Annotated in this window: 54 protein-coding genes and 3 pseudogenes (1 of these 57 cut by a window edge); 34 read left to right on the top strand and 23 right to left on the bottom strand. The window is 67.0% G+C overall.

Annotated features, from left to right (window positions below):
• From G0Q01_RS06345 to G0Q01_RS06315, 7 genes and pseudogenes are all read left to right on the top strand, one after another.
• Window positions 1-1,233 carry the 3' portion of a TRAP transporter large permease gene (locus G0Q01_RS06345; protein WP_108970028.1) on the top strand. It extends 45 nt beyond the left edge of the window, so 1,233 of the gene's 1,278 nt are visible here — the last part of the coding sequence; its start codon lies off the left edge, out of view; its stop codon occupies window positions 1,231-1,233.
• 38 nt (window positions 1,234-1,271) lie between these two features.
• The gene (locus G0Q01_RS06340) at window positions 1,272-2,276 is read left to right on the top strand and encodes a TRAP transporter substrate-binding protein (RefSeq protein ID WP_108970029.1); all 1,005 of its coding nucleotides are present in this window, start codon (window positions 1,272-1,274) and stop codon (window positions 2,274-2,276) included.
• Window positions 2,277-2,481: 205 nt separating this feature from the next.
• Window positions 2,482-3,519, top strand: coding sequence for an aldo/keto reductase (locus G0Q01_RS06335; RefSeq protein WP_164196825.1), 1,038 nt, complete (start codon window positions 2,482-2,484; stop codon window positions 3,517-3,519).
• A 15-nt stretch (window positions 3,520-3,534) separates the two neighbouring features.
• Window positions 3,535-3,957, top strand: a complete 423-nt coding sequence (locus G0Q01_RS06330) for an RbsD/FucU family protein (RefSeq protein ID WP_164196824.1) — start codon at window positions 3,535-3,537, stop codon at window positions 3,955-3,957.
• Window positions 3,958-4,010: 53 nt separating this feature from the next.
• Window positions 4,011-4,775 (top strand): amidohydrolase, encoded by a 765-nt coding sequence (locus G0Q01_RS06325; RefSeq protein WP_203594920.1) that lies wholly within the window; start codon window positions 4,011-4,013, stop codon window positions 4,773-4,775.
• Between the two features lie 247 nt (window positions 4,776-5,022).
• Window positions 5,023-6,500: pseudogene (locus G0Q01_RS06320) on the top strand (aldehyde dehydrogenase (NADP(+))); the annotation flags it as partial.
• Between the two features lie 496 nt (window positions 6,501-6,996).
• The gene (locus G0Q01_RS06315) at window positions 6,997-8,604 is read left to right on the top strand and encodes an FGGY-family carbohydrate kinase (protein WP_164196823.1); all 1,608 of its coding nucleotides are present in this window, start codon (window positions 6,997-6,999) and stop codon (window positions 8,602-8,604) included.
• A gap of 20 nt (window positions 8,605-8,624) precedes the next feature.
• Here G0Q01_RS06315 and G0Q01_RS06310 read toward each other — a convergent pair whose 3' ends face one another.
• From G0Q01_RS06310 to G0Q01_RS06280, 7 genes are all read right to left on the bottom strand, one after another.
• The gene (locus tag G0Q01_RS06310) at window positions 8,625-9,662 is read right to left on the bottom strand and encodes an aldo/keto reductase (protein ID WP_164196822.1); all 1,038 of its coding nucleotides are present in this window, start codon (window positions 9,660-9,662) and stop codon (window positions 8,625-8,627) included.
• A 38-nt stretch (window positions 9,663-9,700) separates the two neighbouring features.
• Window positions 9,701-10,336 carry a dihydroxyacetone kinase subunit L gene (locus G0Q01_RS06305; RefSeq protein ID WP_164196821.1) on the bottom strand — a complete coding sequence of 212 codons (636 nt, stop codon included), beginning with the start codon at window positions 10,334-10,336 and terminating at the stop codon, window positions 9,701-9,703.
• A 4-nt stretch (window positions 10,337-10,340) separates the two neighbouring features.
• Window positions 10,341-11,342: a dihydroxyacetone kinase subunit DhaK gene (locus tag G0Q01_RS06300; RefSeq protein WP_164213104.1), complete on the bottom strand. Its 1,002-nt coding sequence runs from the start codon at window positions 11,340-11,342 to the stop codon at window positions 10,341-10,343.
• A 4-nt stretch (window positions 11,343-11,346) separates the two neighbouring features.
• On the bottom strand, window positions 11,347-12,411 hold the full coding sequence (locus G0Q01_RS06295; protein ID WP_108970391.1) for an ABC transporter permease: 1,065 nt from the start codon (window positions 12,409-12,411) through the stop codon (window positions 11,347-11,349).
• Window positions 12,412-12,413: 2 nt separating this feature from the next.
• Window positions 12,414-13,961 carry a sugar ABC transporter ATP-binding protein gene (locus tag G0Q01_RS06290; protein ID WP_164196820.1) on the bottom strand — a complete coding sequence of 516 codons (1,548 nt, stop codon included), beginning with the start codon at window positions 13,959-13,961 and terminating at the stop codon, window positions 12,414-12,416.
• A 67-nt stretch (window positions 13,962-14,028) separates the two neighbouring features.
• Complete coding sequence (locus G0Q01_RS06285; RefSeq protein ID WP_108970037.1) at window positions 14,029-15,018, bottom strand: substrate-binding domain-containing protein; 990 nt, start codon at window positions 15,016-15,018, stop codon at window positions 14,029-14,031.
• 30 nt (window positions 15,019-15,048) lie between these two features.
• Window positions 15,049-16,062 carry an ABC transporter permease gene (locus G0Q01_RS06280; protein ID WP_108970038.1) on the bottom strand — a complete coding sequence of 338 codons (1,014 nt, stop codon included), beginning with the start codon at window positions 16,060-16,062 and terminating at the stop codon, window positions 15,049-15,051.
• Window positions 16,063-16,237: 175 nt separating this feature from the next.
• On the opposite strand from G0Q01_RS06280, the gene G0Q01_RS06275 reads away from it, so the two are divergent.
• Window positions 16,238-17,284: a LacI family DNA-binding transcriptional regulator gene (locus G0Q01_RS06275; protein WP_108970039.1), complete on the top strand. Its 1,047-nt coding sequence runs from the start codon at window positions 16,238-16,240 to the stop codon at window positions 17,282-17,284.
• A gap of 3 nt (window positions 17,285-17,287) precedes the next feature.
• On the opposite strand, the gene G0Q01_RS06270 is transcribed toward G0Q01_RS06275, so the two are convergent.
• Entirely contained in the window at window positions 17,288-18,301 is a 1,014-nt protein-coding gene (locus G0Q01_RS06270) for a LacI family DNA-binding transcriptional regulator (RefSeq protein WP_164213103.1), read from the bottom strand.
• A gap of 159 nt (window positions 18,302-18,460) precedes the next feature.
• Between G0Q01_RS06270 and G0Q01_RS06265 the strand changes: the two genes are divergently transcribed.
• The 16 genes and pseudogenes from G0Q01_RS06265 (at window position 18,461) to G0Q01_RS06190 (ending at window position 31,144) form a co-directional block, all read left to right on the top strand.
• The gene (locus G0Q01_RS06265) at window positions 18,461-19,441 is read left to right on the top strand and encodes a tripartite tricarboxylate transporter substrate binding protein (RefSeq protein ID WP_108970041.1); all 981 of its coding nucleotides are present in this window, start codon (window positions 18,461-18,463) and stop codon (window positions 19,439-19,441) included.
• Window positions 19,442-19,455: 14 nt separating this feature from the next.
• Window positions 19,456-19,911: a tripartite tricarboxylate transporter TctB family protein gene (locus tag G0Q01_RS06260; protein WP_108970042.1), complete on the top strand. Its 456-nt coding sequence runs from the start codon at window positions 19,456-19,458 to the stop codon at window positions 19,909-19,911.
• A 10-nt stretch (window positions 19,912-19,921) separates the two neighbouring features.
• Window positions 19,922-21,442: a tripartite tricarboxylate transporter permease gene (locus tag G0Q01_RS06255; RefSeq protein WP_164213102.1), complete on the top strand. Its 1,521-nt coding sequence runs from the start codon at window positions 19,922-19,924 to the stop codon at window positions 21,440-21,442.
• A complete protein-coding gene (locus G0Q01_RS06250) occupies window positions 21,439-22,224 on the top strand; it encodes an HpcH/HpaI aldolase/citrate lyase family protein (protein ID WP_164196816.1) in 786 nt (261 codons plus the stop codon). The genes G0Q01_RS06255 and G0Q01_RS06250 overlap by 4 nt, the downstream gene beginning before the upstream one ends.
• 256 nt (window positions 22,225-22,480) lie before the next feature.
• On the top strand, window positions 22,481-23,482 hold the full coding sequence (locus G0Q01_RS27305; protein ID WP_164196815.1) for a Gfo/Idh/MocA family protein: 1,002 nt from the start codon (window positions 22,481-22,483) through the stop codon (window positions 23,480-23,482).
• Window positions 23,483-23,518: 36 nt separating this feature from the next.
• Window positions 23,519-23,734, top strand: coding sequence for a GntR family transcriptional regulator (locus G0Q01_RS27300; RefSeq protein WP_108970047.1), 216 nt, complete (start codon window positions 23,519-23,521; stop codon window positions 23,732-23,734).
• A 93-nt stretch (window positions 23,735-23,827) separates the two neighbouring features.
• Window positions 23,828-24,016 (top strand): FCD domain-containing protein, encoded by a 189-nt coding sequence (locus tag G0Q01_RS27295; RefSeq protein ID WP_164196828.1) that lies wholly within the window; start codon window positions 23,828-23,830, stop codon window positions 24,014-24,016.
• Window positions 24,017-24,070: 54 nt separating this feature from the next.
• Entirely contained in the window at window positions 24,071-24,433 is a 363-nt protein-coding gene (locus G0Q01_RS06230; protein ID WP_164213101.1) for a transposase, read from the top strand.
• A 72-nt stretch (window positions 24,434-24,505) separates the two neighbouring features.
• A pseudogene (locus G0Q01_RS06225) lies at window positions 24,506-24,675 on the top strand (integrase core domain-containing protein); the annotation flags it as partial.
• A pseudogene (locus tag G0Q01_RS06220) lies at window positions 24,674-24,867 on the top strand (hypothetical protein); the annotation flags it as partial. The pseudogenes G0Q01_RS06225 and G0Q01_RS06220, both read left to right, overlap by 2 nt.
• Before the next feature lie 233 nt (window positions 24,868-25,100).
• Window positions 25,101-25,754, top strand: a complete 654-nt coding sequence (locus G0Q01_RS06215; protein ID WP_235939715.1) for a FadR/GntR family transcriptional regulator — start codon at window positions 25,101-25,103, stop codon at window positions 25,752-25,754.
• On the top strand, window positions 25,751-26,932 hold the full coding sequence (locus tag G0Q01_RS06210) for a PLP-dependent transferase (RefSeq protein WP_164195920.1): 1,182 nt from the start codon (window positions 25,751-25,753) through the stop codon (window positions 26,930-26,932). Before G0Q01_RS06215 ends, G0Q01_RS06210 begins: the two co-directional genes overlap by 4 nt.
• A 72-nt stretch (window positions 26,933-27,004) precedes the next feature.
• Window positions 27,005-28,264 carry a sugar ABC transporter substrate-binding protein gene (locus G0Q01_RS06205; RefSeq protein ID WP_164213099.1) on the top strand — a complete coding sequence of 420 codons (1,260 nt, stop codon included), beginning with the start codon at window positions 27,005-27,007 and terminating at the stop codon, window positions 28,262-28,264.
• A gap of 55 nt (window positions 28,265-28,319) precedes the next feature.
• Window positions 28,320-29,249 carry a carbohydrate ABC transporter permease gene (locus G0Q01_RS06200; RefSeq protein ID WP_164195921.1) on the top strand — a complete coding sequence of 310 codons (930 nt, stop codon included), beginning with the start codon at window positions 28,320-28,322 and terminating at the stop codon, window positions 29,247-29,249.
• A 1-nt stretch (window position 29,250) separates the two neighbouring features.
• Window positions 29,251-30,084 (top strand): carbohydrate ABC transporter permease, encoded by an 834-nt coding sequence (locus tag G0Q01_RS06195; protein ID WP_164213098.1) that lies wholly within the window; start codon window positions 29,251-29,253, stop codon window positions 30,082-30,084.
• A 4-nt stretch (window positions 30,085-30,088) separates the two neighbouring features.
• Complete coding sequence (locus G0Q01_RS06190) at window positions 30,089-31,144, top strand: ABC transporter ATP-binding protein (RefSeq protein WP_164195924.1); 1,056 nt, start codon at window positions 30,089-30,091, stop codon at window positions 31,142-31,144.
• Window positions 31,145-31,836: 692 nt separating this feature from the next.
• Here G0Q01_RS06190 and G0Q01_RS26755 read toward each other — a convergent pair.
• From G0Q01_RS26755 to G0Q01_RS06145, 11 genes are all read right to left on the bottom strand, one after another.
• Window positions 31,837-31,989, bottom strand: coding sequence for a hypothetical protein (locus tag G0Q01_RS26755; protein ID WP_235939712.1), 153 nt, complete (start codon window positions 31,987-31,989; stop codon window positions 31,837-31,839).
• Window positions 31,990-32,039: 50 nt separating this feature from the next.
• Window positions 32,040-33,191 carry a cytochrome c gene (locus G0Q01_RS06185; RefSeq protein ID WP_235939709.1) on the bottom strand — a complete coding sequence of 384 codons (1,152 nt, stop codon included), beginning with the start codon at window positions 33,189-33,191 and terminating at the stop codon, window positions 32,040-32,042.
• An 11-nt stretch (window positions 33,192-33,202) separates the two neighbouring features.
• Entirely contained in the window at window positions 33,203-34,564 is a 1,362-nt protein-coding gene (locus tag G0Q01_RS06180) for a GMC family oxidoreductase (RefSeq protein ID WP_235939705.1), read from the bottom strand.
• Window positions 34,551-34,730 carry a hypothetical protein gene (locus G0Q01_RS06175; RefSeq protein WP_164195918.1) on the bottom strand — a complete coding sequence of 60 codons (180 nt, stop codon included), beginning with the start codon at window positions 34,728-34,730 and terminating at the stop codon, window positions 34,551-34,553. The genes G0Q01_RS06180 and G0Q01_RS06175 overlap by 14 nt, the downstream gene beginning before the upstream one ends.
• A 76-nt stretch (window positions 34,731-34,806) precedes the next feature.
• Complete coding sequence (locus tag G0Q01_RS26750; protein ID WP_235939702.1) at window positions 34,807-35,037, bottom strand: hypothetical protein; 231 nt, start codon at window positions 35,035-35,037, stop codon at window positions 34,807-34,809.
• 237 nt (window positions 35,038-35,274) lie between these two features.
• Window positions 35,275-35,505, bottom strand: coding sequence for a hypothetical protein (locus G0Q01_RS26745; protein WP_235939699.1), 231 nt, complete (start codon window positions 35,503-35,505; stop codon window positions 35,275-35,277).
• Window positions 35,506-35,737: 232 nt separating this feature from the next.
• A complete protein-coding gene (locus tag G0Q01_RS06165; RefSeq protein ID WP_164213097.1) occupies window positions 35,738-36,649 on the bottom strand; it encodes a glyoxylate/hydroxypyruvate reductase A in 912 nt (303 codons plus the stop codon).
• Window positions 36,649-38,019 carry an aspartate aminotransferase family protein gene (locus G0Q01_RS06160; protein WP_164195927.1) on the bottom strand — a complete coding sequence of 457 codons (1,371 nt, stop codon included), beginning with the start codon at window positions 38,017-38,019 and terminating at the stop codon, window positions 36,649-36,651. The genes G0Q01_RS06165 and G0Q01_RS06160 overlap by 1 nt, the downstream gene beginning before the upstream one ends.
• Window positions 38,020-38,035: 16 nt before the next feature.
• Window positions 38,036-38,872, bottom strand: coding sequence for a GNAT family N-acetyltransferase (locus G0Q01_RS06155; RefSeq protein WP_164213096.1), 837 nt, complete (start codon window positions 38,870-38,872; stop codon window positions 38,036-38,038).
• Between the two features lie 129 nt (window positions 38,873-39,001).
• On the bottom strand, window positions 39,002-40,099 hold the full coding sequence (argE, locus tag G0Q01_RS06150) for an acetylornithine deacetylase (protein ID WP_164195929.1): 1,098 nt from the start codon (window positions 40,097-40,099) through the stop codon (window positions 39,002-39,004).
• A complete protein-coding gene (locus G0Q01_RS06145; protein WP_164213095.1) occupies window positions 40,099-40,467 on the bottom strand; it encodes a cupin domain-containing protein in 369 nt (122 codons plus the stop codon). Before G0Q01_RS06145 ends, argE begins: the two co-directional genes overlap by 1 nt.
• A gap of 207 nt (window positions 40,468-40,674) precedes the next feature.
• Between G0Q01_RS06145 and G0Q01_RS06140 the strand changes: the two genes are divergently transcribed.
• Complete coding sequence (locus G0Q01_RS06140) at window positions 40,675-41,340, top strand: haloacid dehalogenase type II (protein ID WP_164195931.1); 666 nt, start codon at window positions 40,675-40,677, stop codon at window positions 41,338-41,340.
• 25 nt (window positions 41,341-41,365) lie between these two features.
• Window positions 41,366-42,655, top strand: coding sequence for an FAD-binding oxidoreductase (locus G0Q01_RS06135; RefSeq protein ID WP_164195932.1), 1,290 nt, complete (start codon window positions 41,366-41,368; stop codon window positions 42,653-42,655).
• A gap of 46 nt (window positions 42,656-42,701) precedes the next feature.
• Here G0Q01_RS06135 and G0Q01_RS06130 read toward each other — a convergent pair whose 3' ends face one another.
• The gene (locus tag G0Q01_RS06130) at window positions 42,702-43,688 is read right to left on the bottom strand and encodes a GNAT family N-acetyltransferase (protein ID WP_164195933.1); all 987 of its coding nucleotides are present in this window, start codon (window positions 43,686-43,688) and stop codon (window positions 42,702-42,704) included.
• A 545-nt stretch (window positions 43,689-44,233) separates the two neighbouring features.
• Here G0Q01_RS06130 and G0Q01_RS06125 point away from each other — a divergent pair.
• From G0Q01_RS06125 to G0Q01_RS06095, 7 genes are all read left to right on the top strand, one after another.
• Window positions 44,234-45,577 (top strand): cytochrome P450, encoded by a 1,344-nt coding sequence (locus tag G0Q01_RS06125; protein WP_164195934.1) that lies wholly within the window; start codon window positions 44,234-44,236, stop codon window positions 45,575-45,577.
• Between the two features lie 64 nt (window positions 45,578-45,641).
• The gene (locus G0Q01_RS06120) at window positions 45,642-45,989 is read left to right on the top strand and encodes a hypothetical protein (RefSeq protein ID WP_108970925.1); all 348 of its coding nucleotides are present in this window, start codon (window positions 45,642-45,644) and stop codon (window positions 45,987-45,989) included.
• Window positions 45,990-46,091: 102 nt separating this feature from the next.
• Window positions 46,092-47,441 (top strand): PepSY domain-containing protein, encoded by a 1,350-nt coding sequence (locus tag G0Q01_RS06115; RefSeq protein WP_164213094.1) that lies wholly within the window; start codon window positions 46,092-46,094, stop codon window positions 47,439-47,441.
• A gap of 152 nt (window positions 47,442-47,593) precedes the next feature.
• Window positions 47,594-48,307, top strand: a complete 714-nt coding sequence (locus G0Q01_RS06110) for an ABC transporter ATP-binding protein (RefSeq protein ID WP_164195940.1) — start codon at window positions 47,594-47,596, stop codon at window positions 48,305-48,307.
• Window positions 48,282-48,899, top strand: coding sequence for a CbiQ family ECF transporter T component (locus G0Q01_RS06105; protein WP_108970922.1), 618 nt, complete (start codon window positions 48,282-48,284; stop codon window positions 48,897-48,899). Before G0Q01_RS06110 ends, G0Q01_RS06105 begins: the two co-directional genes overlap by 26 nt.
• Window positions 48,900-48,910: 11 nt before the next feature.
• Window positions 48,911-49,453 carry a biotin transporter BioY gene (locus tag G0Q01_RS06100; protein WP_164195942.1) on the top strand — a complete coding sequence of 181 codons (543 nt, stop codon included), beginning with the start codon at window positions 48,911-48,913 and terminating at the stop codon, window positions 49,451-49,453.
• 7 nt (window positions 49,454-49,460) lie between these two features.
• Window positions 49,461-50,141 carry a nitroreductase gene (locus G0Q01_RS06095; protein WP_164195943.1) on the top strand — a complete coding sequence of 227 codons (681 nt, stop codon included), beginning with the start codon at window positions 49,461-49,463 and terminating at the stop codon, window positions 50,139-50,141.
• Here the strand turns inward: G0Q01_RS06095 and G0Q01_RS06090 are convergent.
• The gene (locus tag G0Q01_RS06090) at window positions 50,134-51,234 is read right to left on the bottom strand and encodes a thiolase family protein (RefSeq protein WP_164213093.1); all 1,101 of its coding nucleotides are present in this window, start codon (window positions 51,232-51,234) and stop codon (window positions 50,134-50,136) included. The two genes, G0Q01_RS06095 and G0Q01_RS06090, sit on opposite strands and share 8 nt — an antisense overlap.
• Complete coding sequence (locus G0Q01_RS06085) at window positions 51,231-52,385, bottom strand: AMP-binding protein (RefSeq protein ID WP_164195945.1); 1,155 nt, start codon at window positions 52,383-52,385, stop codon at window positions 51,231-51,233. The genes G0Q01_RS06090 and G0Q01_RS06085 overlap by 4 nt, the downstream gene beginning before the upstream one ends.
• Window positions 52,386-52,640: 255 nt before the next feature.
• Here G0Q01_RS06085 and G0Q01_RS06080 point away from each other — a divergent pair, with 255 nt between their 5' ends.
• Window positions 52,641-54,722, top strand: coding sequence for an ATP-dependent helicase (locus tag G0Q01_RS06080; protein ID WP_164195946.1), 2,082 nt, complete (start codon window positions 52,641-52,643; stop codon window positions 54,720-54,722).
• Here the strand turns inward: G0Q01_RS06080 and G0Q01_RS06075 are convergent, their stop codons facing one another.
• Complete coding sequence (locus G0Q01_RS06075) at window positions 54,723-55,136, bottom strand: VOC family protein (protein ID WP_164195947.1); 414 nt, start codon at window positions 55,134-55,136, stop codon at window positions 54,723-54,725. It lies immediately after the preceding gene.
• Window positions 55,137-55,208: the final 72 nt, after the last annotated feature.

Below are 55,208 nucleotides of genomic sequence, written 5' to 3'. Positions count from 1 at the left end.
CTGAGCATTCCGGTTGCCTTCGCGCTCGGATACGCGGCGCTGCTGCCCGGCTGGCTTGGCGCTCCGACCAACCCGGGGCAAGTGGTACGCTCGGTGGTCACTGCGCTCGACAGCTTCCCGCTGTTGGCAGTCCCGCTGTTCATCTTGGCGGGCGAGATCATGACGCAGGGCGGGCTGGCCCGCCGCCTGTTCAGCTTTGCGGACGCGGTCTTTGGCCGGTTCCGCGGCGGTTTGGCGATGTCTACCGTGGCGGCCTGCATGCTGTTCGGAGCGATCTCCGGCAGCTCGCCCGCGACGGTGGCGGCGATCGGCTCCATGGCGGTGCCCTTGCTGGTGGCGCGCGGCTACGACCTTCGCTTCGCGACCGCATTGGTCACCGCGGCGGGCACGCTCGGCGTCATCGTCCCGCCCTCGATCCCGATGATCATCTACGGCATGTCCGCGCAAGTCTCGGTCTCGGCGCTGTTCATTGGCGGCATTGGACCGGCCCTTGTGATTGGCGCGCTGCTGATGCTCTACGCCCATTTCTACGGGCGCAAGCACGCCGCGCGGATCACCTCTGACGCCGGAACGGTGAGCGCTGCGAAAGCCTTCCGCCAAAGCTTTTGGGCCCTCGTCGCGCCTGTCTTCGTGCTGGGCGGCATCTATGCAGGGGCGTTCACCCCGACCGAGGCAGCGGCCATCGCCTGCGTCTACGGCGGCTTTGTCGCCATGGTGATCTTCCGCGAGCTTTCGCCGTCCGATCTGGGGCGCGTGCTGGTCAACACAGGGCTGACCATCGCACCGATCCTGATCATCGCCGGAACCGGGGCGGCGCTTGGCCGGGTGCTGACACTGCTGCAGGTGCCTGCCGCCATCGGCGAGTTCATCGGCGGCGCGATTGACGAGCGGATCATCCTGCTGCTGCTCATCAACGTGATCCTGCTGGGCGTTGGCATGGTCATGGAAACGCTCTCGGCAATCATCGTATTGACCCCGATCCTGCTGCCCGTGCTCGCCCCTTACGGCGTCGATCCGGTGCATTTCGGACTGATCATGGTGGTCAATCTTGCGATCGGCTTTGCGACGCCGCCGGTGGGGGTGAACATCTATGTCGCGAGCGGCATCACCAAGCTTTCGGTGATCCAGATCTGCCGCGGCCTCGTGATCCCCATCGCCTTGCTTATCATCGGCCTTCTGGTCGTCACCTATTGGCCGGGGCTGACGCTCTGGCTGCCAAGTCTCGCCGGTTGACGACCGCCGAGCGCAACACCCACAGGGAGGACACCACCATGAACTTGAAGACGCTTTCCGTTTCAGCACTGCTCGCGCTTGGCGCAGCGATGCCCGCCGCCGCCGCCGATTATACGATGATCCTCGCGCATACGCTCAACGACAAGTCGCACCCGCTCTACCAGGCGTTCGACAAGATCGAAAAGGACATCGAGGAAAAGTCCGAAGGCCGTATCGACGTGCAGCAGCAGGGCGGCGGCGCCCTGGGCGGCGACCGCGAGCTCATGGAATCGCTGATGCTCGGCGACGTGCAGTTCGTGCCCACCTCGACTTCGGGCGCGGTGCAGTTTGTGCCGGAATTCGCGGCATTTGAAATTCCCTACGTGTTCCCGACCGACACCATGCGCCTGCGCAAGATCCTCAACGACAGCGAGTTCTCGGCCTTCCTCGACGGAAAGCTGGCAGAGAAAGGCATCAAGTTCGGTCTGTTCCACAACGCTGGCTTCCGGCAGCTCACCACCTCCAAAGTAGCGGTGCATACGCCCGAGGACATCAAGTCGAACAACCTGCGTATCCGCGTACCCGAAAACCCCTATTCGGTCGCGACTTGGGAAGCCATTGGCGCCGCCCCGACCCCGATCGCGTTCCCCGAGCTTTACGGCGCGCTGCAGCAGAACGTGGTGGACGGTCAGGAAAACCCTTTCGGGCACATCCTCTCGCAGCGGTTCTACGAGGTGCAGAAGTACCTGACCACAACCAGCCACATCCTGCTGGCCAACGTGAACCTCATCAACAAGGAGTGGTATGACAGCCTGCCCGAGGACTTGCAGCAGGTGGTCGACGAGGTGCTTGTGGACGCTGCCAATTTTGAGTGGGACGTGCAGGACGAAATGCTGAGCGAGCAGCGGGCGCAGATCGCCGAGCATATGGAGATCATCGACCTCAGCGAAGACGAACTGCAGCAGTTCCGCGATGCGACCGCGCCCCTGCAGGACATGGTGCGTGAGAATATCGGCGACGAGGCCGTGGACTCGCTGCTGAGCGCGATCAACGCCAACAGCTGATGCGATACAGGCGCGGGGCGGCAGTTCGCCTGCCCCGTGCCATCGCCGATACGAGCTTGCTCACTGGGATGTTGAGCGGAGTGGAACCGGCAACCAGCGTCACTTCGCTGCGACGCTCTCCGCTGCTGATCGGGGTCGCGGTGGTGGTTCTCGCCCCCTACTGCGCACACTGGCCCAGACGCAAAATTCCTGAAGGGATCCCTGTATGACCATCACCGCATCCACGCCCCGGCCGGTCGGCGATACCGGGCTGACCCTGACCGCCCTTGGCATCGGCTCGGCACCGCTTGGCGGCCTCTATGCCGATGTTTCGCGAGACCAGGCGCTGGCCACGCTTGAATGCGCTTGGAACCTTGGCATCCGCTATTTCGACACCGCACCGATGTATGGGCTCACCCGCGCGGAGCATCTCGTCGGGCACGTTCTGCGCGAGAAGGACGACAGCTACGCGCTCTCGACCAAGGTGGGCCGGCTGATGACCACTGAGCGGCACGGTCGGCCACTCCCCCCCGAACCGCCGAAGAACCCGCTCGATCCGGGCTTCGTCAACGCCCTGCCCTTCCGCGAGGTCTTCGACTATTCGTATGACGCCATCATGCGAAGCTATGACGACAGCCAGCAACGCCTCGGCCTGCGCCGGATCGACCTGCTCTATGTCCACGACATCGGCCCGGTCACCCACGGCGAGGCGAACGCCCATCATTGGAACGCCCTGACCAAGGGCGGCGGCTTCCGCGCCCTTCAAGAGCTGAAATCTGCTGGCGACATCAAGGGCTTCGGGCTTGGCGTCAACGAATGGGAGGTGATCCGCGACGCGCTGGAGGAAACCGACCTCGATTGCTGCATGCTGGCTGGGCGCTATTCGCTTCTTGACCGCGATGCCGAAGACAGCTTCCTGCCGATCGCGCAAAAGCGTGGTGTCGCGCTGGCGCTTGGCGGGGTCTATAATTCCGGCATTCTCGCTGCACCCAAGGGCGGGCGGCGCAAGTTCAACTATGCCGACGCACCTCCCGAGATCATCGCCCGCGTCGAGGCGCTTCGCGAGGTCTGCGACGGCTACGGCGCGCCATTGGCCGCCGCAGCGATCCGCTTCCCCATCCGGCACCCTGCTGTCACCTCTGTGGTGATCGGCGCCAAGACCCCCGAGCAGCTTCAACAGAATGTCGACTGGTTCGGTACCGAATTGCCGGACGGCCTCTGGTCCGATCTCGAAGCCGCGCTTCTCGCGACCAAAGGCCACTAACAAAGGGCTTCGACAATGCTCAAAAGTATCGACCCGCTGCTCACCGGGGACCTTCTCGCCATCCTGCGCGACATGGGGCACGGCGACGAAATCGTCCTGACCGACGCCAACTTTCCGGCGGCCGCCTTGGCCCGGCGCCTGATCCGCCTGCCGGGCATCGGTGTTGACCGCGTCGCCGAAGCAATTCTTTCGGTCATGCCCCTCGACGATTTTGTCGTTGCCCCTGCCGCCGCCATGTCTTCTCCCGACGGTCGCCCGCCGATCTACGATGACTTTGATCGCATCCTTTCCGGTGCGGCAGGCGCGCCGGTCACGATGGAAGAGATTGACCGCTTTGCTTTCTACGACCGCGCAAAGACCGCCTATGCCATCGTGGCGACGGGCGAACGGCGGCTCTACGCCAACCTCATTCTCAAGAAAGGAGTCCTGCGGGCATGACGATCGACGCCCATCAGCACTTCTAGCAGATCGATCGCGGAGACTACGCTTGGATGACGCCGGACCTGACCCCGCTCTTGCGTGACTTCGGGCCCGAAGACCTTGCGCCCCTGATGGCCAAGGCCGGGATCGAACGAACCATTGTCGTGCAGGCAGCGGAGACCGATTTCCTGCTCGAAATCGCCGCCCGGTCCGATTTCGTCGCGGGCGTGGTGGGCTGGCTCGACATGACGTCCCCGGATTTCGCCAGGCGGCTCGAACACTACATGAACCAGCCGAAGTGGGTGGGGCTCCGGCCGATGCTGCAGGAGCACGATCCCACTCTCATCACCTCGGACGCCTTCCGGGCCGCCCTCTCGGAAGTCGCGCGCCGCAGCGTGCCTGTCGACATCCTGACCTTCCCCCGGCATCTGCCGGCGCTCTTGCAGGTGCTGCCCGACGTGCCCGGTCTGCGCGGCGTTGTCGACCATATGTCAAAGCCGGACATGACCACCGGCGAATTCGGGCAATGGGGGCAGGACATCACCCGCATCGCCGCACACCCGAACCTTTCGTGCAAAATCTCGGGCGTGGTGACTGAGGCAGGGGCGGATTGGACCGCAGAACGCATCCGCCCCTTCCTGAGCCACGTGGCACGGGCCTTCGGTCCCAACCGGCTGATTTTCGGAACCGACTGGCCGGTGTGCACGCTCGCCGCGACCCATTCAGAGGTCACCGAACTGGCCTGCGCGCTGCTATCGGACCTCTATACGTCCGAAGACCTCACCAAGATCTTCGAAACCAATGCTGCGGAGTTCTACCGGCTGCCTGCACCCTGATCTGCCCGATACCACGCTTCAATGCTTGGCTTGGGCACAGCGCCTTGCTCAGGCCCTTATCCCGTGGGGTGAACCTCGATAGAAGGCTGGAGTTTGTCGAGACACTCACACGGCGGGGCGTCTCATCACGCGATCACGACGCACATTCCACCGGCAGAGATCCAAACATCAATGCACGAGCAGACGCCGGAAAGGACGTTACCATGCACGGCACGACACGGATCTTCACCCGCACGGCAAACACCTAATCTTAGGCGAATGGATCGCCACCAAAGCGCAATCTTCCTCCCAGGCCGTTACCGGCCCGGTGCACCAGTTCCCCGTCCGCACCCTTGATCTGGTTGATCAGGCCTTCAAGGCCGCCGAAGACGCTACGGCTACGCCAGCGGCGAGAGCAGCGCGAAATTCCTCGAGGCCATCGCCGACGAGATCGAGGTGCGCGGCGAGATGACAACCGAGATTGGCCGTTGGAAAACCGGCCGGCCCGAAGGCCACCTGCAGGGCGAGGGTGGCCGCAGCACCGGCCAGCTGCGTTTGTTCACTGAACGCATCCTGAAGGGCGATTATCTCGACATCCGCCATGATGAGGCTCTGCCCGAACGCCAGCCGCTGCCGCGCCCCGACATCAAACTGGTGCATCGCCCGACCGGCCTGGTTGCCGTCATTGGTGCCTCGAACTTCCCGCTCGCTTTCTCCACTTCGGGTGGTGACACCGCTGCCGCGCTGGCCGCGGGCTGCCCTTGGTCGTCAGGGGCCACGGCGCGCACCCCGGCACCGGCGAAATCGTCGCAGAAGCGATCCTCGCCGCGATCGAGAAGACTGGCATGCCCAAGGGCGTCTTCCCGCTGGTGCAGGGCGGCAAGCGCGACGTCGGTCAGGCGCTGGTGCAGCACCCGCTGATCAACGCCGTGGTTTTCACCGGCTCGCTGGGCGGCGGTCGCGCGGTGTTTGATCTCTGCGCGCAGCGCGACGTGCCGATCCCCTTCTTCGGTGAGCTGGGCTCGGTGAACCCGATGTTCATGCACCCCGAGGCGATGAAAGCGCGCGGCGCTGACATCGGCACCGGTTGGGCCGGCTCGCTCACCATGGGCGCCGGCCATTTCTGCACCAACCCCGGCATCGCGGTGGTCGAAACCGGTCCCGAGGGCGACGTTTTCGTGGCCGCGGCTGCCGCGGCGCTGAAGGGCGTCACCACCCAGTGCATGCTCACCGATGGTATTACGCAGACCTATAAGGACGGCAAGTCGCGCTTCGATGGCCGCAATGCCGTGAAACCGTGCAGCCGGTGCTTGTCACCGACAGCGAGGGCCGCAACGCGCTGCCCAACCTTTTCGAGACCGACGCCGCCAATTACCTGCAGGGCCACGCGCTTGACGAAGAGGTCTTCGGCCCGCTCGGCCTAGTGGAGCGTGTTTCGGGTCCGGACGAAATGAACCAACTGGCGCGCGGCTTCGAAGGCCAGTTCACCGCGACGCTCCATATGGACGAGGGGGACACCGCCCCGGCGCAGCGCCTGATGCCGGTGCTCGAGCGCAAGGCGGGCCGGCTGTTGATCAACGGTTCCCCACCGGCGTCGCGGTCCGCGAGGCGATGGTGCAGGGCGGCCCGTACCCGGCCCCGACCAACTTCGACGCGACCTCGGTCGGCACCATGTCGATCCGCCGCTTCCTGCGCCCGGTCAGCTATCACAACCTGCCCGATGCGCTGCTGCCGGTCGATCTGAGTGCAGTCAGCGATATTATCGCTTGCTCAGTCCTTGCAGAATGCACAGTGAACCATCCCTGTGACTCACAAATCAGGGAACATTCGTTGCCACGGACCGAGCCATCAGAGAATTGAACGCGCGACCGTCTTCGACTTGGCTCCGAGGCGCTCCGTTCCGCCGTCTGGGCGCCGGCTGCGCGCGAGCCCTAATCCGGTATTTGGGAGCGTAAGGCAAAAACGTGTGCTTCAAACCTGCCGTCAGGTGCCACTCCAAGGGAGTCGCGGGACGGCAACTCTCAGAAGGCCACAATCAGCGAAAACCCAAAGCAAAAAGGGTCAAACCTTCATAACGCAGGAGCTGAGCTTCCTTGTCATCACGATCGCAAGCGAGCATGGTGTCCACTCTGAGGCGTCGCCCGCCAACGCGAAGATCTCCACGTTTCTAGCGCGTCGGACACTTCGGAACTCGCGAGACCAACTGTATTACGGCTCCAGCAAGGCGGCGTAGGGAGGCCAGATGACGTTTATCGGTATCGACGTGGGAACCGGCAGTGCGCGCGCCGGGGTGTTCGACGAGCGCGGAACGCTGCTCGCCGCCAGCGGGCGCGAGATCACAATGTGGCGTCCCCGTCCTGGCTGGGCACAGCAGAGCAGCGCCGATATCTGGGAGTCGATCTGCGCCGCAGTGCGCGAGGCGGTCGCGGCCTCGGGCGTCCGGCCGGAGGAGGTCGCAGGACTCGGCTTCGACGCCACCTGCTCGCTGGTGCTGGCGGATGCCGCGGACCGGCCCGTCTCGATCGGCCCGGAGGGCGCGGCCGGGCAGGACGTGATCGTCTGGATGGATCACCGGGCGCTCTCGGATGCCGAGGAGATCAACGCCATCGGCGGCGCACCGCTGCGCCACGTCGGCGAGGTGATCAGCCCCGAGATGCAGATGCCCAAGCTGCGCTGGCTCCAGCGCGAGATGCCGCACCGCTTCGCCCGCGCAGCGCACCTGTGGGATCTGCCCGACTGGCTGGTCTGGCGCGCCTGCGGCAGCCGGGCGCGCTCGCTCTGCTCGCTGGTCTGCAAGTGGACCTATCTCGGCCATCTCGGGCTTGAAGGCGAGGGTTGGGATGACGACTTCCTTTCGACGATCGGCCTCGACGCGCTGACCGGCCCCGAGGGCCACGCGCGCATCGGCACCGAGATCGCCACCCCCGGCACCCGGCTCGGCGGGCTGACGGCGCTGGCCGCGGCCGAGCTTGGCCTGCCCGAGGGCATCGCGGTCGGCGCGAGCCTCATCGACGCCTATGCCGGGGCGCTTGGCACGCTGGGTGCGGGTGCCGCGCAGAGCCTCGCAATGATCGCCGGGACCTCGACCTGCCACATCGCGGTGACCGCCGAGCCCGCCTATGTGCCGGGCGTCTGGGGGCCCTATTTCGGCGCGCTTCTGCCCGGGCTATGGGTCAACGAGGGCGGGCAGTCTGCGGCCGGGGCACTCATTGACGCCCTCCTCGCCCGCCATGGTGCCTATCCTTCGCTGAGAGCCGAAGCCTTGGCCGCGGGCCGGCACCCCGCCACCTTGCTCGATGCCCGGCTCTCCGAGATGGCAGAGGATACGGCCACGCTCACCCGTTCGCGCCACGTCCAGCCCGACGCGCATGGCAACCGCTCGCCGCTGGCCGCGCCCTGGCGCAGGGGCGGCATCGACGGAATCACGCTCGACACCGGGCGCGACGATCTCGCGCTCGACTACCTCGCGACGCTGCAGGCGCTCGCCTACGGCACGCGGCACATCCTGGAAGAGATGCGCGCCGCCGGGGCCGCGATCGACAGCATTGTTGTCTCGGGCGGGCTGGCGAAGAACGCGCTCTACCTGCGCGAGACGGCGGATGCCTGCGGTGTCCCGGTGATCGTCCCGGAGGCCCGCGAGCCGGTGCTTCTCGGCTCGGCCATGCTCGGCGCAGTAGCGGCTGGGGCGCAGCGCTCGCTCGCCGAGGCGATGCGCGCCATGGCCCCCGCGGTGGAAGAAATCGCGCCGCGGGGTGGTGCAATTGCCGCCTACCATGACGCAAAGTACCGCGTGTTCCGCCGGATGCAGGCGGATCACGCGGCCTATCGCGAGATAATGGCGGCGGGGTGAAATCCCCTCGCCCTGCCGGGTCACCCGTGCAGGGCGCGCTCGGGCCCCGCGAAACGGGCCCTGGCGAACTGCGCCTGGTGCCAGTGCGGATAGATCAACGGCGGGCGGCTCACCGCGTCGATGCGGGCGAGTTCGTCGTCGCTGAGATCCACGTCGAGCGCGCGCAGGTTGCGCTGCATCTGTTCTGGCGCGCTGGCACCGACCACCAGCGAGGCCACCGCCGGACGGCCCAGCGTCCAGGCCAGCGCCACCTGCGCCGCCTCGACCTCATGCGCGGAACCGATCTCGGCCAGCACGTCGACGATGTTCCACAGCCGATCCCAGTCGCGGATCGGCGGCTCGGTCCAGCCTTTCGCCTGCCGGCTGCCCTCGGCGAAACCGTCGCGGCGGTGCTTGCCGCTGAGCAGCCCGGCGGCGAGCGGGCTCCAGACCGTCACCCCCAGCCCCTGGTCGAGAGAGATCGGCAGCAGCTCGTATTCCGCCTCGCGCGCCTCGACGGTGTAATGGATCTGCTGGGTGACAAATCGCGTCAGATTGTGTCGCTCCGAGGCCATCAGCGCCTTCATCAGCTGCCAGCCAGTGTAGTTCGAGCAGCCGGCGTAGCGGATCTTGCCCTGCCGGGTCAGCGTGTCGAGCGCCTCCATGGTCTCCTCGACCGGGGTCAGCCCGTCCCATTCGTGGATGTGGTAGATGTCGATGTGGTCGGTGCACAGCCGTTTCAGGCTGCGCTCGCACTCGCGGATCAGGTGCCAGCGGCTGGCGCCCTCGTCGTTCGGCCCGTCCCCGATGCGCATCCGCGCCTTGGACGAGATCAGCACCCTCTCGCGCCGCCCCTCGAGCGCCGCGCCGAGGATCTCCTCGGCCAGACCCGTCGAGTACATGTTGGCTGTATCGAGCAGATTGATGCCGTGATCGAGGCAGGTGTCGATGAGCCTTTGCGCCTCGGGCACCCCCTGCGCGCCCACCATGCCGAAATCGCCCTTGCCGCCGAAGGTGAAGCTGCCCATGGCGAGCGCCGAAACCCTCAGCCCGCTGCGTCCGAGTTGCCTGTAATGCATGTTGTCTCCTTCTGTGCGTCGCGGTCGTGGCGGCTGGCTCAGCCCTGCGCCGCATCCCGTGCCACGTCGCGCATGACCTCGATAAGGATCAGCGCCACGGTGCCGCCGGCATCCGGCAGGCCGCGCGATTTTTCCTGGAAGGCCGCCGCTTTGCCGTGCTGCGCAACCATCAGCTTGGTCGCTTCCAGCGCTTCTTCCGCGGCCTCTGCCGCGGCCTCCAGCGCCCCAGAAAGACCCACGTCGCTGCCCTCGAGCGCGGCGGCGATCGGGTCGAGCACGTCGAGTACCGTCTTGTCGCCGAGCTGCGCCTTGCCGCGCTGCGCCACACCGTCCGCATAGGCGCGCCAGAAGGCAGCCGCCTCGGCGGTGCCGAACTGCTCGGCGCCCTCCAGCGCCTTGAAGCCGCGCAGGAAACCGGTGGCCATCAACGTGCCCATGGTCGAGGGCGCGGCCTTGGCCAGCGCCGCCCCCGCCGCCTTCATCTGCCCGGCGACGGACGCGCCCTCGAGCCCCTGCACCGCCTCGTTGGCGGCGGCAAAGCCCTTGGACATGGTGATCCCGAGATCGCTGTCGCCGACCTTGCCGTCGAGCGCGATCAGCGCCTCGCGCTCGGCCGCGAAGCGCTCGGCCCAGGCGGTGTAGAGCGAGCGCATCTGCTCCGCAGTCAGTGCCATGGTCTTATCCCTTGATGTGCTTGAAGAACGGCGTGTTCGCCGGCTCGGCAATCAGCGGCTCCAGCTCGTCGTCGAGGTGCAGCACCGAGATCGACGCCCCGGCCATCTCCATCGACGTGGCAAACTCGCCGAGCCAGCAATGGCGGATCCTCACGCCGCGCTCCTCCATCAGGATCGAGACCCGGCGGAACAGGACGTAGAGTTCCTCGAGCGGCGTGCCGCCGAGGCCGTTGAGCAGGACGGCCACCTCGTCGCCGGAATTGTAGTCGGTCTCGGCGAAGATCTTCGCCATCATCGTGTCGACCACCTCGTCGGCGGGCTTGATCGTCTCGCGCGAGATACCCGGCTCGCCATGGATGCCCATGCCGATCTCCATCTCGTTCTCGCCGATCTCGAAACCGGGCTTGCCCACCTCGGGCACGATGCAGGGCGAGAGAGCTACCCCCATGGTGCGGGTGCGGGCGCGGGCCTTGTCGGCGATGCGGGCGACCTCTTCGAGCGGCAGCATCCGAGCCGCCGCCGCGCCGGCGGCCTTGTAGAGAAAGAAGATCCCGGCCACGCCGCGGCGCTTGTGCTCTTCGCCGACCACCGAGGAGGCGACATCGTCATTGCCCACCACGGTGCGGGTCGCGATGTCCTCCAGCTCGGCCAGCTCGCCGGCCATGTCGAAGTTCATGATGTCACCGGTGTAGTTGCCGTAGAGGTAGAGCACCCCGGCGCCCTGGTCGACGTATTTGGTCACCTCGAGGATCTGGTCCGAGCTCGGCGACTGGAACACCCCGCCCACGGCGCAGCCGTCGAGCATGGTCTCGCCGACGAAGCCGAGGAAAGTCGGCAGGTGTCCCGAGCCGCCGCCGGTGACGATGCCCACCTTGCCGGGCACGGGATTGGCGGTCACGTAGCAGCGCAAGTCGCCTGCGGCATAGGTCACTTCAGGGTGGGCGCGGTAGATGCCGTCGAGCATCTCGTCGACGAAGGCCTCGGGATTGTTGAGAAACTTCTTCATGGGCTCACTTCCGGGTTCGGGATTGCAGTTTACGGCGGCGGGTCACGAAGAAGGCCGCGGCGAGAAGGATGAAGGCGCCGACCACGACGCGCTGCCAGGTCGAGGGGATGCCCACCAGCACCAGCACGTTATTGACTACGGTGATCAGCAGCACGCCCGTGACGGTGCCTAAGACCGAGCCGGTGCCGCCGGTGATCCGCGCCCCGCCCAGCACCACGGCGGCGATCACGCCGATCTCGGTCCCCACGAGGTCGAAGGGATTGGCCATGCGGTTGGCGCAGACGTGCACGATCCCCGCCAGCCCGGCGAGCCCGCCAGCGAATGCGAAGACGAAGAGATGCACCCGGCGCTGGTCGTAGCCGAGCCGAGCCGCCACCTCGGGGTTGCCGCCGGTGGCAAATATCGCGCGGCCCATCAGCGTGCGGTTGAAGATCACCCAAGTCAGCAGCGCGGCGGCCGGGAAGACCAGGAAATACCAGGGCAGCGTCACCGTCGCGCCGTTCGCGGTGGTGACGTCGAACATCGAGGCCTTGCCGAAGGCGACCATCTGCGGCGGCAGCTCCATCAGCCAGACCGTGCCGACAAAGGCCAGCAGGATGCCTCGGAACAGGTATTGCGTGCCGATGGTGACGATCAGCGCCGCCACCTTGAGGCCGTGCACCAGCCAGCCGTTGACCGCCCCGAGCATGGTGCCGCCGAGCACGGCGATGACCAGGATTGCCGCCATCGGCAGCCCCGGCGCGACCTTCAGCACGAAGAGCGTCAGCGAGTACATGGTGAGCGCCGCGATTGCGGTGAAGCTGACGTCGATACCCCCCGCCGCGAGGATCGCGAAGACCCCCAGCGCGAAGAGCCCGGTGACCACCGAGGCGCGCCCCATGTCGATCAGCGAAGTCGGCGACAGGAAGGCCGGGTTGATCACCGCCACTGTGACGCAGATGGCGATCAGCAGGCACAGGCTGACCAGTTCCGGACGGCGCGCGAAGGTCTCGGCGATACCCGGGCGGCGGCGGGCCGCGGCCTCGGCGGTCTCTGTCGTGTCTGCGGTATCGAGGGAAGATTGGGTCATGGTCATTCAGCGGCCTCCAGCTGGGAGGCGAGCATTGCCTGGTAGATGTCGTCTTCGCTGGCGGTCGCACCGGCGACCTCGGCCGCGACCCTCCCGGCGTTCATCACCAGGATGCGGTCGCAGTTCTGCAGCAGCTCGGGCAGGTCGTCCGAGACGATGATCAGCCCGATGCCGCGCTCGGCCATGGCTTGGATGGCGCGATAGATCGTGTCCTTCGAGCCCACGTCGACGCCCACGGTCGGCCCGTGCAGGACCAGCAGGCGCGGCTCGATGCTGAGCCAACGGCCGATCAGCACCCGCTGCTGGTTGCCGCCCGAGAGCGTCCCCACAGGCAGGTCGATGTCGGAGGTGTTGAGCTGCATCTCTTCCGAGATGCGCCGCGCGGCGGCGCGGGCCTTGCTACGATCGACGGTGCCGAGCGGTCCGAGGATGCGGTCGAGGATCAGCGTCACCTCGTTGTCGAGGATCGATTTCTCGATGAACAGCCCCTCGCCCAGCCGGTCCTCGGGCACGTAGCCGATGCCAAGCTCGATGGATTGCGCGGGCGTGTCGATGCGCACCGGCGCGCCGGCCATGCTGACCCGCCCGTCGGTGATCGCGCGATGCCCCGACAGCGCCAGCGCCAGCTCGTTGCGGCCCGAGTCCGACAGGCCGGTCACGCCGAGGATCTCGCCCTTGTGCAGCACCGTGCTGACCCCCTGGAAGGCCTCGTCCGAACCGAGCCCCTCGAGGCGCAGCAGCTCCTCGCCCGAGGGCGCGCCCGAACGGTAGCGCCGTGCCTCGATCTCGCGCCCGGTCATCAGCGCGCTGAGCTGGCTGCGGCTGTAATCCTCGATCGGCCCCTGCGCCACGCATAGCCCGTCGCGGAAGACGATGGCCTGGCCGCCGATGCGGTAGCATTCCTCGAGCTTGTGGGTGACGAAGAGCACCGCGACATTCTGTGCGCGCAGCCGGCCGACCACCTCGATCAGCGTCTCCACCTCGTGCCGCGTGAGCGAGGTCGTCGGCTCGTCCATGATCACCAGCCGCGCGTCCTGGGCAATGGCGCGGGCGATGGCGACACGCTGACGGATCGCCAGCGGCAGGTCCGACACGCGGGTGCCCAGCAGCGTCCGGGTCGGCTCCAGGCCGACCTCGCGCAGCGCCTTGGCCGCGGTCTCGCCCAGCTTGCCGCGGTCGAGCCAGCGCAGCATCCGGCCGTGCCCGCCGACCAGCTGTTCGCCAAGCGCGACGTTCTCGGCGACCGTCAGGTTCGGCAGCAGCGAGAGGTCCTGGTAGACGGTCTCGATCCCCGCCTCGAGCGCCATGATCGGGCTCAGCGCGGCGTGGTGCACCCCGTCGAGCAGGATGTCGCCCTCGGTCGGCGCATGGGCGCCGGACATGATCTTGATGACCGTGCTCTTGCCGCAGCCGTTCTCGCCCAGCAGGTGGTAGGCCTCGCCGGCGCGCAGGGTCAGATCGACCCCGCGCAGCGCGTGCACGCCGCCGAACCGCTTGTGGATGCCGCGCAGCTCGAGAAACGGCTGATCCTGAAGATCGCTGTGGGTCACGGGAAATGCGCCTCTTGATCGGATGTGTCCGAGGGCGCGGTCAGGCGCCCCCGTGCGCAGGGCAACCTCAGAAGAGGTAGTCCTTGTAGGTGTCCTTGTCGGCCAGCACCATGCCGTTGCCGATCAGCAGCTTGCCGTCGCCCGGGCCATCCTTGAGCGTCACGCTCTCATAGCCCTCGACGCCGAGATCCATGCCATCGGAGAGCTCGCCGCCCTCGAGCAGCAGCTTGGCCACGGCGTTCATCGCCATTCCGGCCTTCTGCGGATCCCAGAAGCCGATCGCGGTGATCGCGCCGCTGTCGAGATAGGCCGCCGAGGGGTTCGGCAGACCGGTGCCGACGAGGCAGACCTGATCGGTCAGACCGGCCTCCTCGATGGCGCGGCCCACGCCCAGCACATCGTTGCCCGCCGAGGTCTGGAAACCCTTGATGTCGGGATGCTTGCGCAGCACTTCCTTGGCCTTCTCATAGGTGCCGTTGGCGTCGTCAAAGCTCTCGTTGTTGGGATCGACCAGTTCCATGCCTGGGTACTTCTTGGCATTCTCCTCGCCGGCACCGACCCATTGCATGTGGGTGCGGCTGCCCAGCGAGCCGACGAAGGTGGTCCACTTGCCCTCGCCGCCCATGCAGTCCGCCAGACGCTCGTTCAGCGCTGCGCCATACTCGGCGTTGTCGAAGGCCTCGACATCCACCATCGTGTTCATCTGGTTGTCGGCCTCGTGGGTCACGATGATCGTGCCGCGATCCATGGCACGCTTGAAGATGCCTTCGAGGATTGCCGGGTCCATCGGCACCACCGCCAGCGCGTCGGTGCCCTTGGCAATGAGATCCTGCACGATCTGCAGCTGCTGGGCGCTGTCCGCCTGCGCCGGGCCGACCTGGCTGATGGTCATGTCAGGGTTCTGCTCGGCAAAGAGCTCCACCCCGGTCTCCATCCGGTCGAACCACGGAATGCCGCTGATCTTGACCACCGTGGTGATCGTGCCCTCGGCCATCGCGGCGCTAGCGGCGGTGACCATCAGGGCCGCGGCGCAGCCCAGTTTGAACGTCTTCTTCATGGTATACTCCTCCCTAGAGTTCCCTCGTACTCAGACCTTCGACGCGCGAGGGACCCGCGCCGAAGTTATCCCAGCGGCCAGCCTCTCGATGAGTTCGAACCGCCCCACCGCGAGGAAGGCGAGCAGCAGCGCGCCCCAGGCGAAGTCGCGGACGAAGTTCGACAGGCCGATGAAATTCAGAAGGCTCGACAGCAGCTGCAGCACCACGGCCGAGAGCACGACGCAGAACACCCGCCCGTAGCCGCCCTCGGGCCGTACCCCGGCCATCACCGCGATCAGGATCGCGATCAGCAGGTAGCTGGTGCCATAGTCCCACTTCACGTTGACGTTGCGCGCGGCGATGATCACCCCCGACAACCCCGCCAGCGCGCCGGACAGCGTATAGGTGACGGTAAAGACGGTGTTCTTCGAGAAGCCGCTGAAGTCCGCCGCACGCGCGTTGGCACCGGTGAGCATGAGCCGCATCCCGAAGGGGGTGAAGCGCAGCACCCCGCCCAGCACCAGCGCCACGCCCAGGAAGATCAGGAAGCCGTAGGGCACGCCGAGGATAACCCCGTTGCCCAGCTCGTAAAGCGGGTCCGGCGAGCCGATGGTCACCGACCGCCCGTCCGAGAAGACCACCGCCAGCCCGGTGAACAGCATCTGCGTGCCCAGCGTGCAGAGGATCGGCGTAATCCCCAGACGCGAGATGATCAGCCCGTTCAGCAGCCCGCCGAGTGCCCCCACCACGAGCGCACCGAAGGCGAAGGCGAGGGTGAAGGCCCAGGGCGCCTCGTAGGCCGAGAAGAGCTGCGTCGCCACCAGCCCCGACGCCACGCCCGACAGGTTCGCCAGCGCGATGCCCGACAGGTCGATCCCGCCGTTGCCGGCGCACATGGCCAGCATCACGCCGATCGCCAGAAGCCCGATCTCGGGCACCTGGGTCGCCATGGACTGCAGGTTGAACAGGGACAGGTAGGTACCGCCCGAGGCGACTCCGCCGATCGCCAGCAAGACGATCACGAGCACCCAAAGAATTGCCAGGCGGCCATCTAGCTTACGCATCCTCTCCTCCTAGGATTTAGTAAACTTACCCTTGATTTAGTAAATCGCTAACAAATAATTCAGGAGCGTTCAATAGTCTTTCCGTTGCAGTCACGAAGGCGTTCTGTCTTGAACATTCCTGCGTTCGGAACGATGTTTACTAAACAACACCAGCGCCAGGGGCCCGCGACAAACCATGACAAAACAAGAGAAAAAGCCGGTCACCCTGCGTCAGGTCGCCGAATGTGCCGGGGTTTCCGCCGCCACCGCCTCGCTGGTTCTGAACGGCAAGGGCGACATCTCGGAGGCGACTCGCCAGCGGGTGCTGAGCGCCGTGCGGCAGATGAAATACAAGCCCCGCAACGGCCGCACGCGCCCCGATTCCGTCAACACGCTGCGCTTTCTCAAAATCGCCCGCCACGGCCACACGGTGAACCGCGACCACAATCACTTCATCTCCGACTACATCGACGGCATGTCCTACGAGGCGACCCGCCGGGACTATTCGCTGCAGGTCGAGAGCTTCGAGGGCACCGACGTGGACAAGATCGCCGAGTCCCTGCGCTCGGGCGACCTGCGCGGAGCGGTGATCCTCGGCACCGAGCTGACCAAGGAAGAGGTGCAGTGCCTCGCCCGCGCGCCCCTGCCGGTCGTGTTCATCGACACCTACCACCCGCTGCTCGACCTCAGCTTCGTCGACATGGACAACGACCAGGCGGTCTTCGCGTTGCTGCGCCACCTCGCCGGGCGCGGCTTCCGGCGCATCGGCATGGTGGCCAGCCACACCGCGGTGACCAATTTCGCGCTGCGCCACGACGCCTTCCTGCGCGGCATGGCGGCGCTGGGGCTCGAGGCGGACGAGACGCTGATCCTATCGGTGGATTCGACGCTCGAGGGCGCCTACAGCGACGGACTCGCCCAGCTTGCTGCCGCCCCGCGCGTGGCCGAGGCCTATTTCTGCGCCAATGACATGATCGCCTTCGGCTTCATTAAGGCGCTGCGCGAGCACGGGCTGCGCATCCCGGAGGATGTCTCGGTCGTGGGGTTCGACAACCTGCCGATGAGTGCAATGAGCGAGCCCGCCCTTAGCACCATCGAGGTGCCGAAGCGCCGCATCGGCGCGATGGCGGTGCGCCTGCTCGACGACATGCTGATCGCCACCGCGCCGGAGCCCGCCACCAAGGTGCTGATCAGCGGCGCGCTCGTCGGCCGCGAAAGCGTCGGGACTCCAAGCGGCGACTGAGGATCAGCGCGGCGCGGGTCCGACCGTGCCGCGGCGGATGAGCGCCGGGGGCAGCACCGAGACCTGCGCCGGGGACTCCCCGAGCAGGCAGCGCGCCGCGGCGCGGCCGATCTCGGACTTGTCCACCGCCACCGTCGTCAGCCCGGGCCAGGTAAACGCCGCCTCGTCCATGTCGTCGCAGCCGATCAGCGACACCTCCCGCCCCGGCTCGAGCCCCAGTTCGCGGATCGCGGCCAGCACCCCGAAGGCCACCAGGTCGCTGAAGCAGACCAGCCCGGTCGGGGCGTCGGTTTCCCGCAGCAGGTCGAGCGCTGCCGATCGCCCGAAGGCCCGGCTCGTCGGCCCGTGACGGACCAGCGGCGGCGGCAGCCCGGCCTCCGTAAGCGCGGCGCGGAAGCCGCCAAACCGCCCGCGCGCGGTCGAGGTGTCCTGCCCGCCGCCGATCCAGCCGATGCGCCGATGCCCCGCCTCGATCATGCACTCTGCCGCCAGCCGCCCGGCAAGCGGGTCATCGTTGACGAACTGCGGCAGCGCCACCCCCTCGACCTGCCGCGAGAAGATCGCCGTGGGCACGATCGGCGTCGCCCCGGGTCCACGCGGCAGCAGCACGTCGAGATCGGTGGGGCCAGTGCCGTGTACCGGGCAGAGCACGATCCCGCCCACCCCATGCTCGAGCGCAGTCTGCAGGAAGCGCCGTTGTTGATCGAGGCTCTCGCGCGCGACGCCGAGAAAGACTTTGCGGTCGCGGGTGCAGAGCTCGTCCTCGATCTGCACGAGGAACTCGTTGAACACCGGGTTGGACAGGTCGCTGAGGCAGACCGCGACGAGGTGGCTCTCGGCTCGGCGCAGGTCGGCGGCGGCGCGGTTGTAGATGTATCCGAGCCGCACTGCGGCCTGGCGCACCGACTCGGCCGTGGCGGCAGGAATCCGGGGATGCGCGCGCAGCGCAAGCGAGACGGAGGACACCGATAGCCCCAGCTCCTCGGCGATGTCGCGCAGCGTCGTTCTTTTTGTCATGCCATTCCCGCCTTTATTCCTTCAGTATCCGCGCGCTTTCGCCGAACCAATCAAAAAATGCTTAGTCAAACGATTGACTAGAGATGGTATACCATGGTCCAACTATCCCCGGGCACTGTCGGAGGATGCTTTGGGGCAGTGCATCAATGGGAGGATTACATGTACAGATTTGCACGGGTGGCCGTTTGCGCCGCCGCCATTGCCACGTCCGGAACCGCGGTGCTTGCGCAGGACAGCTGCGATTGGAAACCCGACCGCGCGGTCACCTACATCGTGCCCTGGGGCGCAGGTGGCGGCACCGATGCCAACTCGCGGATGCTGGCGAGTCTTCTTGAGAAGTCCTGGGGCGTGCCGTTCAACGTGGTGAACCGCACCGGCGGGAACGGCGTCACCGGTCACTCGGCGATCTCGCGCGCCGAGCCCGACGGCTACACGGTTGGCGCTGTCACGGTCGAGATCAACACCATGCACTGGGTTGGCCTGACCGAGATGACCTACGAAGACGTCACCCCTATCGCGCTGATCGACATCGTCCCCGCCTCGGTTCTGGTAGGCAAGAAGAGCCCGTTTGGTACTGTCAACGAACTGCTCGACTATGCGCGAGAGAACCCTGGCGAGCTGACCGGCTCGGGCACGTCCCTCGGGGGCATTTGGCACCTGGCCCTGGCCGGGATGCTGAACGCCGAGGGGATGGCCCCCGACGCGATCCGCTGGATTCCCTCGCAGGGCGCCGCCCCGGCGCTGCAGGAACTGGTCGCGGGCGGCGTCGACGTCGCCACCCCCGCCCTGTCCGAGGGCAAGACGCTCGTAGAGTCCGACGAGGTCAAGGCGCTGGCCTACATGCACCACAGCCCGATGGAGGCGCTGCCCGATGTTCCGCTGACCTCCGAGGCTCTCGAAAGCGGCTGGACCCTTGCGGCCTACATATCCATCTCCGGTCCCGATGGGATGCCCGCGAACATCGTGTGCTCCTATGAAAAGGCTGTGGCTGAAGTCGTCGCCTCGCAGGAGTGGGCCGACTTCAAGGCCAGCCGCGGCGCCGAGGTGGTCGACATGGGCGCGGAAGATCTCGCCGCGTACATGCAGCAGCAGGACGCAGCGCTCGGCGAGGTGATCCAGGCCGTCGGCCTCGCCAAGTAAGCGGGCCGGGACAAATGACTGCAACACGGGACATCGTGACGGGGGCGGCGCTTGTCGCCCTCGGCACACTGATGATCTGGATCGCCTCGGGCTTTCCGCAGATCGGCGCCATGGCTTTTGGCCCCGACCTCTTTCCGCGCATAATCGCCTCAGGGCTGATCCTGTCGGGGCTCGGCATCCTTCTCGAGGCGGCGCGCGGCATCGCCCCGGCAAGCGAAGGAAGTCGCCTTCAGGCGCTGCCGATCCTGATCTTGCTGGCGTTGGTGGCCGCCTTCGCGGTCCTGTTGCCGGTTCTCGGATTTCACATCGCTGCGGCACTGGCGCTGCTCATTGCGGTGTGGGTTTTTGGTGGCGGCTGGCCAATCGCGACTGCCGTGGCGCTGCTCGCGCCCATCGTCCTGCATTTCGTGTTCTACAGCGTACTGCGGGTGCCGCTGCCATGGGGCCCACTAACCCAGGTGGCCTGGTAGGGGACTGGTCATGGACATTTTTGCGATCTTCACCGCCGTGCTTGAACCGCACCTCATGGCGACGGTTCTGCTGTGCACGCTCTACGGCGCCTTCGTCGGCTCGATGCCCGGGCTCACCGCTACCATGGCGGTCGCGTTGCTGGTCCCCTTCACCTATTTCATGGGCCCGGCGCAGGCGGTGGCGGCCATCGTCGCCACCACCACCACCGCAATCTTCGCTGGCGATATCTCGGGGGCGCTGCTCAAGATGCCCGGCACTCCCGCCTCGGCAGCCTATGTCGAGGACAGCTACGCGCTGGCCCAATCCGGCAAGCCACGCACCACGCTGTTCGTCTCACTGTTTGCCGGGGTCCTCGGCGGTATCATCGGGGTGATCCTGCTTGCCTTAGCGACACCACAGCTCGCCCGGCTCTCCGCCAGCTTCTCAAGCGACGAAGCGTTCTGGCTGGCGACGCTGGGGCTTAGCTGCGCAGTCTTCGTCGGCGGTGCATCGGTGGCACGCAACTTCGCATCGCTTTTCATAGGACTCGCTATTGCCACGGTCGGCATCGACGTCGCCGTGGGCCATCCGCGCTACACGTTCGGGCTCATGGATCTCTACGACGGTGTCAGCTTCATCCCGGCGATGATTGGCCTCTTTGCGCTGTCCGAACTCCTGCGCAATGCCGGTTCGGGCGAAGAGACCAAGCTGCGACGGATCAAGATCGAGCCACTCAGCGCGGCCCTGTGCGGCGCGCTGCACGAGATCCGCACCCGCTGGGTTTCAGTGATGCGCTCGGGGCTCGGCGGTACAGTAGTTGGCGCTCTGCCCGGTGCGGGCGCCGACGTGGCCGCGTGGATCGCCTACGCCCTGTCGCGGCGGTTCTCGCGCACTCCGGAGAAATTTGGCAAGGGCCATCTCGAGGGGATCGTTGACGGCGGAGCCGCGAACAACGCCGCCGTGGCGGGTGCATGGACCCCGGCGCTGGTATTTGGCATCCCCGGCGACAGCGTAACCGCCATCGCGATCGGCGTGCTGCTGATGAAGGGCCTCACGCCCGGTCCGGATATCTTCACCACCGATGCCAACCTCGTCTACACGATCTTCGGCGCCTTCTTCATGGCCAACCTGCTGATGCTGCTTACCGGCGGACTAGCAGTCACCCTAGCAACCTACCTTCTGCGCATCCCTCGCGCCGTGTTAATGCCGCTGGTGCTCATGCTCTCACTTATAGGCGCCTATGCCATCATGGGCAGCACGATGGCGATTTGGATCGTCCTGGTTCTCGGACTGCTCGGCTTCGTCATGGCCTGGGCGCAGATCCCGCTCGCCCCGGCGATCCTCGGCATCGTTCTCGGCAAGGTGGTCGAGGGCAACTTCATGGTATCGATGATGAAAGCGCAGGGCGATCTTACAGGCTTCTTCGAGCGCGGCACCGCCGCAGTGCTGGGCGCAATTACCCTCCTCGTGTGGGGCCTGCTGCTGCTCCGGGCGGCGCTCGAGATCATTGGCAAACGTTCTTCACATTCTGAAAGGGAAGCAAATTCATGACTGGCAAGAACAAGCTCAAGGCGCGGCTCCAGGCCGGCGAAACCGTCACCGCCGCGTGGCTCGAGTTTGGTACTCCCGAGGTGGCAGAACTTCTCGTGCACACCGGCTGGGACGTGGTGGTGATCGACTGCGAACACGGAACCGCTGGGCTCGAGGAAGGGCTCGGACTGATCAGGGCCGTTGAGGCCGCGGGCGGACAGGCTATCGTTCGCGTCCCCGATTGCTCGGAGGCTACGCTGAAACGTGCGCTCGACCGCGGCGCGCGTTCGCTCATGGTGCCGATGGTGAGCTCTGCGGCCATGGCGCGCGACATTGCTGCCTTCTGCCAGTATTCCCCCCGCGGTCGTCGGGGCTATGCAGCCCCTATCGTCCGCGCCTCGGACTACGGCAAGCGTACAGACTACGCCAAGACCGCTCATGACGAGCTGCTGATCATGGCGCAGATTGAGCATGTCGACACGGTACGCGAGGTCGCCGAGATCGCGGGCATCGAGGGTATCGACATGGCCTTCGTCGGACCCAATGATTTCGCCGCATCAATGGACCATCTCGAGGACATGACCCACCCCGACGTCCAAGGCCAGATCGCTGAGGTCGAGAAAGTGGCGCGCGCCGGAGGGCTGATGCTAGGAACAATCGTCGGCGCAGGCCGCAGCTATGCCGACCTGCGGGAAGCGGGCTATAGCTTTATTGTTGGGCCGAACGACATCAGCCTGCTGGCCGCGGCGTCGCGCGCCGCGCGGGCCGAAAGCGAAATGAACCTTGGTTGCCGAGGCAGTTGAGCCGACTGACTTGTGAATTCCGAAGTAAACACTGGCTATGAAGTACTACGGGAGTCCCGGCGAAGTGCACTGAATTTCCTAACGGATATGCTCAAGAGGGCCTTCGCCGACCTCGAGGCCACTTTCTTCGATCAGATGCCGAACCCCGGCTTCCATCGGAGATGGTTAGGAGAGTAGCCTCACGTCTGATTGGTTCGAATTTGTAGTAGCGCAAATTTGGGCGAGACAGGCAAACAGAACCAAGGAAGGGCCAAAAGTGGCTAGTAACAAGCTTAGGGTCGCGATTGCAGGGGCCGGAGCGATCAGCCAATTTCACCTCATCGGATGGCAGGCACAGGCAGACGTTGAGATTGTTGGGATTTGCGACCCAGACAAGGACAAAGCAAACGCACGAGGGGAGGCCTTTGGTATCTCTCGCGTCTTCGCCGACATGGCGGAAATGCTGGACGAGACCCAGCCCGACGCCGTCGACATCATCACTCCGGTGGGCAGCCATGCGCGGCTGGTGCGCATCGCCGCCGACAAGGGCGTGCACGCGATGTGCCAAAAACCCATGACCCCTACGGTGGCCGAGGCAGAGGCTCTTATCGCTGATGTGGGTGAGCGCGTGCGTTTTATGGTCCATGAAAACTACCGCTTTCGTCCGCATTACGCTGAGCTCGCGCAGCGGATGCAGGACGGGGAGGTCGGCAGGTTGCGTCATGCCCGGATGACGGTCCGCGCCTCGGCAGTATGGGACTACGAAGGCAAAGAGCCCTTCCTACTGGGACGCCAGCCTTACCTCACAGACTTCCGGCGCCTCTTGGTCTTCGAAGTTCTGATCCACCATTTGGATGCCCTCCGCGCAATCATCGGCGAAATGGACGTGGTCAGCGCAACCCTGGACCGCATTAACCCGGCGCTGAAAGGCGAGGATGTCGCGTTGATACAACTCCGAGCTGAGAATGGTGCACTGGTCGTCATCGATGCCGACATCGCCGCTCCCGGACACCCGCCACTTCCGACAGACAGGTTAGAACTATTGGGCGATGCCGACACGCTAATTTACGATCGCGACCGGATCACGCTACTCTCGCAACCGGACGCCGTGTCACAGCATGACCTCACGGCCAACTACCAGGCCTGCTTCACCGGTGCGGTTACCGACTTTACAGAAGGACTGCGCAGCGGGCGAAAGTTCCAGACCGACAGGCTGGACAACCTCAAAACATTGCGGCTTATGGAGAGCATCTATCGCGCGGCGGGGGTCGAAGTCTAACCGCACGCACTTCTACGACGGATACAAACTTGAGCGGTGCCAGAAAGACCATCCTTCGCAGATCAGTTCTATAAGCACCTTCTGACGCGGAATACCGACGGAACTTGCGAATTGCGCATCCGTTTGCCCAACGAGGAATCTCTCACGCAAGAGTTCGGCGTATCGCGGCCCGTCGTTCGGGCCGCACTTGCCTGGCTCCGCACCAAGGGCATTGTCCAGTCACGCCGAGGGTCTGTGGCGGCTACGTCGTAAGCAGGTTGGGCGGCGTCCCGGCGGGACCAAGAGGACCTTCGCAAGATCGAGAAGGCACTGCGAAAGTTGGAAACTCGCTAGCAGGAAAAAGAACTGCCGACAGAAGCAGACCAGCGGTTTCACCTCGCCGTCGCGCGGGCCTCACACAACGTGTTCTTTGTCTGGACGCTTGAATCGCTGCGACACCAGATCGCTTTCGGCGTGTCCCTATCGCTTTCACTGACGATTCTGGATGAACGTAACCGACCGGTTGAGGCCGCCTGCCGGTTGGAGGCGACCTGATCTAAGACACGTGCTTAACGGCGTCCTTTGCGACGTGTCTTAGATGGAGGGGTCATGCTGGGCGAAGTTCTGGGCGTTGAGCGACGCCGACGGTGGAGTGACGACGAAAAGCTCGAGATCGTGCTGGCGGCTGGTGCTGATGGGGCGACGGTGACCCAGGTCGCTCAGCGCTACGAGGTGACACGCTCTCAGATTTACGGGTGGCGGCGGGACCTGAAGCAAAAGGGTCTCTGGTCGCCCGGTCACGGCGCTTACTTCCTTCCCGTCGATTTCCCGGAGTCGGCAACTCCAGCGCCCACGCCAACCAGATCGGTTCCAGTGGAGTTGCGGTTGGCCAACGGGAGATGCTTGAGGTTCGACAGCGGCATGGACGGAGAAGCTCTGACGCGGCTGATCCGGGCCGTCGAGGCGGTATGATCGGCCCGGGAACGGGTGTGCGGGTCTACCTTGCCTGCGGCGCCACAGATATGAGGAAGGGCATTTCTGGCCTATCCAGCCACAATCCGCGTCGATTAGGGCAGCGAGTTCATCTCGAAGGACATGGACTATGGGCCTATGCCAAGGGCGTGACGCTGGACTTCTCGCGTCCCGGAAAACCCACGGACAACGCCTTCATTGAGGCGCTCAACGGGCGCTTCCGGGCGGACTGCCTAGACAGCCTCAGTGTTCGGTGACGCCAAGATGACCACCAGCCTCGCGATCAGCGACGCTCGCGGCTTACTACACCACGCCGCGGGGCACTATCCTGCCACATCCTCGAGACCGGAAACGACAGCTTCCGCTTCAAGGACAGCGCGGCCGCAGCCACGCGGAACAAGAGGGAGGGAAGCCATGTCTTGACCCAATCATGACCCCCCCAGCATAATCCAAGGTGGGTCACTTCTCGATGGAACGCCCGGGTCAGTTCTGGGTGGAGATCAACATGCAGCCGGCCCGCCGCAAGGAGAGCAGCGGGCACACAAAAACTGTTGCGCGACTCCAATTGGTCTGACCTATTACCAATATGAACGACACTCCTCCCTCCGCAGACGCCCCCGATGACGCGCTTACCGCGTTGCCTCCCATCGGGCGGAGCCGCCAGATAATGGATGTCCTGGCGCGCTACATTGCACAGAAGAACCTCCAGCCCGGCGACCGGCTGCCGCCCGAGCGCGAGCTGACCGCCGCGCTGAAGGTCGGACGATCGAGCCTCCGCGAGGCGGTCAGCCAGCTCTCGGCGCTCGGCATCGTCGAGGCGCGGATTGGCTCGGGCACCTATCTGCTGCGGCAGATCTCGGAGGAGACGGTCTACATGCCGCTCAGCCTTTCGGCAGACGGGCTGGCCGAGGCGCTGCTGATGACGCTGGAGGTGCGGCGCGGCATCGAGATCGAGGCCTCTGTCGCCGCCGCGCGCCGGCGCACCGAGGAGGACATGCGGCGCATGGAGGTGGCGCTCGACGAGATGGAGCGCACCCATCACCGCGAGGGCGGCAGCGGCAAGGCCGATTTCGCCTATCACATGACGATCTACGACGCCGCACACAATCCGCTGTTCCGGCAGCTGCTGGAACAGATGCACGACATCCTCGAACGGTTCTGGGACCGCCCCTTCGACCGGAAAGACTTTGCCGCCCGCTCCTTCCCCTACCATCGCACCCTCTTCAACGCGATCTGCGCCGGGGACACGGCGGCGGCGGCGGAAGAAACACGCAAGATCCTCGACGTGGTCGAGGAGGACATCAGGAACATGCGCCCATGAACGACCTCTACGAGGCCTCCCGGCTGATCGCCGCCCACGACCGAGACAGCATCCTCAATGCCGTGGTCCCGCCGATCGTGCAGACCTCGCTCTTCACCTTCGACAGCTACGACGAGATGATCGCCGCCTATCGCGGCGAGATCACCCGTCCGATCTACAGCCGCGGCCTCAACCCCACCGTCCGTGCCTTCGAAGAGAAACTGGCAGAGCTGGAAAAGGCCGAGGACGCGCTGGCCTTCGCCTCGGGGATGGCGGCGATCTCGGCCTCGGTGCTGAGCAATGTCGCGCCCGGCGACCGGGTGGTGGCGGTGCGCAACGTCTACCCCGATGCGTTCCGCCTGTTTGGGACCTACCTGCCGCGCATGGGGATCACCGTCGATTACGTCGACGGCACCGACCCCGAGGCCGTCGAGGCGGCGCTGCGCGGCGCGAAACTTCTCTACCTCGAAAGCCCGACAAGCTGGGTGATGGAACCGCTCGACGTCGGCGCGCTCGCCGCTGCCGCGAAACGTCACGGTGTCTTCTCGGTGATCGACAACAGCTGGGCGACGCCGGTCTTCCAGAACCCGATCGAGCTGGGTGTCGATCTGGTGGTGCATTCGGCCTCGAAGTACATCGGGGGGCACAGCGACGTCGTCGCCGGCGTCATCGCCGGTTCGAAGGAGAACGTCGACCGGGTGCGGGGCGAGATCTACCCCTACCTCGGCGGCCGCATCGCGCCGATGGACGCCTGGCTGCTGCTGCGCGGGCTGCGCACCCTGCCGCTGCGCGTCGCCGCCCACCAGGACAGCGCGCTAGAGATTGCCCGTCGCCTTGCGGCGCTCGACGTGGTCGAGACCGTCATGCACCCCGGCCTCGCGCCGCTGCCGCCGGGGCTGCGCGGCACCACGGGGCTCTTTTCATTCGTCTTCCGCGAGGGGATCGACCTGCGCCGCTTCTGCGATGCGCTGCAGCTGTTCAAGCTCGGCGTCAGCTGGGGCGGGCACGAGAGCCTCGTGGTGCCCGGAGATGTCGTGCTCGAGCAGAAGGCCAGACCCAACTCGGCCCATGAATTCGGCATCTCCTCGCGCTCGGTCCGGCTGCATATCGGGCTCGAGGGCACCGAGGCGCTGTGGGCCGACCTGACCGCGGCGATTGCCGCCGCGCAAGAGCCGGCGGCGGTCAAGGCCGCGCAATAACCTGCGGTGGCGGCCTGACGGGGCCGCGCCAATCCAACAGACCACCAACAGACAATCAACAGGGAGAAGACCATGAAGAACCTGCTCAGTGCCAGCGCCCTCGCGCTTGTGGCCGCAAGTGGCGCGGCGAGCGCCGAGACCACGCTGCGTCTCGTCGAGGTGATCACCAGCCCGGCCCGCACCGAGACGCTCAAGCAGATCGTCGCCGGCTTCGAAGAGGCGCACCCCGACACCAAGGTCGAGATCATCTCGCTGCCCTGGGGCGAAGCCTTCCAGAAGTTCGCCACCATGGTCTCGGCGGGCGATCTGCCCGACGTGGTCGAGATGCCCGACACCTGGCTGTCGCTCTATGCCAACAACGGCCTCCTCGAGAGCCTCGAGCCCTATCTCGCCGACTGGGAAAACGCCTCTGACATGACGGATCGCGCACTGGAGCTGGGCCGCGACATCGACGACACGGCCTACATGCTGCCCTACGGGCTCTACCTGCGGGCGCTGTTCTACAACAAGGAGTTGCTCGCCGAGGCAGGTGTGGATGCCCCGCCCGCCACGCTCGAGGAGTTCCGCGCCGCCTCCGAGGCGATCTCGGCCCTGCCCGGCAAGTCCGGCTACTGCATGCGCGGCGGCCCGGGCGGCCTCAACGGCTGGATGATGGCGAGCGCCACGATGGCGGGTGACAACACCTTCTTCAACGAAGATGGCACCTCGACGATGGACAGCGAAGGCTGGGTCAAGGGCCTCGAGTGGTACATCAACCTCTACAAGGACGGTCTAGCACCGAAGGACAGCGTGAACTGGGGCTTCAACGAGATCGTCGCGGGCTTCTACTCGGGCACCTGCGCCTTCCTCGACCAGGATCCCGACGCGCTGATCGCCATCGCCGAGCGCATGTCCGAAGACCAGTACGGCGTCATCTCGATGCCGAAGGGCCCGGACGGCAAGGCCTTCACCACCATCGGCTACGCCGGCTGGTCGATGATGTCCGCTTCCGAGAACAAGGACCTCGCCTGGGATCTCATTGCAACACTCGAAGGACCCGAGGGCAATATCGCCTGGAACAAGACGATCGGCGCGCTGCCGGTGCTGAAGTCCGCCGAGAAAGACGAGTTCTACTCTGCACCCGCCTTCAAGGGATGGTTCGACCAGCTTGACGACGAGAACGTCGTGCCGACGGTGATGCCGACCTACCTCGAGGAATTTGCCTACTTCAAGGACTCGCTGGCCATCGCTTCGGGGCAGAAGGCGCTGCTGGGGGAAATCACCCCGCAGGAGCTTGCAAGCGAATGGGCCGCCTACCTGACCAAGGCGCAACAAAAGCACCTCGCCAAGTAACCTGACGCCGGGGCCGGGCGTGCGCGTCCGGCCCCCCTCTGCGCTCGGAGGACAGATGACCGCAACACCCATCCCCACCACCTATCGGCGTCCGCTGCGTCAGCGCCTTGCCGGAACGCTCGAGCCCTGGCTCTATTGCGCCCCGGTGCTGATCCTGATCACCGCCGTGATGCTGGTGCCGCTGATCCTCGGCATCTCCTACGCCTTCCGGGACATCCAGCTTCTCAACCCCTTCTCCGGCGGCTTCGTCGGCCTCGAGCACTTCAAGGCGCTCGGCCAGGACGACGCCTTCCTGCGGGCGCTGCGCAACACCCTGTGGTGGACCGGCGCCAGCGTCTTCTTCCAGCTCGCCTTTGGTCTGATCCTCGCGCTGCTGCTCAACGTGCCTTTCGCCGGACGCGGGCTGGCGCAATCGCTGGTGTTCCTGCCCTGGGCCGTGCCGACCTTCCTTGCGGGCCTCAACTGGGCCTGGCTGTTCAACCCGGTGATCGGCCCGATCCCGCACTGGCTGACCGCGCTGGGGCTGATGGACGAGCCCTCGAACATCCTCGCCGATCCGAGCATCGCCATGTGGGGGCCTATCCTCGCCGCCACCTGGTGGGGCATCCCGTTCTTCGCCATCACGCTGCTCGCGGCGCTGCAGTCGATCCCCAAGGATCTCTACGAGGCCGCCTCGATCGATGGTGCCTCGCCGATCCAGCGGTTCTTCTCGATCACCCTGCCCTACCTCGCGCCGGTGATCGCCATCACCGTGCTCTTGCGCACCGTCTGGGTCGCCAACTTTGCCGACCTGATCATCGTGATGACCAACGGCGGCCCAGCCGACCGTACCCAGACCGTGGCCAGCTACATCTTCACCCAGGCCTTCAAGCGGCTCGACTTCGGCTATGCCTCGGCGGTCGCGCTGGTGCTGCTGGCGCTGCTGCTGGCCTATTCCATGGTCATCCTCGTGCTGCGCCAGAAGCTTTCGAACAGGGACAAGTGACATGACCGCGACCCGACTCCTCGCCACGCTGGCGCATCGCGCGGCCATCCTGTGCTTCATCGCTTTTGCGCTCTTTCCTCTGTTCTGGCTGCTCAAGGTCTCGGTCACGCCGAACGACCTGCTCTATTCCGAGGGCGTGCGCCTGTGGCCCTCGAGCACGACGCTGGAACACTTCCGCTTCGTGCTGGCCAACAGCGAATTTCCCCGGTTCTTCGCCAACAGCCTGATCGTCTCGGGCTCGACCGCGGTGATCTCGACCGTGCTGGCCGCGCTCATGGGCTACGCGCTGTCGCGCTTCCAGTTCCGCGGCAAGCTGTGGATCGCGGCTTTGCTGATGATCACCCAGATGTTTCCGCTGGTCATGCTGGTGGCGCCGATCTTCAAGATCCTCTCGCCGCTCGGGCTGACCAACAGCCTGACCGGGCTTATCATCGTCTACACCGCCTTCAACGTGCCCTTCGCCTCCTTCCTGATGCAGGGCTTCTTCGACGGCATCCCCTCGGACCTCGAGCAGGCCGCGATGATCGACGGCGCGGACCGGTTCACCGCCTTCCGCCACATCATCCTGCCGCTGGCGCTACCGGGAGTGGCCGCGACGCTGGGTTTCGTCTTCACCGCCGCCTGGTCCGAGATGATCTTTGCGCTGATGCTGATCTCGGGCAGCGAGAAGGCGACCTTCCCGGTCGGGCTGCTGACCTTCGTGTCGAAGTTCTCGGTGGATTACGGGCAGATGATGGCCGCTGGCGTGCTGGCGCTGATCCCCGCCTGCCTCTTCTTCCTGCTCATCCAACGCTACCTGGTGCAAGGCATGACCGCCGGCGCCGTGAAAGGATAACCGCATGGCCACGATGGAAATCCGCTCCGCGAGCAAGAACTACGGCACGATCCGCGTGCTCGACGACATCAACCTCGAGATCGGCGACGGCGAGTTCATCGTGCTGGTCGGACCCTCGGGCTGCGGCAAGTCCACGCTGCTGCGGATGATCGCCGGGCTCGAGGAGATCACCGGCGGCGAGATCCGCATCGACGACAAGGTGATGAACACCCTGCCCCCCAAGGCCCGCGACATCGCCATGGTGTTCCAGAGCTACGCGCTCTACCCGCACATGAGCGTGGCCGACAACATGAGCTACTCGCTGCGGCTGCGGAAGACCGACAAGCCGACGATCGCTGAGAAGGTGCGCGCGGCCTCCTCCAAGCTCGGGCTCGACGCGCTGCTCGAACGCAAGCCCAAGGCGCTTTCGGGCGGCCAGCGCCAGCGCGTCGCCATGGGCCGCGCCATCGTGCGCCAGCCCAAGGCCTTCCTTTTCGATGAGCCGCTGTCGAACCTCGACGCCCGCCTGCGCGAGCAGATGCGCGCCGAGATCCGCAAGCTGCACCGCGAGTTGGGCGCGACCTCGATCTACGTCACCCACGACCAGGTCGAGGCGATGACGCTCGCCGACCGCATCGTCGCCATGCACGGTGGTCACATCCAGCAGGTCGGCACGCCGCTTGATCTCTATGACCGGCCCGCCAATCTCTTCGTCGCGGGGTTCATCGGCTCGCCCGGAATGAACTTCCTCAAGGGCAACATCGCCGACCGCCACCTGCACCTGCACGACGGCCGCAGGGTCGCCCTGCCCGAGACGATGCCCGCGGCCATGGGGGAGGCGACGCTTGGGATCCGGCCCGAGCACGTGGTGCTGTCACCGGCGGGCTCCGACGGCCTCTTAGCCGCGGTGGATCTGGTCGAGCCGACGGGCCACGGTATCATCCTGCACCTGACGCTGGCGGGAGAAGTGTTCAAGGTCCTGACCCATGACCGTCTCTGGCTCGACCCGGGACCAAAGGTCTGCGTCTCTTTCCCGGAGCAGGCGTTGCATCTCTTCAACGCCGAGGGTGTTCGGGTCTGATGACGATCGCAGCGGTGCGCCCCGAGATCTGGACGCACCGCCATACATCTGACGGTTGAGGGTGTTCAGTCGATTGGTCTGGCCTCTGGCTGTCCGTTCAGCCAGGGCGCGCGGAGCGCTGCCGCGACTGCAGCGTAATCCTTGCGAAGCTGGCGACCATGCTGGTCTCGGCGTCGACGAGCCAGGCGCTACGCTCAGTCGGTGTCCCGTTGCGAGCCACCGCACTGAATTTGTCGACCAGCACCCGCGATGCGGACAGCGGCGGAAGCGGGGCCTCAATTCGAGCGGCCACGACAGCGTCTGCCTTGCCCGGCTCGGCGCTGGCGCGCCGCCCATTCGCTTACGACGTAGAGGCTTTCTTGGTAGTCATCGGCTTGCGCTCGTCGCCATTCCGGCAGCCGTTGGACCAGTCGCGCTCCAGACGGGGCAAACAGGGTGTCAGGCTGCTCTCGGGGAGACGGAAGATATCTTCCCACTCACCACTCGCCTGTACAGCGCCGAATGGCGGAGCAAATGAAGAATGCGGTCCCAGTGGTTCAGCCGTTCGCGGAGGAAACCTATCTGCGCGACCGGCCTCGACAGGGTGCTGGCCCCCGGAACCGAGAAACGGGATGGCGAGAAGTTTTGAACCGCCGAAAGGATGAGAAAAGGGGCCGGAATTTCGGCCCCTCCGGGTTCTTCTGTCTGCAAGCTCAATGGCTGGCGTCGGCGTTCCGCGCCGCGGCAACCTCGGCGGCGCTCACCGGTCCGGCGTCGTTGCCCCAGGCCTTGCGCAGCCAGCTGGCCAACTCGGCGACTTCCTCGTCCGACATGCGATCCGCGTAGCCCTGCATGCGCAGGGTCATCGGACGTTTCGCGGTGCCAGGAACCTCGGCGCCGTTCAGGATTACCGAGATCAGCGGCTTGTTTCCGACCCGGTGGCGAGGTGGTTGTCCTGCAGCTCGAGGAAGATCTCGGCCGCGCCCTTGCCGCTGGCAAAGTGGCAGCCGATGCAATTGTCGCTGTAGAGGCGCGCGCCGAGCGGCATATCCGGGTCGGCCTCGGTCAGCATGGTCGCGGTCGCCTCGCCGGCGTCATCTGCGCCGGCGACCTCGATCGAACCCAGACCCTTTGCGGCGAAGGTCTCGGGAGCCTCGACCTCTCCCCCGTCCATCCCCTTGAGGAAGGCGGCCATGGCAATGTTGTCCGCGTCGGCCAGATGCTGCAGCGAGTGCTCGACCACGAGGCCCATTTCGCCGTTGGCGGTGGAGTGGGCGTTGCGGCCGGTGGCAAGATAGGCCGCTAGTTGCTCGACCGACCACTGTTGCGGAGCCGATCCCTCGCCGCGCAGGGCGGGGGCGTTCCAGCCGTCGATGATCCCGGCGGCGAGGAAGCTCGGCTCGTCCGCCGTCACGCCGTCCTGCGCCATGAAGGCCGTGCGCGGGCTGTGGCAGGCGGCGCAGTGGCCGGGGCCCTCGACGAGGTACTGGCCCCGGTCCTGCAGGTCCGAGGTGCCGACGGGGTTGAAACCGGCGTCATGGGGCAGCGCGAGCCAGTTCCAGGCCCGGATGCCGAAGCGCAGGTTGAAGGGGAACTTCAACTGGGTCTCCTGCACCTCGTTCTGAACCGGCGCCACCTCGGCCATGATGTAGTCGTAGAGGGCGCGGATGTCTTCTTCGTGCATCAGGCGGTAGTTCTCGTAGGGCATGGCCGGGTAGAGATGCGTGCCGCCCTTGGCGATGCCGTCGAACATGGCGGCGCGGAACTCGTCATAGGACCACTCGCCGATGCCGGTCTCGGCGTCGGGGGTGATGTTGGTCGACCAGATGGTGCCCATGGGCGAGGCGATGGCGCGACCGCCGGCGAGCGGCGCGCCATCCTCGGCGGTGTGGCAGGCGACGCAGTCCGAGGCGTGCATGACGTATTCGCCCTGCCCCGGCTCGGGCTGCCAGTCGGCGGCCAGCTCCTGCGCGGGCGTGCTGGTCTGCACCGGCACGAAGATGAAGGCCAGCAGGGCGATGATGCCCAGCACGGCCAGGCCGCCGATGATGCGGAGGAAAGTCTTCATCTGCATTCTCTTCAGACCAGCGGACGGGGGTTCGACAGGTACTGCGTGCGGATCGCGTGCACCGTGTGATAGGCCAGACCGCCCACGAGGCCGGTCGGGTTGTACTGGGTGTTCTGCACGAAGTTGCCGGCGCCCATGGCGAAGACGTTGTGCGCCTTGAAGGTCTGGCTGTAGCGGTTGACCGCCCCCTCGCGGGCGTTTTCCGCCATGATGTGACCGCCGGTGTTATGCGTGGTCTGATAGGGGCGCACGTCGTATTGCGCGCCGATGTCCTTGAAACCGGCCTGCATGACGTCGGGCTTCATCGAGACGGCCAGCGGCTCCATCTTGCGTTTCATGAATTGGTTCATCTTCAGGTCGTTGTAGTGCCAGTTGAACGCCATGCGCATCAGCGGCCGGCCGTGGCGGTCGGTGTAGGTCGGATCGAGGTCGAGGTGGTTGTTGGCATAGGCCATATGCGAGCCGTGCGAGCCGATCGACATGGCGTGGCCGTACCATTCGCCGATGCCCTGCTTCCAGCCCGCGCCCCAGCTCGGCGTGCCCTTGGGCAGCGGCATGTTGCGGATCGGCTGGCCGTTGAAGGTCCCCGAGCGCCAGTAGGAACCACCGATGAAGCCCTCGGCGCCGAAGTCGTTCTGGCTGATCGAGAAATCGTCGATGATCATGCCGTTGGCGCCGTGGCCGACGAAGGGGTTGAATTCCTCGTCCTTGACGAACATCGAGATGCCGCCGTTCATCTGGTAGGCGTAGTTCTTCCCGAGCGTGCCCTCTCCGGTCAGCGGGTTGTAGGCCTCGCCCAGACCCGAGAGCAGCATCAGGTGCACGTTGTTGAGCTGGTAGCTCGACAGGATGACGATGTCGGCAGGCTGGAAGACCTCTTCCTGCGCCGCCTCGTCCCAGTAGGTGACGCCGGTCGCGGTCTTGCCGTCTTCGGCTAGTTCCACGCGCAGCACCTCCGAATTGGTCCGGTACTCGAAGTTCGGCATGCGCTTCAGCGCGCCGAGGATCGCCGTCTGCGGCGAGGACTTGGAGTACTGGTAGCGGCCGTAGCGTTCGCAGAAGCCGCAGAAGTTGCACGGTCCCATCTGCATGCCATAGGGGTTCACGTAGGACGTGGACGCGATCCCTGCCCCGGCCGGGAACGGGTGGTAGCCCATGGCGGACGCGGCGTCGCGGAACTTTGAGCTGTCGTAGGTCGTCGGCAGCGGCGGCATCGGGAAATCTTCCGAGCGCCAGCCCTCGAAGGGGTTGCCGCCTTCGCGGATCTCGCCGTTGAGGTTGCCCGCGTAGCCGGAGATGCCCGCGACCTTCTCGAACTGCGTGAAGAACGGCTCCAGCTCGTCGTAGCTGACAGGGTAGTCACGCAGGTTCATCCCCTCGGGGATGATCTAGGCGCCGAAGGTTTCCTCGACCTAGGAGCGCAGCGACGCCAGAGGACATCAGCATCTTCAGAAGATCCCGGTGCGAGGCGCCGCGGCGGATCATGTGCTCGACCATCGCGTCATCGCGGCCGGTCCAGTTGGTGGGGGTCTTGGTCATGTCGTGCTTCCCTGTTGTGATGGTTTGATTGGCCCTGGCGGTCTTGCCGCCGCCTCGAACCGGTTGGTTTGCGGACCTACACGCCGAAGGCCTCGTCAGCCGCGAGGGCCAATTCGATCAGCGCGTGGAAGTGGTAGTCGGGCTCGGTGAATTCCTTCGGATCGATCGTGCCGCCGTAGCCCTTCTGCGCGTGGCGGCGCTGGATCCAAGCGTTGGTCATGCCGAGCTCGCGCGAGATGCCGATGTCCTGGTACTGGCTCTCCGCCGTGTGCAGGATGTCGTCCTTCGAGACGCCGTCCTTCTGCACGTAGGCGAAGACCTTGTGGAAGTAGTCGGGGTTCGGCTTCTCGCAGCCGGTGCCGTCGGTCGTAAAGCCCGCTCAGAACGGTTGGCCCAGCTTCTCGGCATATTTCTCGAAGGCCCAGCGGCGGGCGTTGGTCATTGCGATCAGCTTTTAGCGCGCCTTGAGCCTCGCCATCGCCTCGGCACTGTCGGGGAAGGGCTGCGCCTCGCCCACGGTGTCGATCATCAGCTGGCGGTCGTCCTAGGTGTCGGGCAGGCTGAGGTCGTCAGGGAAGAGGCCCGCACCCGGCTCGTAGCGGGCATCGCGGGAGACCGAGAGCGCTCCCTCCCCGTCGATGTCCACGCATTCCCTGGCGGCGATGGCGGCCAGGTCTTCCTTGAGCGCGCCTTCGAAGTCGATGAGCGTGCCGATCACGTCGAAGCTGACATAGCTGAACGCAGTCAGCGGTGACACGGCGGTCGTCGTTGCCATCTCGGCAGTCCTTTCTGCCATGCACCGGCACGGGAGGTGCGCCTTGATCCGTGCCGGGACGCGGGCCTTTCGCAGAATTTGCTTCTGGCCTTGCGGGTCTCGCCGATCCCCGTTGCATTGAGCTTCCCCAGAGATGGCACCGCGGAAACTCCGAAAGCAGCCAGAGGGGCGGCGTATTTTTCTGTATCACCCCGGCACGCGGAATGTTCGCACCGCGCCCCGGAGAGGTGTTTCAGTACCCCCTTTCCTGGTCGACGAGCCCCGGAAGCGGCTCGCCGGCCCGGCTGGCGCGAAGCACGTCCAGCACGTGGCGCGCGCCCTCGCGGGCGTCGGTGTTGGCCGCCACATGCGGGGTGATCACCAGCCGCGGATCGGCCCAGGCCCAGTGATCCGCGGGCAGCGGCTCGGGGTCGGTAACGTCGATCATGGCCGAGGCCAGCTGCGCGGCATCGAGCGTGTCCTTCAGCGCCGCCATGTCGAGCTCCGCGCCGCGGCCCGCGTGAACCAGCCTGGCGCCCCGCGGCAGCTTCGCGAAGAAGGCGGCATCCATCAGGCCGCGCGTTTCGGCGTTGAGCGGCAGCAGGCAGATCAGGATGTCGCTCCGCGCGAGGAAGGCATCCATCGCCCCGACGCCGTGGACCTCGATTCCCTCCGCAGTACGGCCCGAACGCGACCAGCCGGCCACGTCGAAGCCCATGCCGCGCAGGGTGCCCGCGGCCAGAAGGCCGATCCGCCCCAGCCCCATGATGCCGACCCGCGTGCCGCGGGTGAGCGGCACCGGGCGGGTCCTCCACTCCGCCGCGCGCTGCTGGCCGAGGTAGATGGGCATCTCGCGGTGCAGCATCAGCGTGGCCATCACCACCCAATCGCGGACCATCTCCTCGATGCCCGGCGCCAGCGTGCGCACGAGGCTGACGCCCTCGGGCATGGCGGGCATCTGGTCGACGCCCGCCCCGGTCGAGATCACCACCTTGAGGTTCGGGTAGCGCCGCAGATCTCGCGGCGGCAGCCAGCAGACGAGATGGGTGATCGCGGCGGGGTCGGTCACCGCCGCCTCGCCCACGATCATCTCCTCGCCCGCCGCGTCGAAGAGCGGCTTCCAGACCTCGGCGCGCTCCGCCGTGGAAAGGTAGAGCAGCGCCATCAGGCGAGCACCGCGAGGATTTCCGGGTCTTCCAGCGTCAGGTCGAGCACGGTTCGGGTGCGCTCTACGATGGCGTCGATTTCCGCGTCGGTGCAGCAGAGCGGCGGCGCGTAGCCGAAGATGCCCTGCGCGAAGCTGCGCACAATGAGCCCCTGCTCCCAGGCCCGGTCGAAAAGCCGGGTGGCGGGCTGCACGGCAGCGGGCAGCGGCGTCTTCTTCTCCTTGTCGGTGACCAGCTCGACGGCGGCGAGCATGCCGCGCCCGCGCACGTCGCCGACCAGCGGGTGATCGCGCAGCGTCTCGAGTCCCGCCATCAGCCGCGCCCCGGCCTCCCGGCCGTTCTCGAGCAGCCCGCCCTCGTAGAGGCGCAGCACTTCCAGCGCAACCGCCGCCGACACGGGATGCGCCGAGTAGGTGAAGCCATGGCCCACGGCCTTGGCCCCCGCGCCCTCGGCGATGGTCTCGTAGACGTGGTCACGCATGAAGACTGCCCCCATCGGCACGTAGCCCGAGGTGAGCCCCTTGGCCGTGGTCATGAGGTCGGGCACGATGCCCTCTTCCGCGCAGGCAAAGAGCGGCCCGGTGCGGCCAAAGCCGGTGATGACCTCGTCGGCCACGAAGAGGATGTCCAATTCGGCGCAGGCGTCGCGCATTGCCTTCACCCAGCCCTTCGGCGGCACCAGCACCCCGCCCGAGCCCTGAATGGGCTCGATGTAGAAGGCGGCAACCTTGTCCTCACCGATGGCGGCGACCTTGGCCCTCAGCTCGGCGACCGAGGCATCGACGATCCCCTGCTCGGTGCTGAGCGGATTGCGGTAGATGTAATGCGACGAGATCTTGTGCTGCCACTGGTAGGGCACGCCGAAGCCCTCGTGGAAGCCGGGCAGCGCGGTCAGCCCCGCACCCATGGTGGTGGAGCCGTGATACCCCTGCTCGACCGAGATGAACTGGTCGCGCTGCGGCTGGCCCTTGGCGTGCCAGTAGTAGCGGATGAAGCGGATCGTGCTGTCCACCGCGTCCGAGCCGCCGAGGCTGAAGTAGATGTGGTTGAGATCGCCCGGGCTGCGCTCGGCCAGCTCGGCGGCAAGCCGGATCGGAGCCTCGGCGCCGAGGTCGAAATATCCGGTCGCATAGGGCAGCTTGCGCATCTGCTCGGCGGCGGCCTCGACAACGCTTTCGTGGCCGTAGCCGGCGTTGACGCACCAGAGGCCGGCGAAGCCGTCGATCAGCTCGCGACCCTCGGCATCTGTTACGGTCGCGCCCTTGGCCGAGCGCAGCACGCGCACGCCGCGCGCCTCGTGGCCACGGAAGGACGAGACCGGGTGGACAAGGTGCTGGCGGTCCAGCTCGACGAGGGAATTGGTCAGCATGACGCTCTCCGGAAGGTCAGCCCAGGGCCTGCGAGGCGAGGGCGTAGGTTGTGAAATCGGTCTCGGCGGCGGCGCGGGCCGCCTTCTTCATCGCGGTGCCGCCGCCCACGTAGGCCAGGCCGAGCGCTTCGGCATGGGCCGCAAGCGCGGCATCCGCGAGATCGACGCGCAGGAACTGCCCGGCGCAGCGCGTGGCCCCGGCGGCGATCAGCGCGCGGGCGGTCGCGGCGTCCTGCGCCACGACGGGCCCCAGCACCCTGCCGCGTCCAAACTCTCGCAGGAGGGCGAAGCCGCCCTCGGCGCGCAGAAGCTCGCCGCGGTCCGCGATCCCCGCGATGAAGGTCGCCCGGTCCATGCCGCTGGCGGCGCGGTCCATGGCAGCGAGTTCGGCTGCATCCGCCTTGGCCCCCACCTGAACCGGCAACTCCGGCGCGGCGGCCTTGGCGATGCCCTGATGCTGGAAGATCTCGCCCGTCGCCTCGAAGCCCAGCTTCTCGTAGAGCGGAAGCCCGTCGGCGGTGGCGGTAAGGCGCAATTCACGGGTGCCACCGATCTCGAGCACCGCCTGCATCAGCTTGCGGCCGAGACCCCTGCCCCGCATCCGCGCATCGACGATGATCATGTTGATCGCCGCCACCTCGCCGAAGAGCGAGCAGAGCGCGGTGCCCACCACCTCGTTCCCCTGCAATGCCACCACACCCTGCGAGACCGAGAGCGTGAGCTCCCAGTCGACGGCACGGTGCGGCCAGCCTGTCTCGCGCGAGAGGCGAAGGGCACCGGTCAGGTGGTCGGGCGAAAACGGGGCGAGGAGGATCTCGGGCGCATCGGCCGCGAGGGGGGAGGCAGCGGTCATCGGGGGTCTCTGTGTCATGTCGTGTCGGGGTCAGGCTAGCGCACGGCGGGCGGCAGGTTCGCCCTGATCCGCCGCGCGCACGGCAGTTTTCCCTGCGGCGACCAAAGGCCGCCGCAGGATATGCCGCGCTCAGCAGAGACGCCGGCCGAGCGCGAGAACCATCTCGGTCGCACCGGCCAGTTCGGGCTCCGTGAGATATTCCTCGGGCTTGTGCGCCCGCGCGATATCACCCGGGCCGCAGACGATCGCGGGCACGCCTGCCTGCTGGAAGAGCCCCGCCTCGGTGCCGTAGGACACGGCCTGAAGCGGCGCATGGCCCGAGATCTCGGAGGCGAGAACCGCAAGCGGATGGTCCGCATCGAGCGCCAGCGCCGGGTAATCCGACAGCCATTCGGCATCGACCCCTCGCATTCCGGCAAGCGGCGCGAGGATCTGCCGCGGGTCGACGCCGGGGATGGCACGCGCCTCGATGCAGGCCTCGGCGCGGTCCGGGATGATGTTGAGCGCCTGCCCGCCCGCAACGGTGCCGATCTGCACCGTCGAATGGGCCGGCGTGAAGCGCGCGTCCCGCGGCCCCGATGTCAGGCTCTCGGCCAGCGCGACGGCGGCAGAAAGTGCCGGCGTAAGCGCGTGGATCGCGTTTTGTCCCAGGTCGGGACGCGATGAATGGCCCGACACGCCCGTCGCCACCAGCCGCAGCGCCGCCTTGCCCTTGTGCGCGAGCAAGGGCACCAGCCCCGAGGGTTCGCCGACGATGCAGCCAAGCGGCGCGGCGCAAAGCTCCGGCAGTTTCGCCAGCAGGTGCCGCACGCCGCGGCAGCCCGCCTCTTCGTCGTAGGAGAGCGCGATGTGCACCGGCGCCTTGAGCGGCATCGCCATAAGCTCCGGAACCGCGGCGAGCACGGCGGCATCGAAGCCTTTCATGTCGCAGGCTCCGCGGCCGATCAGCCGCGCACCGTCGCGCCGCAGCACGAAGGGGTCCCCGACCCAGCCCGGCTCCTGCGCCGGGACGACGTCGACGTGCCCCGACAGGACGTAGCCCGGCAGCGAGGGATCGCCGATCGTGGCAAAGAGGTTCTCGCGGTCGCCCTCGGGTCCGACCAGGCGGGTGACCCGCGCGCCGTGCTCCGAAAGGTAGTGGGCGACGTACTCCATCAGCGCCCTGTTCGAGGTGCCGACAACGCTGGGAAAGGCGACGAGCCTTTCGAGGATCTCCACCGCCCGCATTAGGAGGCGATCACGAAAATCTTGCGCACCGTCTCGAGCGTGTTCCAGGTGCCGGTGAAGCCGGGTTTCAGCACGAAGCTGTCGCCGGGGCCGAAAACCTGGCTCTCGCCGCCGTCCTCGGCAATCTCGCAGCGCCCCGACAGGATGTGGCAGAACTCGAAGGTCTCACCCTTGATCGAGATCGTCTTGCCCTCGGTGGCCTCCCAGACGCCGGTGCGGATCTTGCCCCAGTTGGCGGCTTCGGCCAGCGCGGTGTCGATTTCCCATGTCTTGAAGGCGGGCGCACCCTCGATCAGGCGGTCGGGCGCGGCGGTGCCTTCCTTGGCGGCAAAAGTTGGAGCGGTTTCAACGGGTACGAGCAGGGCCATGGGAGTCTCCGGTGTTGGTCTCAAGGGCATTCACCACAAAATGCCCCGCCACGCCACGCGCCGGTCACCGAAAGCGCGCGCGGCGCGGCAGACCGTGCCGCGATCCGCGCGACAAACGCAATTTCCTGCGCTGAGAGCGCGAAACGCGGCAGGCGCTGTCGCGGCGGGCGGGTCAAGATGTTGGTATCACGCACCCCGGAGACTGACATGACATTCCGCCCCAAATTCATCACCTTCGGCTGTCACGGCACGATGATCTACTTCGACATGGCCGGCGCCGCGCGCGACTTCTACGGCGAGCAGCTTGGAGCCGAAAAGATCGAGGTCTTCATCCGCGACTTCTCGGCCTATCGGCTGGACGAGGTGCTGGGGGCGTGGAAGCCCTATGCCGAGGTCGTGCACAACGCCCTGGAGCGCACCTGCAAGCGCAACGGCGTCGCCTTCGATCCCGAGATCGCGGCGAAGATCTATGACCGCGTGCCAACCTGGGGTCCCAACCCCGACGTCCCCGCCGGCCTTGCCAAGATCGCCCCGCACATCCCGCTGGTGGCGCTCACCAACTCGATGAACAACCAGATCCCGCACAATATCGCCAAGCTCGGCGCGCCGATCGCACATGTGTTTACTGCCGAGAGCGCGCAGGCCTACAAGCCGCAGATGCGCGCCTTCGAGTACATGTTTGACGAGCTGGGCTGCGGGCCGGAAGACGTGCTGCACGTCTCCTCCTCGTTCCGCTACGACCTGATGACCGCGCATGACCTGGGGATCAAGAATAAGGTCTGGGTCAACCGCGGCCACGAGCCGGCAAACCTCTTCTACGGCTACACCGAGATCAAGGATATCTCGGGGCTGCCCGGCGTCGTCGGCCTGTAATCACCGCTGAAACGAAAGCACTGCGATGCAATATCAGTCCTACTGGCACGCCACCTCGACCCCCTTTGCCTCGGCCCAGCCGGGCCCGGTCGAGGGCAAGGTCGACGTGGTCGCCATCGGGGCCGGGTTCACCGGCCTCAACGCCGCGCGCAAGCTGGCCCGCGAGGGGGTGAGCGTCGCGGTGCTCGAAGCCCGCCACGTCGGCTTCGGCGGCTCGGGCCGCAACGGCGGGCATCTCAACAACGGCTTGGCCCATGGCTACGGCGAGGCCAAGGCGCAGCTCGGCGCGGAGCGGGACAAGGCGCTCTGGCAGGCCTACGACCGCTCGATCGACATGATCGAGGAGGTCATCGCCGAGGAAAGCATTGCCTGCGACTTCCGCCGCTCGGGCAAGCTCAAGCTCGCCTCGAAGGCCAGCCATGTCGCGGCGCTGCGTGCCAATTTCGAGACGATCCACCGCGAGGTGGACGCCGACACGCGGTTCCTCGAAAAGCACGAGCTGGAGGGCGAGATCGGGTCGGACCAGTTCCACGGCGGAATGCTCTACGGCAAGTCGGCGATGATGCACATGGGCCGCTACGTCACCGGACTGGCCGAGGCCGCCCACCGCCACGGCGCGAAGATCTGGGAACAGGCCCCGGTCACCGGGCGCAGACGCGAGGGCAGCGGCTGGCTGATCGAGACACCCAAGGGCACGATCCGCGCCGAGCGGGTGATCGCCGCGACCAACGCCTATTCGAACAGCGTCGGCACGGCCCCGCTGGGGTTCTTCAAGAAGCGGATCATCTCCGTCGGCTCCTTCATCGTGGCGACCCGCCCGCTCAGCGATGCCGAGATCGCCGCAACGCTGCCGGGCAACCGCACCTATGTCACCTCGATGAACATCGGCAACTACTTCCGGCTGTCGCCGGACAAGCGGATGATCTTCGGCGGGCGGGCGCGCTTCTCGGCGACCTCGGACCAGAGTTCGGACGCCAAGTCGGGCAAGGTGCTGCGCGCCGCGCTGACGCAGATGTTCCCGCAGATGGGCAAGGTCGAGCTGGACTATTGCTGGGGCGGCATGGTCGGCATGACCAAGGACCGTTTCCCGCGCGCGGGCGAGGCCGACGGCATGATCTACGGCATGGGCTACTCGGGGCACGGCGCGCAGATCTCGACGCTGATGGGGCAGGTCCTTGCCGACATGGCGATGGGCCGGACCGACACCAACCCGCTGCAGGGGCTCGACTGGCCGAAGGTGCCGCTGCATTCCGGCAAGCCGTGGTTCCTGCCGCTGGTAGGCATGTACTTCGGCCTGAAGGACCGGATTTCCTGAATACGCGAAGGGGGCCCCAGCCCCCCTCTGTCGCTGGTCTGGATGCTCAGCCCAGCGACTGCATCGCCAGACCGTAGGTCATCGGCCCGCTCTGCGCGCGGCGCAGGCGGCCGTAGCGCATGTCGGTGACCGTGTCGTAGACCCCGAGACCGGCGGCCGAGACGAAGGCCTCGAAGCGCTCGCTTTCGATGATCGTGTCGAGGCGCAGGAACTCGCCCTCATGCGCCGTTATGAACTCGGCGGCGAGTTGCATGGCGATGCCGTCCTGCTCGGCCACCAGTGGGCCAATGACCCGCCCCTTGCCGAAGTTGCGCATCATCGCGTAGCCCTCGACCTCGCCGCCGCGCTCGGCCACGATCACCTCGGAGACACCCAGCACCGCATCGAGGGTCACGGTCCGCCGCGCGCCGAAGGCATGGGCGTCGAGCGCCCGGATCGCCGCCATGTCGCCGGGTTGCATCGGCCGCACCGACACACCTTGCACCGGCTCGGGGGGGCGGATCGCCCGCGCCATACCCTGGTGCTGGTAGACCAGCCGCACCGGCGTGAATCCCGCGCTCTCGTAGAGGCGGTAGCCCTGACGCGTCGCCGAAAGCCGCAGGTCGCGGCCGGCCTGTTCGGTCATCGCCCGGCGCAGCAGCCGCCCGCCAGTGCCCTGCGACTGCAGCCGCGGCGTGGTGACCATCATCCCCAGCATCGTGAAATCATCGTCGCTCGGAAAGCCCATGACGGAGCTCAGTGGCCGCCCGATCTCGTCCAGCGCCAGGTAGCCAGTGCCGAGTGCCAGGACCAGCTCGATGTCCGAGGCGCGATGCGGCCAGAAGACGCTGACCGTCAGCTCGTGCAGCCGGTCGATCATCGAGGCATCCACCGGCTCGATCCTGGCCTTGTAGGTGTCGACCTGCATCCAGTCGCTTTCCACCTTCGGCGCCTCTCGGCGCATGAAGGCGCGGTGGCGGGCAAGAGCCTCCGGCGGCATCAGTTCGGCGCTGCCCGGTGGCAGCGCGAGGTCGGACTGGTCTTGAACGCTCATGCTCACTTCTTTCCGTTGCTGGCCGGCAGCCCGACCGGGGGACTCCCGGACGGATCGCTCATTGTCTTTATCTAATGGATTGCATGAAAAGATCTGCCGTATCGCGCCCTCTGTCCGAAGTTTCTGCCGTTCTCGCTGCGCGGCGGCAACCCCTTGGCCGGCGAACTCGCTGTCCGTAGAACCATCGCCCCGGCGCCGATACGCGCGCCGGTACTGGACCCGCGATAAATCGTGACCTTCGAGCGCTGCAGCACGCGCGCGATCTCCCGGACAGGTTGCTTGATGTTCAGGTGCGCGTGAATTGGTCCCATGGCGCGCTCCATACATTGGATAAATGTATGTTTTCTAATTGAAATAAAGCTTGAGCTTAGCTCGCGGAATCATTGTGCATTAAATCCCAAGAAGCCCTCACGCGGTGGCGCCTTCTGCACCGCGGGGCAAAGCTGCAAGGTCCGGCTCTGAACGCAGGGGGCTGCCCTGCCTGTCGATGACTTGATCGCGGCGGCGCAGGGCATAGGTTTTCCCTATCCGCCCCGGGAGGACACATGACGCAGACGCTGCCGCCGCGCATCGAACCGGCGACCGAGCCGCTGGGAATGCTCGCAAGCCTCCGGGCCGCGCGCAGCAACGTGCTGCGGATCATCCCCGCTATTGCCTACACCCAGCCCATCGTCACCGGCACCACCGGCCACGCGCGCTGGCACATGGTGCAGGGCCCCGAGGGCATGAAGCGGCTGTTTCTCGATAACGTCGAGAATTATCCCAAATCCGAGGTCATGCTGCGGATGCTGCGCCCGGCGGTGGGCGACAGCCTTTTCACCTCCGAGGGCGCGCAGTGGCGCTGGCAGCGCCGCGCCATCGCTCCGGTCTTCGCCGCCCGCAACGTCGAGGCTCTGGCGCCGGTGATGACCGCCACCGCCGAACGTGCCTGCGACCGCCTTGCCGGCCAGAGCAGCGCCGAGATGGTGTCCGAGATGCTGTCGGCCACTTTCGACGTGATCTGCGACGTGGCGCTGTCGGGGCGCGAACACTTCGATGCCGAGGCCTACGGCGAGGCGATCACCCGCTATTTCCTCACCGTCGGCCGCGCCTCGCTGCTGGATTTCCTCGAGGTGCCGCCCTGGGTGCCCCGCCCGGCCGAGCTGTTCGGGCGGGGCGCGGTGAAGACGATGCACGCCATGGTGTCCCGCGCGATCGAGGCGCGGCGGCGTCAGGCCACGGGCGAGGCGGACGATCTGCTCGACCACATGCTCGCGGCGCGGGATCCCGAGAGCGGCCGCACCATGTCGCCCAAGGACCTTCTGCACAACATGCAGTTCTTCATCGTCGCTGGCCATGAAACCACGGCGCTGTCGCTGGCCTGGGCGCTCTACCTGCTGGCCCATGACGAGGCGGCGCAGGCGCGCGCGCGGGACGAGGCGCGGGACGTGTTGCAGGGCGGCCGCTGCGGCCACGCGGAGCTCGAGCGCATGCCGGGCATCACCGCGGTGCTCGACGAGACCATGCGGCTTTATCCCCCGGTGGGTATGTTGGCGCGCACCGTGCGCGCCGCCGACACGCTCTATGAGCGCGAGATCCGCCCGCGCGAGACGATCTTCGTCAACACCTGGGCGCTGCATCGCCATCACGCCTACTGGGAGCGGCCGGATCAGTTCGACCCCACGCGCTTTGCCCAAGGCCAGAAGCGGGACCGCTACCTGCACCTGCCCTTCGGCGCCGGGCCGCGGGTCTGCGTCGGGGCGAATTTCGCAATGATGCAGGCGGGGATCATCCTCGCCACGCTGCTGTCACGCTACCGCTTCGCGCCGAAAGGGCCGCGCCCCGAGCCGATCATGCACATGACCGTGCGCCCCGATCCCGGCGTCACGCTGGAGATCACCCCGCTCTAGGGCGCGGGCCGCAAGGTCCAATTCCGATCTTCCCCCGGCGGCAGCCACGTGCCACAAGGCTGCCATGCGAAATCGGGCTTCTCTTGCGGTGATCCTGTCCCTCGGCGTGCTGCTGGCGCTGTCGAGCGTGGTGTCTGCGGCACGCATGGCGCCGGATCGCGAGACCGTTAAGATCGAGGCTTACGCCCTGCTTTATGGCGGCTCGATCGACGAGCTCTGTGGCGACGAGGCCGGCCACGATCACCACTGCCCGCTCTGCCACGGCTTACCCGAAGCGCCGTCGAGCGCCCATGATGGCCGGCACGTCCTGCTCGAGCCGCATGACGCCTGGCGCCGATGCAACGATCTCCATCGGGCCGCGCAGGCCCGCAACCTCCGTCATTCCCCAAGGGCGCCCCCGGTCTGCGTCTGACGGCCCCGTGCCGGCTTTCGCGACACCCAGACCCCGGCGGCTGCGCCGCCCGGGGCCTCTCTCTCCTGCCCGGCACGAGGCCGGGACAATCGGACTCTTCTCATGACGGAAACGACCTCGCGCGCCGCCTCGGCCGCGCTCTACCGCGCCGTATGGCGCTGGCATTTCATCGCCGGTCTTGTGATCCTGCCTTTCGTGCTGATCCTGGCCATCACCGGCGGCATCTACCTCTTCAAGGACGAGATCAACGACGCGGCCTATTCCCGCCTGCGCTTCGTCGAGCCTGCCACCGCGCAGCGCGCGCCCTCGGCCCTCGCCGCCGCCGCGCTCGAGGCGCATCCGGGCGAGCTCAAGGCCTACACCCCGCCCGCCTCCGCGACCCGCAGCGCCGAGATCGACATTCTCGGCGCGGATGGGCTGAAGGATACGGTCTACGTGAATCCCTACACCGGTGAGGTGCTGGGCACGCTCTGGGACGGCGGCGCCGCGGGCAGCCCGGCGATGTACGTGGTGCGCAAGCTGCACTCGCTGGAGTACGTCGGCTGGCTCGGCAACCGGCTCATCGAGATGGCCGCGGGCTGGATGGTGCTGCTGGTCGCCAGCGGCATCTACCTGTGGTGGCCGCGCGGGCGGGGGCTCGGGACAACATCCATCAAGGCCAGGCGGGGGCGTCCCTGGTGGCGCGACCTGCACGCGGTCACCGGCCTCTACACAGGGGTCTTCATCGTGTTCCTCGCGCTGACCGGTCTGCCCTGGTCGGCGATCTGGGGCGGCAAGTTCTACGAATACGCCAATGCCCTCGAGCTCGGGATGCCCGAGGGCTACTGGTCCGGCCTGCCGAGCTCGACCGTGCCGCTTTCCGAGGCCACCGATCGCGCGCCCTGGATCATCGAGAAGCAGCCGGTGCCGATGTCGTCGGCGGCAGAGGGTGTCCCCCAGACGCTCGACCAGGTGGTCGCGACGGTGGAGGGCCTTGGCATCGTGCCGGGCTATTCCGTGTCGATGCCGAGGGGGCCGGCGGGCGTGTTCACCGCTTCGGTCTATCCCGATGACATCACCTATGAGCAGGTGATCCACCTCGACCAATACAGCGGCGCGGTGCTCTACGACGCGGATCTTGCCGACCTCGGCACGCTCGGCCGCTGGGCCGAATGGGGCATTTCCGTCCACATGGGGCAGGAATGGGGGCTGGTGAACCAGATCGTCCTGCTTCTGGCCTGCCTCGCCATGGTCGGGCTCTGCGTGTCGGGCGCCGCCATGTGGTGGAAACGCCGCCCCTCGGGCGCGCTCGGCGTGCCGCAGGTGCCAACCGACTGGCGCTTTCCCCGCACGCTGCTGCTGATGGCCGTGGCGGCGGGCGTGTTCTTCCCGCTGGTCGGCCTGTCGATGCTGGGGCTGGCGGCGGTGGAAGTCGCGCTGCACCTTGCGCGGCGGCGGAAGGCGCTGGCGTGAGTCAGGCAGGCGCCCGCTGCGGCGGGCGCCTGCAGACCGCGACCCTCCCTTGCAGGGGCGCGGCCAGCCGCCCGGATGGCACGGAAGGGATTGCAACCGGACCGCCGCGCGTCGTACCCCGGGCCGACATCGGATCGCAAAGGAACGCGCGGGTGCTGCAGCTCAGGAATGTCTCGGTGACGCTTGGCGGGGTGGAGGCCCTGCGGCAGGTCTCGCTGAGCGCGGCGGAGCGGCGCATCGGCATCGTCGGCCGCAACGGCTCGGGCAAGACAACGCTTGCGCGGGTGATCGCCGGGCTGCAGGTGCCCGACACGGGCAGCGCCGAGATCGACGGTAGCGACATGGCGCGCGACCGCAAGGCGGCGCTGCGCTCGGTCGGCATCCTGTTCCAGAACCCCGACCACCAGATCATCTTCCCCACCGTCGAGGAGGAGATCGCCTTCGGCCTTGTGCAGCTCGGCCGAAGCCGCGCCGAGGCGGCGGGCGAGGTGCAGATGATCCTTGCCCATTTCGGCAAGAGCCACTGGGCCTCGGCGCCGACCCACGGGCTGTCGCAGGGGCAGAAGCAACTGGTGTGCCTGATGGCTGTGCTGGCGATGCGCCCGGCGCTGATCGTGCTCGACGAGCCCTATTCCGGGCTCGACATCCCCACCCGCATGCAGCTCATGCGCTACGTCGACGAGGTCGCGGCGCGGATCCTGCACATCACCCACGACCCCGAGAGCGTGCGCCATTACGACCGGGTGATCTGGATCGACGAGGGCGCGCTGCGCGCCGACGGCCCGCCGGCCGAGGTGCTGGGCCAGTTCGAGGCGCAGATGCGCCTTTGGGGAGGGCGCGATGATCTCTCTGACCTCGCCGGTTGAAACCTGGGCCCATCGGGTGCCGGCGGGCGTCAAGCTCGCGGCACTGTCTTTGGCGACGGTCGGGCTTTTCGCAGTGCAGGATCCGCGGCCGCTCGCGCTCGCGCTCGCGGGGGTGGTGGCTCTGGTGCTGTCCGGCGGGCTGACGTTCGCGGCCGAGGCCGCGCGCAGCCTGCGCATCCTGCTGCCCTTTCTCGGGCTGATCGCGGCCTGGCACCTGGTCACCGGGCAATTGGCCGAGGGCCTCGCCGTCGCGCTTCGCCTGCTGGCGGCGCTGACGCTGGCGAATTTTGTCACCATGACCACGCGGCTCACCGACATGGTCGCGGTCGCGACCTGGCTGCTGGCCCCCTTCCGCCGCTTTGGTCTGTCGACCCGTGCACTGGAGCTTTCGGTCGCGCTGGTGGTCCGCTTCACCCCCTCGATCGCCCGCAAGGGCGGGCAACTCACCGAGGCCTGGCGCGCCCGTTCGGCCCGCCGCGCCGGATGGCAGGTCGTGATGCCCCTTGCGGCGCTGGCCATTGATGATGCAGAACATGTCGCCGAGGCGCTGCGCGCCCGGGGCGGTCTCGAGCCGCCAGACACGACCGGATAGGAGGATCCGCCTTGGAACGCAATCTCACCCATGTCGCGCTCTTTGCCGCGCTCATCGCCGGGCTCGGGCTGATCCCCAAGTTCACCCTCGCCTTCGGCGTGCCAATCACCGCGCAGACCCTGGGCGTGATGCTTGCCGGCACGGTGCTCGGCGCGAAACGCGGTGCCTTGGCCTGCCTGCTGTTCATCGCGCTGATCGCGCTCGGCCTGCCGCTGCTGGCCGGCGGACGCGGCGGTCTCGGCGTCTTCGCCTCGCCCACCGTGGGCTTCCTCGTCGGCTGGCCGGTCGCCGCCTTCGTCACCGGCTTCATCGTCGAGCGCTGGCGCGGCAACCTGGCGCTGGTCTCCGCCATCGCCTCGGTGGTCGGCGGCATCCTGGTGCTTTACGTCTTCGGCGTCCTGGGCATGTCGGTCACCCTCGGCAAGTCCATCCCCGAGGCCACCCTGCTGGTCACCGCCTTCATCCCCGGCGACGTGATCAAGGCGGTCCTGGCGGGGCTCATCACCTCGGCGTTGGCCCGCTCGCGCCCGGCGAGCCTGCTCTCGCGCGGGTGATCCCGGCATGAGCCTGTCGCCGGCGGAGGAGCTGCTCTTCGCGCGCCGCTCCGCCCGCGCCTTCCTGAAAGACCCTGTGCCGCGCGCCGATCTCGAGCGGATCCTGCGCGCGGCGCGCTCGGCGCCGAGCGGCGCAAACCTGCAGCCCGGCCGGTTCCACGCACTGACCGGCGCGCCGCTGGCCGATCTCAGCGCGGCGCTGCTCGGGGCCATCGAGGAGGGTCGACCGCAGGTCGCGCAATATTCCTATTTCCCCACCCCCCTGCCACCCGCGCTGAAGGCCAAGCAGCGCGCCGCGGGATATGCGCTTTACGCAGCGCTGGGGATCGCGCGCCGCGACCTCGTCGGCCGCCGCGACCAGTTCACCCGCAACTACGCCTTCTTCGACGCCCCGGTCGGGATCGTCGTGACCATCGAGCCCGAGATGGGCAAGGGCTGCTTCATGGACCTGGGCATGGCTCTGATGGCGCTGATGGTGGCGGCCCAAGGCATGGGCTACGCCACCTGCGGCATTGGCGCGCTGGCAAATTATGCGGATGTCGCCCACGCCCATCTCGGCCTCGGCGACGACGAGCTGGTGGTCTGCGGCATGGCGCTGGGGCGAGCCGACCCCGAGGCTCCGGTGAACAAGGTCGAAACCGCCCGCGACACGCTCGAAACCTACGCCAGCTTGCGCGGTTTCAGCTAGACAGCAGCACCGCCGTCCCGAGCCCGCCCGCCGCCGCGATGGCGGCAATCCCCGTGCCGCCGCGCTTTCGCAGCTCGTGAAACAGCCTCACCGCGTTGATCGCACCAGAGGCCCCCACTGGATGCCCACGCGCCAGACCGCCGCCGCCGGGATTGACGATCTCGGGATCGAGCCCTGCGCCCTCGACGCAGGCGATGGCCTGCACGGCGTAGGCCTCCATCACCTCGGCGACGCTCAGGTCTTCCGCGCGCAGCCCGTGCCGGTCGAGCAGGGTCCGGATTGCCGCCACCGGCGCGAGTCCGGGCCGGTACGGCCGGCCGCCCAGCGTCAGCCCGCCGAGATAGCAAAGGCCCTGCCGCCCGAGCCGCGCCGCCACGCGCTCCGAGACCAGCACGCAGAGCGCCGCCCCATCCGCTGCCACGGCGGCATTGGCGGCGGTGATCGAGCCCGAGAGCACCGGCGCCCGCGCCGCCAGCCGCGGCGAGAGCGCGCGCGTGAAGGCGTCGCCCGGGAGCCCCGCGAGCGGGATGATCTCGGCGGAGAGATCGGCGCAGAGCGCCTTGCGGTGGCTCTCGATGGCCCAGAAATCCTGCGCCGCGCGCGAAATCCCGCCCTCTTGCCCCAATGCATCCGCCGCCGCGTCCATCTCCGGGTCCAGCGCGGGCCATGGGGTGAAGGGCGGGCGATCGTAGCCGCGCGCGGGGCCGCCGTCCGGGTCGGTGCGCAGCCGCAGTGGACGCCGCGAGTAGGATTCGACCCCGCCCGCCAGCACCACCTCGGCCTGCCCCGCGGCGATCAGTGCGGCGCCCATCACCAACGCGTCGAGCCCGCCGCAGCACTGCCGGTCGAGGGTGAGCCCGGCCACGCGCTCGGGCAGACCCGCCGCCAGCGCCACCAGCCGTCCCGGATTGCCGCCCGCGCCGAGCGCATTGCCGAGCACCAGCTCGTCGACCTCATCAAGGGTGAGCCCCGCCTCTGCAACGGCCGAACGCAAGACGGGCGCGGCCAGTTCGTGAAGCTCCAGCCGCGACAGCGCCCCGCCGCGGGGCGCCACCGGTGCGCGCAGCGCCGCGAGGATGCGGACGCCGCTCATGGACCGTCCCCCAGCCGCCGGGCGATCTCGCGCAGGTCGGGCTTGCCCGAGACGGTGAGCGGGAAATCCTCGAGGCCAATCACCCGCCGCGGCGCCGCCAGAGGGCCGACGGCCGCGCGGCAGAGCGCCAGGAGCCGCCCGGCCGTGGCCGCGTCACAGCCGCCCGCGATCACCGCCACCAGGTGCACGCCGCGCCTCGGGTCGGGGCGCGGCACCACCGCGCAGTGGCGCACGCCGGCATCGCCGAGCAGCAGCGCCTCGATGTCCTCGGGAAAGACGTTGCGGTCGGCGATGGTGACCATGCGGCTGCGCCGCCCCGCGACGGCGAGCGTCCCGTGCGCGTCGAGCTTGCCCATCTCGCCCACGCTCAGAAAGCCGTCCCGCCAGCGGGTGTCGGCGCTGGTGCCTTCGGCATAGCCCTCGAAGAGATAGGGGCTGCGGACCCAGATCTCGCCGAACTCTCCCTCGGGGGCATCGATGCGGATCTCAACGCCCGGATAGGCGTGGCCCACCGCCCCGCCCGGCCCCTCCGCGTCGCCCCAGGCGATGAAGCTGGTCTCTGCCGCGCCGTAGAATTCCCGAAGTTCCGCGCCCGGGCAAAGCTCGGCGATGCGCGTCCGGAGCCCCGCGGGCATCCGCCCGCCGCCGCAAAGAATGTGGCGCAGCGCCGGAAGCCCCTGCCCCGCCGCGCAAAGCAGTCGCAGTTGCGTCGGCGTGGCATAGAGCACCGTCGCCCCCGCCGCGTGCAGCGCTGCCGCCTGCCGGGCGGGGCGCACTGCGTCGAGGCAGAGCAGGTCCGCCCCCAGCCAGGCCGCCTCGGCGATGGCGTAGAGCGCCAGAGAATGCTGCGGCGCGCCGAGCACGCCGTAGGCATCGCCCGGAGAGATGCCAAGCGCCGCGGCATTTACCCTAAAGCTGGCGATCCACGAGCCATGCGTGCGGCGGATCGCCTTGGCGGTGCCGGTGGTGCCCGAGGATCGGCTCTGCAGAATGCCGCGATCGGCCAGCGGCAACCGCGCGATTCCCTCTGGCCCGATGGTGAAGCCTGCCCCCTCCGTCAGCGCGGCGCGCAGCTCGTGCAAGAGCGCGCCCGGCGCCTCCGGGGCGCGCAGGCGGCAGTCTGGATGCCAGTGAAAGAGCGTGTCACTCACGAAAGACGTCCTCGGGCCAGCAATGGTCCCGGTCCTTTTCCCCCAAGCGGCGCCGGGACGCAAAGCGCAAGTTTGCGCCGCTAGCGGGTGTCTTTGCGAAGAGACGAAGCCGAAGGGGCGTCTTTCACCCAAGATCGATCCTCTTGGGGCGGGCGCGCAGCGTCGCTTCGAATACCAAGTTCCCATTATGTTCCCGATCCGCTATGCTCGCCGCGATCAGACCAAGCCGCAGGGCAGCGCAGGATCGGGCAGCAGATGACACAGGTAGAGATCACGGCAGCGAAGGCCGCGGAGCAGGCCGACCCGCTCGCGGCGCTGAACGAGAACCAGCGCGCCGCCGCCACCTTCGGAGTGCGGCCCGGAGATGCGGCGCCGGCAGGGCCGCTGCTGGTGATCGCCGGGGCGGGTTCGGGCAAGACCAGCACGCTGGCGCACCGTGTCGCGCATCTGCTGATGAACGGGGCGGATCCGCAGCGCATCCTGCTGATGACCTTCTCGCGCCGCGCGGCGACTGAGCTGACCCGCCGGGTCGAGGCGATCACCACCCGGGCGATGGGCACCGGGATCGTTGCCGAGGCGCTCACATGGGCCGGCACCTTCCACGCCATCGGCGCGCGGCTGCTGCGCGAGCACGCGCCCGCCATCGGGCTCAGCCCCGAGTTCTCGATCCACGACCGCGAGGACAGCGCCGACCTGATGAACCTCTGCCGCAACGGGCTTGGCCTGTCGCAGACCGAGAAGCGCTTTCCGGCCAAGGGCACCTGCCTGTCGATCTATTCGCGGGCTGTCAACGCCGGCGAGCCGCTGGCCGAGGTGCTGCGCGACCACTTTCCGTGGTGCGCCATGTGGGAGGCCGAGTTGAAGGCCCTCTTCGGCGCCTATGTCCGCGCCAAGCAGGCGCAGAACGTGCTCGATTACGACGACCTGCTGCTGGCCTGGGCACAGGTCATGTCCGACCCGGAGTTCGCCGCCCATATCGGCGGCGCCTGGGACCATGTACTGATCGACGAGTATCAGGATACCAACCGGCTTCAGGCGCGGATCCTCCTGGCGCTGAAGCCGGACGGGCGCGGGCTGACCGTGGTGGGCGACGACGCGCAGTCGATCTACGCCTTCCGCGCCGCGACGGTGCGCAACATCCTCGACTTTCCCGCCGCCTTTGCCCCGCCTGCCGATGTCATCACGCTCGACCGCAACTACCGCTCGACGGCGCCCATCCTCGAGGCCGCCAACGCGGTGATCGGACAGGCGCGCGAGCGCTTCACCAAGAACCTCTGGACCACCCGCGCCTCGGCCGAGAAGCCGCGGCTGGTGACCGTCAGCACCGAGGCCGATCAGGCGCGCTACATGGTGGACCGCATTCTGGAAGACCGCGAGACCGGGACTGCGCTCAAACAGCAGGCCGTGCTCTTCCGCACCTCCAGCCACTCGGTGCAGCTCGAGGCCGAGCTGACCCGGCGCAACGTGCCTTACGTGAAATTCGGCGGGCTGAAGTTCCTCGACAGCGCCCATGTAAAAGACCTGCTGTCGGTACTGCGGCTGGCGCGCAACCCGCGCGACCGGGTGGCGGGTTTCAGGGTGCTGCAGCTCATTCCCGGCATCGGGCCGAAGTCGGCGGCGAACATCCTCGATGCGCTGGATCTCTCGCCCGATCCCGCGGCGGCGCTGGCCGATGTTGCGCCCCCGGCCAAGGCCGAGGCCGACTGGCCCGGGTTCGTCGCCGCGATGACCACGCGCGCGCCTTGGCCCGCCGCCATCGGGCTGGCGCGGGCGTGGTACGAGCCGCATCTCACCCGCATCCACGAGGATGCCGACACCCGCCGCGACGATCTGCTGCAGCTCGAGCAGATCGCGCTTGGCTACCCTTCGGCCGAGGCCTTCCTGACCGAGCTGACGCTCGATCCGCCCGACGCCACCTCGGACCGCTCGGGGGTGCCGCTGAAGGATGAGGATTACCTGATCCTGTCGACCATCCATTCGGCCAAGGGGCAGGAGTGGAAATCAGTCTACCTGCTCAACGCGGTCGATGGCTGCATTCCCTCGGACCTCGGCACGGGATCGACTCCGGAACTGGAGGAGGAGCGGCGGCTGCTCTATGTGGCGATGACCCGCGCCAAGGACCGGCTGACGTTGGGCCTGCCGCTGCGGTTCTACGTGACGCAGCAGAGCCGGGGTGGCGACCGGCACGTCTACGCCACGCGCACCCGCTTCATCCCGCGCGAGATGCTCGGACATTTCGAGAGCGAGCACTGGTCGCCGGCCCCTCAGGGCAGCAGACCCGCCCCGGCGCCGGGGCGGATCGACATCGCCGCGCAGATGCGCGACATGTGGGGCTGATCAGGCGGCGAAGAGACCGTCGAAATCCTTGAAGCCCTTGATCTCGATCGGGTTGCCCGAGGGATCGAAGAAGAACATGGTGCGCTGCTCGCCCGGCTCGCCTTCGAAGCGGATCACCGGCGGGATGTCGAATGCGACACCCTTTTCGGCCAGCCGATCCGCCAGCGCCAGCCAGTCATCGAGCCGCAGCACCGCGCCCATGTGCGGCATCATCACCATGTGTTCGCCGACCTTGCCGGTGCGGGTCACCGGGAAAGGCTCGCCGAGGTGCAGCGAGAGCTGGTGGCCGAAGAAGTCGAAATCGACCCAGCTGTCGGTCGAGCGGCCTTCCTCGCAGCCCAGCACGTCGCCGTAGAAGGCGCGCGCCGCATCGAGGTCGGTGACGTGAATCGCGAGGTGGAAGAGGGATTTCATGGCTGGCCCCTTGAGCGTTTGAGAAGCGCAGGACGCATCGCCCGGCGCGTGGTGGCTCAGGGATTGCCCATT

It is taken from the genome of Salipiger sp. PrR007 (genome assembly GCF_010499845.1).
Taxonomy (GTDB): Bacteria; Pseudomonadota; Alphaproteobacteria; order Rhodobacterales; family Rhodobacteraceae; genus Salipiger; species Salipiger pacificus_A.
The sequence above is the reverse complement of the archived record's forward strand: the minus strand, read 5'-3'. Positions and strand labels throughout refer to the sequence as shown.

What these genes read in the sequence shown, in the direction of transcription:
- G0Q01_RS06340 (WP_108970029.1), top strand. Translation starts at nt 1,272, where the DNA reads ATGAACTTGAAGACGCTTTCCGTTTCAGCACTGCTCGCGCTTGGCGCA.
- G0Q01_RS06335 (WP_164196825.1), top strand. Translation starts at nt 2,482, where the DNA reads ATGACCATCACCGCATCCACGCCCCGGCCGGTCGGCGATACCGGGCTG.
- G0Q01_RS06330 (WP_164196824.1), top strand. Translation starts at nt 3,535, where the DNA reads ATGCTCAAAAGTATCGACCCGCTGCTCACCGGGGACCTTCTCGCCATC.
- G0Q01_RS06325 (WP_203594920.1), top strand. Translation starts at nt 4,011, where the DNA reads ATGACGCCGGACCTGACCCCGCTCTTGCGTGACTTCGGGCCCGAAGAC.
- G0Q01_RS06315 (WP_164196823.1), top strand. Translation starts at nt 6,997, where the DNA reads ATGACGTTTATCGGTATCGACGTGGGAACCGGCAGTGCGCGCGCCGGG.
- G0Q01_RS06310 (WP_164196822.1), bottom strand. Translation starts at nt 9,662, where the DNA reads ATGCATTACAGGCAACTCGGACGCAGCGGGCTGAGGGTTTCGGCGCTC.
- G0Q01_RS06305 (WP_164196821.1), bottom strand. Translation starts at nt 10,336, where the DNA reads ATGGCACTGACTGCGGAGCAGATGCGCTCGCTCTACACCGCCTGGGCC.
- G0Q01_RS06300 (WP_164213104.1), bottom strand. Translation starts at nt 11,342, where the DNA reads ATGAAGAAGTTTCTCAACAATCCCGAGGCCTTCGTCGACGAGATGCTC.
- G0Q01_RS06295 (WP_108970391.1), bottom strand. Translation starts at nt 12,411, where the DNA reads ATGACCCAATCTTCCCTCGATACCGCAGACACGACAGAGACCGCCGAG.
- G0Q01_RS06285 (WP_108970037.1), bottom strand. Translation starts at nt 15,018, where the DNA reads ATGAAGAAGACGTTCAAACTGGGCTGCGCCGCGGCCCTGATGGTCACC.
- G0Q01_RS06280 (WP_108970038.1), bottom strand. Translation starts at nt 16,062, where the DNA reads ATGCGTAAGCTAGATGGCCGCCTGGCAATTCTTTGGGTGCTCGTGATC.
- G0Q01_RS06275 (WP_108970039.1), top strand. Translation starts at nt 16,238, where the DNA reads ATGACAAAACAAGAGAAAAAGCCGGTCACCCTGCGTCAGGTCGCCGAA.
- G0Q01_RS06270 (WP_164213103.1), bottom strand. Translation starts at nt 18,301, where the DNA reads ATGACAAAAAGAACGACGCTGCGCGACATCGCCGAGGAGCTGGGGCTA.
- G0Q01_RS06265 (WP_108970041.1), top strand. Translation starts at nt 18,461, where the DNA reads ATGTACAGATTTGCACGGGTGGCCGTTTGCGCCGCCGCCATTGCCACG.
- G0Q01_RS06260 (WP_108970042.1), top strand. Translation starts at nt 19,456, where the DNA reads ATGACTGCAACACGGGACATCGTGACGGGGGCGGCGCTTGTCGCCCTC.
- G0Q01_RS06255 (WP_164213102.1), top strand. Translation starts at nt 19,922, where the DNA reads ATGGACATTTTTGCGATCTTCACCGCCGTGCTTGAACCGCACCTCATG.
- G0Q01_RS06250 (WP_164196816.1), top strand. Translation starts at nt 21,439, where the DNA reads ATGACTGGCAAGAACAAGCTCAAGGCGCGGCTCCAGGCCGGCGAAACC.
- G0Q01_RS06230 (WP_164213101.1), top strand. Translation starts at nt 24,071, where the DNA reads ATGCTGGGCGAAGTTCTGGGCGTTGAGCGACGCCGACGGTGGAGTGAC.
- G0Q01_RS06215 (WP_235939715.1), top strand. Translation starts at nt 25,101, where the DNA reads ATGGATGTCCTGGCGCGCTACATTGCACAGAAGAACCTCCAGCCCGGC.
- G0Q01_RS06210 (WP_164195920.1), top strand. Translation starts at nt 25,751, where the DNA reads ATGAACGACCTCTACGAGGCCTCCCGGCTGATCGCCGCCCACGACCGA.
- G0Q01_RS06205 (WP_164213099.1), top strand. Translation starts at nt 27,005, where the DNA reads ATGAAGAACCTGCTCAGTGCCAGCGCCCTCGCGCTTGTGGCCGCAAGT.
- G0Q01_RS06200 (WP_164195921.1), top strand. Translation starts at nt 28,320, where the DNA reads ATGACCGCAACACCCATCCCCACCACCTATCGGCGTCCGCTGCGTCAG.
- G0Q01_RS06195 (WP_164213098.1), top strand. Translation starts at nt 29,251, where the DNA reads ATGACCGCGACCCGACTCCTCGCCACGCTGGCGCATCGCGCGGCCATC.
- G0Q01_RS06190 (WP_164195924.1), top strand. Translation starts at nt 30,089, where the DNA reads ATGGCCACGATGGAAATCCGCTCCGCGAGCAAGAACTACGGCACGATC.
- G0Q01_RS26755 (WP_235939712.1), bottom strand. Translation starts at nt 31,989, where the DNA reads ATGACCCTGCGCATGCAGGGCTACGCGGATCGCATGTCGGACGAGGAA.
- G0Q01_RS06185 (WP_235939709.1), bottom strand. Translation starts at nt 33,191, where the DNA reads ATGAAGACTTTCCTCCGCATCATCGGCGGCCTGGCCGTGCTGGGCATC.
- G0Q01_RS06180 (WP_235939705.1), bottom strand. Translation starts at nt 34,564, where the DNA reads ATGAACCTGCGTGACTACCCTGTCAGCTACGACGAGCTGGAGCCGTTC.
- G0Q01_RS06175 (WP_164195918.1), bottom strand. Translation starts at nt 34,730, where the DNA reads ATGACCAAGACCCCCACCAACTGGACCGGCCGCGATGACGCGATGGTC.
- G0Q01_RS26745 (WP_235939699.1), bottom strand. Translation starts at nt 35,505, where the DNA reads ATGGCAACGACGACCGCCGTGTCACCGCTGACTGCGTTCAGCTATGTC.
- G0Q01_RS06165 (WP_164213097.1), bottom strand. Translation starts at nt 36,649, where the DNA reads ATGGCGCTGCTCTACCTTTCCACGGCGGAGCGCGCCGAGGTCTGGAAG.
- G0Q01_RS06160 (WP_164195927.1), bottom strand. Translation starts at nt 38,019, where the DNA reads ATGCTGACCAATTCCCTCGTCGAGCTGGACCGCCAGCACCTTGTCCAC.
- G0Q01_RS06155 (WP_164213096.1), bottom strand. Translation starts at nt 38,872, where the DNA reads ATGACCGCTGCCTCCCCCCTCGCGGCCGATGCGCCCGAGATCCTCCTC.
- argE (WP_164195929.1), bottom strand. Translation starts at nt 40,099, where the DNA reads ATGCGGGCGGTGGAGATCCTCGAAAGGCTCGTCGCCTTTCCCAGCGTT.
- G0Q01_RS06145 (WP_164213095.1), bottom strand. Translation starts at nt 40,467, where the DNA reads ATGGCCCTGCTCGTACCCGTTGAAACCGCTCCAACTTTTGCCGCCAAG.
- G0Q01_RS06140 (WP_164195931.1), top strand. Translation starts at nt 40,675, where the DNA reads ATGACATTCCGCCCCAAATTCATCACCTTCGGCTGTCACGGCACGATG.
- G0Q01_RS06135 (WP_164195932.1), top strand. Translation starts at nt 41,366, where the DNA reads ATGCAATATCAGTCCTACTGGCACGCCACCTCGACCCCCTTTGCCTCG.
- G0Q01_RS06130 (WP_164195933.1), bottom strand. Translation starts at nt 43,688, where the DNA reads ATGAGCGTTCAAGACCAGTCCGACCTCGCGCTGCCACCGGGCAGCGCC.
- G0Q01_RS06125 (WP_164195934.1), top strand. Translation starts at nt 44,234, where the DNA reads ATGACGCAGACGCTGCCGCCGCGCATCGAACCGGCGACCGAGCCGCTG.
- G0Q01_RS06120 (WP_108970925.1), top strand. Translation starts at nt 45,642, where the DNA reads ATGCGAAATCGGGCTTCTCTTGCGGTGATCCTGTCCCTCGGCGTGCTG.
- G0Q01_RS06115 (WP_164213094.1), top strand. Translation starts at nt 46,092, where the DNA reads ATGACGGAAACGACCTCGCGCGCCGCCTCGGCCGCGCTCTACCGCGCC.
- G0Q01_RS06105 (WP_108970922.1), top strand. Translation starts at nt 48,282, where the DNA reads ATGATCTCTCTGACCTCGCCGGTTGAAACCTGGGCCCATCGGGTGCCG.
- G0Q01_RS06095 (WP_164195943.1), top strand. Translation starts at nt 49,461, where the DNA reads ATGAGCCTGTCGCCGGCGGAGGAGCTGCTCTTCGCGCGCCGCTCCGCC.
- G0Q01_RS06090 (WP_164213093.1), bottom strand. Translation starts at nt 51,234, where the DNA reads ATGAGCGGCGTCCGCATCCTCGCGGCGCTGCGCGCACCGGTGGCGCCC.
- G0Q01_RS06080 (WP_164195946.1), top strand. Translation starts at nt 52,641, where the DNA reads ATGACACAGGTAGAGATCACGGCAGCGAAGGCCGCGGAGCAGGCCGAC.
- G0Q01_RS06075 (WP_164195947.1), bottom strand. Translation starts at nt 55,136, where the DNA reads ATGAAATCCCTCTTCCACCTCGCGATTCACGTCACCGACCTCGATGCG.